The 48207-nt window shown below is 58.0% G+C and carries 41 protein-coding genes and 1 pseudogene; 11 read left to right on the top strand and 31 right to left on the bottom strand.

The window, feature by feature from the left end; translation table 11 throughout:
• Nucleotides 1-22: 22 nt before the first annotated feature.
• The 3 genes from ACYVG7_RS18300 to ACYVG7_RS18290 all read right to left on the bottom strand — a co-directional run bounded on the left by ACYVG7_RS18300 (nt 23) and on the right by ACYVG7_RS18290 (nt 2856).
• Nucleotides 23-883, bottom strand: a complete 861-nt coding sequence (locus tag ACYVG7_RS18300; RefSeq protein ID WP_460884530.1) for an NAD-dependent epimerase/dehydratase family protein — start codon at nt 881-883, stop codon at nt 23-25.
• Between the two features lie 2 nt (nt 884-885).
• Complete coding sequence (locus ACYVG7_RS18295) at nt 886-1647, bottom strand: AfsA-related hotdog domain-containing protein (protein ID WP_460884529.1); 762 nt, start codon at nt 1645-1647, stop codon at nt 886-888.
• Between the two features lie 501 nt (nt 1648-2148).
• A complete protein-coding gene (locus tag ACYVG7_RS18290; protein WP_460884528.1) occupies nt 2149-2856 on the bottom strand; it encodes an HAD-IA family hydrolase in 708 nt (235 codons plus the stop codon).
• A gap of 175 nt (nt 2857-3031) precedes the next feature.
• On the opposite strand from ACYVG7_RS18290, the gene ACYVG7_RS18285 reads away from it, so the two are divergent.
• The gene (locus ACYVG7_RS18285; protein WP_460884527.1) at nt 3032-3271 is read left to right on the top strand and encodes a hypothetical protein; all 240 of its coding nucleotides are present in this window, start codon (nt 3032-3034) and stop codon (nt 3269-3271) included.
• 89 nt (nt 3272-3360) lie between these two features.
• Here the strand turns inward: ACYVG7_RS18285 and xerC are convergent, their stop codons facing one another.
• Genes xerC through lptM form a run of 5 tightly spaced genes read right to left on the bottom strand, consistent with a single transcriptional unit; the run spans nt 3361 to nt 7327 of the window.
• Nucleotides 3361-4329, bottom strand: coding sequence for a tyrosine recombinase XerC (xerC, locus tag ACYVG7_RS18280; protein ID WP_460884526.1), 969 nt, complete (start codon nt 4327-4329; stop codon nt 3361-3363).
• Nucleotides 4322-5017, bottom strand: coding sequence for a DUF484 family protein (locus ACYVG7_RS18275; RefSeq protein ID WP_460884525.1), 696 nt, complete (start codon nt 5015-5017; stop codon nt 4322-4324). The genes xerC and ACYVG7_RS18275 overlap by 8 nt, the downstream gene beginning before the upstream one ends.
• Entirely contained in the window at nt 5014-5844 is an 831-nt protein-coding gene (dapF, locus tag ACYVG7_RS18270) for a diaminopimelate epimerase (protein WP_460884524.1), read from the bottom strand. The genes ACYVG7_RS18275 and dapF overlap by 4 nt, the downstream gene beginning before the upstream one ends.
• Before the next feature lie 9 nt (nt 5845-5853).
• Entirely contained in the window at nt 5854-7104 is a 1251-nt protein-coding gene (gene lysA, locus ACYVG7_RS18265; protein WP_460884523.1) for a diaminopimelate decarboxylase, read from the bottom strand.
• Between the two features lie 55 nt (nt 7105-7159).
• On the bottom strand, nt 7160-7327 hold the full coding sequence (lptM, locus tag ACYVG7_RS18260) for an LPS translocon maturation chaperone LptM (RefSeq protein ID WP_460884522.1): 168 nt from the start codon (nt 7325-7327) through the stop codon (nt 7160-7162).
• Nucleotides 7328-7413: 86 nt separating this feature from the next.
• Between lptM and cyaY the strand changes: the two genes are divergently transcribed.
• On the top strand, nt 7414-7728 hold the full coding sequence (gene cyaY, locus ACYVG7_RS18255; RefSeq protein ID WP_460884521.1) for an iron donor protein CyaY: 315 nt from the start codon (nt 7414-7416) through the stop codon (nt 7726-7728).
• Nucleotides 7729-7835: 107 nt separating this feature from the next.
• Nucleotides 7836-8126, top strand: coding sequence for an Rdx family protein (locus tag ACYVG7_RS18250; RefSeq protein WP_460884520.1), 291 nt, complete (start codon nt 7836-7838; stop codon nt 8124-8126).
• A 23-nt stretch (nt 8127-8149) separates the two neighbouring features.
• Here the strand turns inward: ACYVG7_RS18250 and ACYVG7_RS18245 are convergent, their stop codons facing one another.
• Nucleotides 8150-10642: a class I adenylate cyclase gene (locus ACYVG7_RS18245; protein ID WP_460884519.1), complete on the bottom strand. Its 2493-nt coding sequence runs from the start codon at nt 10640-10642 to the stop codon at nt 8150-8152.
• Between the two features lie 330 nt (nt 10643-10972).
• Between ACYVG7_RS18245 and hemC the strand changes: the two genes are divergently transcribed.
• From hemC to ACYVG7_RS18215, 6 genes are all read left to right on the top strand, one after another.
• Nucleotides 10973-11899, top strand: coding sequence for a hydroxymethylbilane synthase (gene hemC, locus ACYVG7_RS18240; RefSeq protein ID WP_460884518.1), 927 nt, complete (start codon nt 10973-10975; stop codon nt 11897-11899).
• Nucleotides 11896-12624 (top strand): uroporphyrinogen-III synthase, encoded by a 729-nt coding sequence (locus ACYVG7_RS18235; RefSeq protein ID WP_460884517.1) that lies wholly within the window; start codon nt 11896-11898, stop codon nt 12622-12624. The genes hemC and ACYVG7_RS18235 overlap by 4 nt, the downstream gene beginning before the upstream one ends.
• Before the next feature lie 3 nt (nt 12625-12627).
• Entirely contained in the window at nt 12628-13725 is a 1098-nt protein-coding gene (locus tag ACYVG7_RS18230) for a uroporphyrinogen-III C-methyltransferase (RefSeq protein WP_460884516.1), read from the top strand.
• A gap of 10 nt (nt 13726-13735) precedes the next feature.
• Entirely contained in the window at nt 13736-14914 is a 1179-nt protein-coding gene (locus ACYVG7_RS18225) for a heme biosynthesis HemY N-terminal domain-containing protein (RefSeq protein WP_460884515.1), read from the top strand.
• Nucleotides 14915-15098: 184 nt separating this feature from the next.
• Nucleotides 15099-17384, top strand: a complete 2286-nt coding sequence (locus ACYVG7_RS18220; protein ID WP_460884514.1) for an LTA synthase family protein — start codon at nt 15099-15101, stop codon at nt 17382-17384.
• A gap of 339 nt (nt 17385-17723) precedes the next feature.
• Nucleotides 17724-18941, top strand: a complete 1218-nt coding sequence (locus ACYVG7_RS18215; RefSeq protein ID WP_460884513.1) for an ammonium transporter — start codon at nt 17724-17726, stop codon at nt 18939-18941.
• Between the two features lie 101 nt (nt 18942-19042).
• Here ACYVG7_RS18215 and manA read toward each other — a convergent pair whose 3' ends face one another.
• The 16 genes from manA to ACYVG7_RS18135 form a co-directional block, all read right to left on the bottom strand.
• Nucleotides 19043-20329, bottom strand: coding sequence for a mannose-6-phosphate isomerase, class I (manA, locus tag ACYVG7_RS18210; protein ID WP_460884512.1), 1287 nt, complete (start codon nt 20327-20329; stop codon nt 19043-19045).
• A gap of 2 nt (nt 20330-20331) precedes the next feature.
• Nucleotides 20332-21705, bottom strand: coding sequence for a phosphohexomutase domain-containing protein (locus tag ACYVG7_RS18205; RefSeq protein WP_460884511.1), 1374 nt, complete (start codon nt 21703-21705; stop codon nt 20332-20334).
• A gap of 27 nt (nt 21706-21732) precedes the next feature.
• On the bottom strand, nt 21733-23208 hold the full coding sequence (locus ACYVG7_RS18200; protein WP_460884510.1) for a mannose-1-phosphate guanylyltransferase/mannose-6-phosphate isomerase: 1476 nt from the start codon (nt 23206-23208) through the stop codon (nt 21733-21735).
• A gap of 22 nt (nt 23209-23230) precedes the next feature.
• A complete protein-coding gene (locus ACYVG7_RS18195) occupies nt 23231-24340 on the bottom strand; it encodes a mannuronate-specific alginate lyase (protein WP_460884509.1) in 1110 nt (369 codons plus the stop codon).
• A gap of 2 nt (nt 24341-24342) precedes the next feature.
• Nucleotides 24343-25764 carry an alginate O-acetyltransferase AlgX-related protein gene (locus tag ACYVG7_RS18190; protein ID WP_460884508.1) on the bottom strand — a complete coding sequence of 474 codons (1422 nt, stop codon included), beginning with the start codon at nt 25762-25764 and terminating at the stop codon, nt 24343-24345.
• Nucleotides 25761-26375: an alginate O-acetyltransferase AlgF gene (locus tag ACYVG7_RS18185; RefSeq protein ID WP_460884507.1), complete on the bottom strand. Its 615-nt coding sequence runs from the start codon at nt 26373-26375 to the stop codon at nt 25761-25763. Before ACYVG7_RS18185 ends, ACYVG7_RS18190 begins: the two co-directional genes overlap by 4 nt.
• Before the next feature lie 64 nt (nt 26376-26439).
• Nucleotides 26440-27486 (bottom strand): alginate O-acetyltransferase AlgX-related protein, encoded by a 1047-nt coding sequence (locus ACYVG7_RS18180; protein WP_460884506.1) that lies wholly within the window; start codon nt 27484-27486, stop codon nt 26440-26442.
• Nucleotides 27487-27496: 10 nt separating this feature from the next.
• Nucleotides 27497-28909 carry an MBOAT family O-acyltransferase gene (locus tag ACYVG7_RS18175; protein WP_460884505.1) on the bottom strand — a complete coding sequence of 471 codons (1413 nt, stop codon included), beginning with the start codon at nt 28907-28909 and terminating at the stop codon, nt 27497-27499.
• Between the two features lie 16 nt (nt 28910-28925).
• The gene (locus ACYVG7_RS18170) at nt 28926-30446 is read right to left on the bottom strand and encodes a NosD domain-containing protein (RefSeq protein ID WP_460884504.1); all 1521 of its coding nucleotides are present in this window, start codon (nt 30444-30446) and stop codon (nt 28926-28928) included.
• Nucleotides 30447-30460: 14 nt separating this feature from the next.
• A complete protein-coding gene (locus tag ACYVG7_RS18165) occupies nt 30461-31819 on the bottom strand; it encodes an alginate export family protein (protein WP_460884503.1) in 1359 nt (452 codons plus the stop codon).
• Nucleotides 31816-33237 (bottom strand): SEL1-like repeat protein, encoded by a 1422-nt coding sequence (locus ACYVG7_RS18160; RefSeq protein WP_460884502.1) that lies wholly within the window; start codon nt 33235-33237, stop codon nt 31816-31818. The genes ACYVG7_RS18165 and ACYVG7_RS18160 overlap by 4 nt, the downstream gene beginning before the upstream one ends.
• Nucleotides 33238-33249: 12 nt before the next feature.
• The gene (locus tag ACYVG7_RS18155; protein ID WP_460884501.1) at nt 33250-34416 is read right to left on the bottom strand and encodes an HlyD family efflux transporter periplasmic adaptor subunit; all 1167 of its coding nucleotides are present in this window, start codon (nt 34414-34416) and stop codon (nt 33250-33252) included.
• Between the two features lie 83 nt (nt 34417-34499).
• A complete protein-coding gene (locus ACYVG7_RS18150) occupies nt 34500-35972 on the bottom strand; it encodes a glycosyltransferase family 2 protein (protein ID WP_460884500.1) in 1473 nt (490 codons plus the stop codon).
• A gap of 12 nt (nt 35973-35984) precedes the next feature.
• Nucleotides 35985-37295, bottom strand: a complete 1311-nt coding sequence (locus ACYVG7_RS18145) for a nucleotide sugar dehydrogenase (RefSeq protein WP_460884499.1) — start codon at nt 37293-37295, stop codon at nt 35985-35987.
• A gap of 258 nt (nt 37296-37553) precedes the next feature.
• Nucleotides 37554-37790, bottom strand: coding sequence for a hypothetical protein (locus ACYVG7_RS18140; RefSeq protein WP_460884498.1), 237 nt, complete (start codon nt 37788-37790; stop codon nt 37554-37556).
• A gap of 84 nt (nt 37791-37874) precedes the next feature.
• Nucleotides 37875-38159 (bottom strand): Ohr family peroxiredoxin, encoded by a 285-nt coding sequence (locus tag ACYVG7_RS18135; protein ID WP_460884497.1) that lies wholly within the window; start codon nt 38157-38159, stop codon nt 37875-37877.
• 273 nt (nt 38160-38432) lie between these two features.
• On the opposite strand from ACYVG7_RS18135, the gene ohrR reads away from it, so the two are divergent.
• Nucleotides 38433-38873 (top strand): transcriptional regulator OhrR, encoded by a 441-nt coding sequence (gene ohrR / locus ACYVG7_RS18130; RefSeq protein WP_460884496.1) that lies wholly within the window; start codon nt 38433-38435, stop codon nt 38871-38873.
• Between the two features lie 53 nt (nt 38874-38926).
• Here the strand turns inward: ohrR and ACYVG7_RS18125 are convergent, their stop codons facing one another.
• The 6 genes from ACYVG7_RS18125 to ilvG form a co-directional block, all read right to left on the bottom strand.
• Nucleotides 38927-39928 (bottom strand): DUF2860 family protein, encoded by a 1002-nt coding sequence (locus ACYVG7_RS18125; protein WP_460884495.1) that lies wholly within the window; start codon nt 39926-39928, stop codon nt 38927-38929.
• A 246-nt stretch (nt 39929-40174) separates the two neighbouring features.
• Complete coding sequence (ilvA, locus tag ACYVG7_RS18120) at nt 40175-41707, bottom strand: threonine ammonia-lyase, biosynthetic (protein WP_460884531.1); 1533 nt, start codon at nt 41705-41707, stop codon at nt 40175-40177.
• A 2-nt stretch (nt 41708-41709) separates the two neighbouring features.
• The gene (gene ilvD, locus ACYVG7_RS18115; protein WP_460884494.1) at nt 41710-43560 is read right to left on the bottom strand and encodes a dihydroxy-acid dehydratase; all 1851 of its coding nucleotides are present in this window, start codon (nt 43558-43560) and stop codon (nt 41710-41712) included.
• Between the two features lie 150 nt (nt 43561-43710).
• Nucleotides 43711-44637, bottom strand: coding sequence for a branched-chain amino acid transaminase (locus ACYVG7_RS18110; protein WP_460884493.1), 927 nt, complete (start codon nt 44635-44637; stop codon nt 43711-43713).
• Nucleotides 44638-44655: 18 nt separating this feature from the next.
• A complete protein-coding gene (ilvM, locus tag ACYVG7_RS18105) occupies nt 44656-44928 on the bottom strand; it encodes an acetolactate synthase 2 small subunit (RefSeq protein WP_460884492.1) in 273 nt (90 codons plus the stop codon).
• Nucleotides 44925-46571, bottom strand: a complete 1647-nt coding sequence (gene ilvG, locus ACYVG7_RS18100; protein WP_460884491.1) for an acetolactate synthase 2 catalytic subunit — start codon at nt 46569-46571, stop codon at nt 44925-44927. Before ilvG ends, ilvM begins: the two co-directional genes overlap by 4 nt.
• 387 nt (nt 46572-46958) lie before the next feature.
• Here ilvG and ACYVG7_RS18095 point away from each other — a divergent pair.
• Nucleotides 46959-47813: pseudogene (locus ACYVG7_RS18095) on the top strand (YifB family Mg chelatase-like AAA ATPase); the annotation flags it as partial.
• Nucleotides 47814-48207: the final 394 nt, after the last annotated feature.

The raw sequence follows: 48207 nt of genomic DNA, 5'->3' as shown, positions 1-48207 counted from the left end.
GTTGGTATCCATAGCGGGCACCTCAGTCCAGCGAACTTACTGCAAGTATAGATTGCCCCCAACACGTAAAGGGAACAGCGCCACGCAGGGGCTTGCGCACCTTGTGGTTATACTGCTGCGCGATGGCGGCAATATCCCGGATCGCGATGCCGTGGGGGTTGGCGAGAATATAACGTTGCCCGGCCTGCCCCTGCTGCGCGGCGGCGACCATGGCGCGCGCCACGCGGCGGACATCCACCAGATTGATCTCGAAATCCAGATCCAGCGGCAACTCACCGCGCACAATGGCCTCCATAAACTTCAGGGTCGGGGTATGCCAGAACTGGCCGCTGCCGATCATGGCGGCAGGGAGCAAGCAAATCAGCTCCAGTCCCAGCTCTTGCGCCAACTGGTGCGCCCGCTGCTCCGCCGCCAGTTTCGAGGCAAAATAGGGGTTGCCGCAGGTATCCTGGCACCAACTGTCCGGCCCGAGGGCGCGCCCACTCTGATCCCGGCCTAGCGTGCCGGTGGAGCTGACATACACCACGCGCTTAACTCCGGCCTGATGGGCCGCGCGCAGGATATTTTCCGTCATCTGCACGTTGGCTTGCTCGATATCCCGCTCCGGCGCCCGGCTCCAGTGGGCAAAATGCGCTGCCGCGTGGTACAGCACGGCGACGCCGGATAAGGCCTGCACCAGACCCTCCGGCTGCAGCAAGTCCATCTCGATCAACTCGCCGGAGATGGCGCCCAGGGATCGGGCCTTGCCCGGATCCCGAACCCCGGCCCGAACCTGATACCCGGCGGCAACCAGTGCCTGGGTCAAATGACTACCTAAATGACCGGTCGCACCGGTAACGAACACGGTTTGTTGCATCTGCTGTTGCTCCTGTTGTGCTTGCATGGTTAGCCCCCGACCACAGAACTCAATACCGGTGCCGGTTGCAGTTTTTTCTGCAGGGTGCGGATACTCTTCTGGATGGTGATATGGGCTAGTCGTTGCTCTTTTTGAATAATTTTCTGTTTATCGGTTGCAGTAAAACTGCCACCGGTAACTACTATTTTTTTACCGTTCTGCATAAATTCGACATGAATGACGAATATTTCTTCGCCCTCGTCGTTAAATCGATTTTCAGTAATCGTCAATACGACTTGAGTTTCTATCGGAAAGGCGAAGTTATGATATTCAGCGTAAATATCATGCATCACATAATATTTGCCAATCGAAGTTCGGATCATATCGGTTACGGCAGAGGCTATTTGCCGGGTGGCTTCTAAAAACACCATACCCTGAATATGATATCCGGTGGTGTGATCCAGTAATAATTCATTATCGGCGTGCAACAATAAATCAGACTGATAGGTGTTATGGGCTATTTCTTTCGGGGTAGTGATAAGAATATTCTCACAACGATATTTATGGGTCTGTTTACTGGTGGCTAATTTTTTTTCATCACTCCACTGCTCAGTCACATCGATATATTGATGATTGATTTTATCAATATAAGCCTGCTGCTCGAAGGTCAATCCCTGTCCAGGGCACGCCACTACCGGATAAGCGTAATTATCCTTACGAACTGAATCCGCCCACTCCGAATAATGCACGGCACCTTCGATCTCTTTAAAATTCTCAAATACATCACCTATAACGTAAATAATTTTATTCATAACAATCTCCTGTTTTGAAAAATATACGCTTGGCAAAATTAGCCAGAGGAATGTATGAGCCGACGTTTTATATGATTCAACCAACTAACTTGCCAGGCGTTCACTCGCGGCGCCGGTTAATTAAACACTTTAATTACCATTGGTGAATTAACTTTTTATTAACCTGTCTCATCTGACAAGTGCTATGGATTTAATGAAAACTTGGCACGAAAATAAAATAATGGCGAAGATAGACCGTGAAGGGATTAACAACGAAATGATGTTATGTCATGAATGCATAATATTTCATGGAAAAGACAGAGCGACGGCAAAAGACGCAAACAGAAAATAACCGCCAGGAAATAGTGACTATACGGAACGAGCCATTGGAGCTGGAATTACAGCGGCGAACGGCTCCCTGGCGCAGAGTGCCAGGGATGATGGGCTGCCGTCACAGCGATGCTGGACCCGCGACTCAGATCAGAACCGCACGGACCTGTCCGTCAAGCTCCCCGGTGCGTTCTACAACAGTGTCAGCAGCTGCTCCAGACGGGTGAGCATCACATCGGGCAGGATGCGCAGGGTGCGCCACTCCTGGCCGACATCGTTGAGCCAGGCGCTGCGGTAGCCGTTGTGCACGGCCCCGGCGACATCGGTGGTCACATCGTCACCGACATGCAGGATCTGTTGGGGAGCAAGTTGCAGACGGCGGGCCATATCGGTGAACAGATCCGGTGCCGGTTTCATGCGAAAGCCGCCACCGGCCTTGAGCACGTGCTGGAACTGGCCTTCCAGACCCAGACGTTCCAGCAGCACATTGCCATTGGTAATCACCACCAGCGGATACTTCTGTGCCAGCGCCGACAGGATACGGCGAGTGGTATCCGGCACCGCAATCTGGGAGCGCACCTCGAGGAACTGGGCAAACACCGACTCCGCCTCCTGACGCGCCATGGCCTCGGCCATGCCGCCTTCCATCAGACCGCGTTGCAACAGCACGCGGCGACAGAGGGAGACATCATCGACCAGCGCCGGTTGCTGCCGTTGCAACTCCAGCTTCAGACGATGCCACCAGCTGCGATCGTACATGGCCGTTTCCAGATAGCGATCCCGCATATGAGCCACCATCCACTGCTCGGCATGCTCGATCACCGGCCGGTTGTCATACAGGGTGTCATCGAGATCAAAACTGATGGCGCGCACCGCACCAAGACGACGAAAAAACTCCATAACCACTCCTGATGATCACAACAAAGCACCACCATGCTAGCGCGTTTAATCCGTGAGGTCACATGCCGGATCGACGGAGGAGCTGCGGCGAGACCGAGTTCGCAGGGGACAAATCGGCATCGGGTGCGTTAGCATACCGCGCCGTTCCCTTGCTCATGCTGCGATGCTCTCTGCCATGTTCCAACGCCCGCTGTTCTGGTTGCTCTGTCTTTCGCTGTGGTTCGCGCTGCTGATCTGGCGGCTGGTCGACTTCTTCGATGAGGAGAACAGCAGCGACTACCACGTGACGCGAGTGGGTCTGAACATTGGCGGGGGATATGCCGAGATCCTGCAGTTGGCGCTAATTGCTCTCTGTGGCCTGTTCAGCGGCTACTGCCTGTGGCGGTTATTGCGAGTCGTAAAGCGAGCTCCCTAAATAGCCGTGCTTCATCGACAAGGAGGCACACGCTGACACGCCGTACACCCTTCCATGGGGGCTCCACCCCGGCGAAACAGGTGATGCAGTTAATCGGCCTTGTGGCGCTTTTTGGCTCGCGGATGGGACTGGTCATAGACATCCGCCAGCCGTTGAAAGTCCAGGTGGGTGTAGATCTGGGTGGTGGCCAGATTGGCGTGCCCCAGCAGCTCCTGCACCGCGCGCAAGTCGGCAGAGGATTCCAGCAGATGGGTGGCAAAGCTGTGACGCAACTTGTGCGGATTGACGTGGGGAGCCAGATCCTGCTTGATGCCCCACTGCTCCAGTCGTAGCTGCACCGAGCGAGTGGAGATGCGCCGCTTCTGCTTGCTGAGGAACAGCGCCGGCTCATCGGCGACCGCAAAGAGCGGGCGCACGGCCAACCACTTGTTCAACCACTCCAGCGCCATGCGGCCGAAGGGCACAATTCGCTCCTTGTTCCCCTTCCCCAACACGCGCAGCTGGCGATCATCCCGTCCCAGATCGGCGACGTTCAGCGCCACCAGCTCGGCCAGTCGCAAGCCTGCGGAGTAAAACAGCTCCATCATGGCCCGATCGCGGATCGCCAGCGGATCCCCTTCATCGGTGATGTTCAGCAGTTGATAGACCTGATCCACATCCAGATTTTTCGGCAGTGGCCGCCCCTGTTTCGGCGTCACCACCCCCCGCGCCGGATTGGCCTTGAGCTCTTGCTGGCGCACCAGATAGTCACAGAAGCTGCGCAGCGATGACATCTTGGTGGCGATACTGCGCGCCGAGAGCTTGCCGCCGCGATGCAAACGCACCACCAGGCCACGCACCAGCGGTGCCTTGAGTTCAGACCAGTGGGCTAGGCCCAGTTGATGAGATAGATCACCGAGCTCGGTCAGATGCAGACGGTAGTTGTTGAGGGTATGGGCGCTTAACTGGCGCTCGACCCGCATGTCTTCGAGGAAACGGTCAATCCAGTCGCGGAGGGCGGCGGACATGCCGCAACCGGGCTCTGGCTGCCGGGTCCCGGAAGCGCCCGTTTTAGCCACGCAGCGTCACCAGAGTCGGCACCAGCAAGCTGATAAAGCGGCCGAGCTGCTCCAGCAGCAGGCTGTCCATGCCGGGATGATAGTACTCGGGATTGGCGTGGCCAAAGGCGAGAAAACCCAGTTCGCCCTGTTCACCCAGCCGCAGGATCGCCGCCGAATGCACCAGCGCCTCTTCCCCGAACAGGGTCTGGCGCTCACTGTCGTACAGGCGGCCAAAGTAGATCCCCTGCCCAGCCATCGGTTGTACGCACAGCTGATTGAAACGGGCAGGCTCCAGCACAAAACCCTGATCGCTGCGCTTGGCCTTCACGGCCCCGGCATTCAGCCACAGGGCGCTGATGGGAATGCGCAACCGATTACGAAAGGTGGTGTGCAGTCGCTTCCACAGCTGGCGCAGTGTGGTGCAGGCAAAGAGCTCGGGATAGACATCGGCATAGACCCGGAAGATGTGCTCGTTGCGGCTGGCGGTGGCCATCAAGGCCCGCAGCTCCTGCTCCTGAGCTTCGATACGCTCGCGCTGGCGCTCCTGCTGCAACTCCACCAGCGACACAGCCCCGCGGACCGGATGCGGGATCTGTAGCTGATCGAGCAGCGCCTTGTGGCGCAGGAAAAACTCGGGGTGTTGGCGCAGATAGGCCACCACCTGCTCTTCCTGCAACAAGCCTTCCAGCAGCGAGGTCTCACTCACAGATCCATCTCTCCATCAAAAACGTGCTCGGCAGGTCCGGTCATGAACACCGGCGTCCCCGGCCCTTTCCAGGCGATCTGCAGGGTACCGCCCGGCAGGTGCACCTTGACCCGATCCCGCAGCTTGCCCTGATAGATGCCGACCACGGCAGCGGCGCAAGCGCCGGTGCCACAGGCCATGGTCTCTCCGGCGCCGCGCTCGAACACTCGCAGCCGGATTTCGTTGGCCGACACCAGCTCCATAAAGCCGACATTCACCCGCTCGGGGAAGCGGTCAAAGCTCTCCAGCTGGGCCCCCAGCGTCTCGACCGGGGCGGTCTTGATATTATCGACTTCCAGCACACAGTGCGGATTGCCCATGGAGACCACGCCGCACATCACCGTCTGTTCAGCGACCCGCAACAGATAGGTCTTCTCGGCCTTCTGGGCCCGGAACGGCACCTTGGCCGGCTCGAACTCGGGCACGCCCATGTTCACCGTCACCAGGTTGTCATGCTCCAGTTGCAGCACGATACGGCCACTCATGGTGCTGACCGCGATGCGATCCTTGTTGGTCAGCCCCTTGAGGCGCACGAAGCGGGCGAAGCAACGCGCCCCATTGCCGCACTGCTGAACTTCGGAGCCGTCGGCATTGAAGATGCGGTAATGAAAATCCTGCTCCGGATCATAGGGCGGCTCCACCAGCAGCAGCTGGTCGAAGCCGACACCGAAATGACGATCCGCCAGGCGGCGGATCATCTCGGGACTGAAAAAAATCTTCTGGGTGATGCCATCCACCACCATGAAGTCATTCCCCAGACCGTGCATCTTGGAAAATTGAATCAGCATGCTCTCGCCTCAGGGCAGGGTGTTTTCAAGACGCCACAGCTCGGCCAGCGGTTCCCGCTGCCGCACCAGATGGGCATCCGCGCCATCCACCAGCACTTCGGCAGCGCGGGGACGGGTGTTGTAATTGGAGGACATGGCAAAGCCATAGGCTCCGGCAGAGCGCACCACCAGCAAATCGCCTGGCGCCAGCCCCAGCTCCCGATCCTTGCCCAGGAAGTCACCGGTTTCGCACACCGGGCCTACCACGTCATAACGACGGGCCGGGCGCTCGAGACTGCGATCGGCAGGGATGATGTTCATCCAGGCGCCATACAGGGAGGGGCGGATCAGGTCGTTCATGGCGGCATCGACGATGGCGAAGTGGCGGTCTTCTCCTTCCTTCAGGTATTCGACCCGCGTCAGCAGCACACCGGCATTGGCGACGATGGCACGGCCCGGCTCGAAAATCAGCTGCAGGTCGCGATCGGCCAGCTTGGCCTTCAGAGCGGCGGCATATTGCTCCGGATGGGGCGGGTTCTCGTCACTGTAGTTGACCCCCAGACCACCACCGACATCCAGGTGATGCACATGGATGCCTTCGGAGGCCAGGCGGTCAATCAGCGCCAGCAGACGATCCATGGCTTCGAGGAAGGGCTCCAGCTCGGTGAGTTGGGAGCCGATATGGCAGTCGATACCGACAATCTCGATGTTCGGCAGTTGGGCCGCCCGACGATACAACAGCAGGGCGCGCTCGATCGGCACACCGAACTTGTTCTCTTTGAGCCCGGTGGAGATATAGGGATGGGTTCCGGCATCGATATCCGGGTTCACCCGCACGGAAATACGCGCCACCTTGCCCATCTCGCCCGCCACCCGGTTCAGCCGTTCCAGCTCGGGTTCGGACTCCAGGTTGAAGCAGAGGATCTCCTGACGCAGGGCCTCCTGCATCTCGGCTTCGGTCTTGGCCACACCGGAAAACACCACCTTGGCCGGATCACCGCCTGCTGCGATGACACGCGCCAGTTCACCACCAGAAACGATGTCAAAACCGGAGCCCAGACGCGCCAGCAGGTTCAGCACCGCCAGATTGCTGTTGGCTTTCACCGCGTAGCAGATCAGATGGGGCACATCTCCGGCAGCCTTGTCGAAAGCATGCCAGTGGCGCTCTATGGTCGCCCGTGAATAGACATACAGCGGAGTGCCATGTTCGGCCGCCAGTTCACTGAGGTTGCACTCTTCGGCGAAGATCTGACCATTTTCCCGGTAGTTAAAATAATCCATTTATCCTGGTGTTCCTTACGTTTGGTACGCCATCCGCAGCCTTAAGCCGCGCCGATCAGGGCTGGGTCGCAGCCGGTTGTTCCGTGTCCGGTTGCACCGCAGGTTGCGATGATTGCTGGGAAGAAGCCGCTTTTGACTCCTCTTCTGGCATTTTAAGGGGTCCTTTGAGGCCGCAAGCCGTCAACTGAGTCAACGCCAGCAGCACCCCTGTCCAGACAAGCATGAGTTTCTTCATGGATCTCGTGCGAAAAATCAAATTGGGCCCCTATAATCGCACTCATCTTCTTAAATGCAATAGGACCGACCCAGATGAAAGAGAGCGATTTTCACGCCCTGGCGGAACAGCAGTTTCAAGCTATTGAAGAGGCTATCGAAGCCAGCGGCGTTGATATCGATGCCGATACCAGCGGTGGCATTCTGACGCTGACCTTCGAAGACAAATCGAAGATCATCATCAACAAGCAGGCGCCGTTATGCCAGATCTGGGTGGCAACCCGCTTCAACGGCTACCACTTCGAATACCGGGATGATCAGTGGATCGACAACCGGGAAGGTCATGAACTGATGGCACTGCTTTCCGCCGCCAGCTCGGCTCAGTCCGGTCAGGAAGTGGAGCTCGGCTAGTGTTCCCCTTACGAGCGCTCACTGACATCCATCAGCGCTCACTCTCCCCATCGGGCGCTAATGCGCCCGATTTGCCGCTCATTCCGTCATAACCTCAAGGAGCCCACGTGTCCAAACCGGTGATCGACATCTACTACTGCCGTCAGTGCAACTGGCTGTTACGCTCGGCCTGGATGGCCCAGGAGCTACTCTCCACCTTCAGCGAGGAGCTAGGCTCGGTCAATCTGCACCCGGATACCGGTGGCCATTTTGAAATTCTGATCGATGGCGTGACCATCTGGGAACGCAAACGCGATGGCGGCTTCCCCGAGGTCAAAGTCCTCAAGCAGAAGGTGCGCGATGTCATAGATCCGGAACGGGATCTGGGGCATGTGGATCGCCAAACGCCATCGGAGTAACAACCTCAGGGCCGGGTAATGGCTTAGCCGTTATCCCGGCCATTGGAGCGGTAGGGATGGACCTGTTGCTGGCCGTCTTGCCAGACCAGCTCATAGAATTGCGGCAGGTTGAAGTTGATAAACTGATTGTCGTAATTGAAGCGTTCGTGGGTCAGGGTGTAGTAGCGATTGACGCTCTGCACCAAATCATCCCGACTGCCGGAGTAGTCGCGATAGATTTCGATCTGGTTGTTCTCATCCAGCACATAGACGTTAAAGCCGGTGTCGTTCTCCTCGAAGAAGAACTGGATCAGGCCATCGCTGGCGTAAGAGTCCACCACTGACGGCACGCACTGGCTCAGGTCATCCCCTTCCGGTAGTGGCTGGCGCTCCAGCTTGTTGCTGGACACCTGGCGATAGAAGTCGATGGCGCTCTCCAGTTTCTTCACCGAAACCCCGCGCCGCTCCAGGAACAGCGCATAGCGATCGTGTCCCAGGTAGAGCATTTTCACCAAGCGCTGCTTGTCACGGGCCAGGCGCAAATCGATGCACTCCTGTACCAACTGGCTGAACTGGTTGCGGATCAGACCGCGGAAATGGCGGCTGTAACAGAACACATCCACCGCCTCCGGCGCCAGCGCATCCTGATGCATCTTGCCCAGAATGGTCGACAGGGCTTCGACCACAGCTTCGGGGCCATTGAAGTGCAGGGTACGGATCTCGTTCCACGAATTGCGGTACACCAGATCCACGGTACCGACCAGACACTCCTGCTCACGGCCAAAACTCAGCACATCGGAATTGTCGGCATCGAACTCCAGCTCACGGTCATCCCAGTGCGAGGTCGGATCCAGCTCCAGATTGAGGAAGATCCCCAGATGGCGGATCTCGCACGGACGACTGAGCGCCAGATTGCTGACGGCATTGAGTCGCACCGGGAAGGTGGCGGCCAGATCGCGACTGAACTGGTGCAGGTTCTCCAGATCCAGATCCGCACCCTTGGTACGCAGGTGCAGTGCGGTTCCCGCCGTCAGCAGGCCATTGAAATAGGCCCAGGCCACCAGCTTGCTCAGGTAACCGTTATAGTCGAGAGGGGCCTGACCAATGATATCGACCGGCTTGAGCGAGCGGTTGTAGAGATACCAGCCCGCACGGTTCAGCCGTCCCGGCGGCACCTGGATCAGGCTCAGATCCGCTTCATGCAGATCCGGCGCTATCTTCAGATTGATGCGCTGCACCTTGCCCGGCAGGGCTTCAAACGCCGCATAGAGCTTGCGCGACAGTATGCCGATATCTTCCGGGTTGATGGATTCACTGATGTTGTTGCGGCGGGCAAACTGGATCAGCTGGCTGTAGCTCTGCATCAAGGCTTCCAGCAGTTCGCCGTAGGCCTGTTTGACCTCGGCCACTTTCCAGTCGTTGCGGTTATCCAGATGACGAAGCTGCTGGGCATCCCAGCCCCACTCGGTCACCAGGGCGGTGATCACATCCCGTCGCCACTGGCCATGTCGCGGCTCATGGTCGCGGCTCAGATCATCACACACCTTGAGATAGAAACAACGACGCGCCAGATCCAGCCGCTTGTGATCACCCTGGCCACTCAGATACTGGGTCACCTTGTCGAGCATCAGGTAATAGGTATCCAGCCGCAGGCTGTAGTCGTCATGATGCTGGAACCAGTCTCGGGTCTCAACTGACAGCAGGCGGGTATGGGGAAACTCGGCGGAATAGGCTTCCATCAACAGGATCTTCAACACCGCCTTGTAGGGGGAGTCGAGGCCTTTATACAGCAGCCAGAGCGCCGAGCCGAAATACTCCTCGGCCGGGATCCGCTGCAGGCTACCCAGATCCAGCCACTCGTGCTGCTGCAGTTGGCCGGAGCGGAACAAAGCCGCCACCTGCTCGTCGTAACCCTCATCCCAATCCCCGGGCAGGATGGGCCACAGCAGACGTTGACCGGCGATGCGCAGGGCACTGCGATAGAACTCATCCAGCAACAGCAGGTGCTGCGCACTGCCGCAATTGTCACCACCGAGTTCGGCACGATTATGGAGACGGAATTTGTTATCCGGGATCAGGAAGAAGTTGAGCTCGACGCCGCGATTTTCGGCCAGTTTGGAGATCAGCAGGCACTTGTGTTCCAGCAGTTCGAGACGCTCGGCTTCCAGTTCGTGAGAATGACAGACCCAGATGTCCAGATCGGAGCGGCAACACTGACCGATGGACGAGGTACTGCCCATGGAATAGAGGCCAAGAATCGAGCGCTCATGAGCCTGGATGCCGGCGTGACAGTTGGTGGCGATACAGATGTCTTCAATGAAGTCGCGCTGACTGGCGGACAGCTCGAAGCTGGCGATGCCGTGCGGCACTTCGCCGGAGACATAGCCTGGCAGGAGCGGATGGTTGAAATGAAACAAGACCGGCAACAACTCGAAGAGCTGCTGGCTATGTTGACTCATTGCTTCCAATGCACGCTCAGTCCTGGTCTGATTCATCGCATCATAGCGGGCTATGAGCGTTGCGAATTCATGTGGCAACCGACTGACCTTAATCCCACGAACATCCAGACCCGAATCGCACCGAATTCGGGCAAAAGTGTGAGCATGGTAACAACAGGTAACAGCCCGGTAAACCTTTTCTCCTCACCTAAAAACAGGCCCCGTAAGTGAATCGATTAATCATGATATGGGCCGCAAATGTAACCGCCCTCAAGAAGCCATTATCCGGATTCATGCGAACCAGATCACGTTATGCATCCCAAGCCAGCCACTCGGCCGACATCAACTGCACCGCAGCCCTGTGGCCCCCCATGCAGCTGACTGGCAAGAGTGGTACTATTCGACCATTCCTCCCCTGCCATTGTGACCATGAGAACAAGCATTCGCATCGCCACCCGCAAGAGCCCGCTGGCTCTGTGGCAAGCCAACCATGTCAAATCACGCCTCGAAGCCCTCTATCCAGAGCTGGTCGTCGAGTTAGTGCCGATGAGTACCAAAGGCGACAAGATCCTGGATAGCCCATTGGCCAAAGTGGGTGGCAAGGGATTGTTCGTCAAGGAGCTGGAACAGGCCATCCTGGCCGGGGAAGCCGATATCGCTGTGCACTCGATGAAGGATGTGCCGGTGGAGTTTCCAACCGGTTTGGGGTTATGCATCATTTGCGAGCGGGAAGATCCCCGCGATGCCTTCGTCAGTTCCCGTTTCGCCTCGGTCGCCGAACTGCCTGCCGGCAGTCGGGTCGGCACTTCCAGCCTGCGACGGCAATGCCAGCTGCGCGCCCAACGTCCGGATCTGCAGATCCTGGATCTGCGCGGCAACGTCAACAGTCGGTTGGCCAAGCTGGACGCCGGAGATTACGACGCCATTATTCTGGCGGCCGCCGGTCTCAAACGCCTCGGCATGCCGGAGCGCATCACAGCCCTGCTGTCCCCGGAGCAGAGCCTGCCCGCCAACGGTCAGGGAGCGGTCGGCATCGAATGTCGCCTGGATGACGAAGGTTTGCTGGCGCTGCTGGCACCGCTGGAGCACGAGCCGACCCGCCAACGGGTGCTGGCCGAGCGCGCCATGAACCGGGCCTTGCAGGGTGGGTGCCAGGTTCCTATCGGCGCCTATGCCGAACAGGAGGGCGACGAGCTGTGGTTGCGGGGGCTGGTAGGGCGCCCCGACGGCAGCCTAGTGCTGCGCGCCGAACAACGGGGGCCAGCCGGTGCGGCCGAAGCCTTGGGCTCCGCCCTGGCAGAGCAGTTGCTTGCCTTGGGCGCAGCCGAAATCCTGAGTGGAGTCTATGGGTCATGACCCCGCTCATCCTGCGCCCGGAACCTCAGGCCAGCGAGTTAGCTCGATTGTTGCGGCAGGCGGGCCACCAGCCCCACGTCTGCCCCTTGTTGCAGATAGTGCCGGGCCGCGACTTGCCCGCCTTACAGGGATTACTGCGCAGCCATGACCTGCTGATTGCCATCAGTGCCCATGCGGTGGAGCAGGCCAACCTCTGGTTGCAACAACAGGCCGAATCCTGGCCCCGGATCCCCACCTTTGCCGTCGGTAGTGCCACCGCCGCCAGCTGGCTGGCCTGCCACATCGACGCCATAACCCCGATTGATGCCCGCAGCGAAGGCCTGCTGGCACTGCCCGAGTTGATGACGGTGCAAGGCCGACGGGTGCTGATCCTGCGGGGGGATGGCGGGCGGGAGTTCCTGGCCGAGCAGCTGCGGCTGCGTGGCGCCGAGGTTCACTATGGCGAATGTTACCGGCGACAATGGCCCGAGTTCGATGGTCCGGCGCTGTGCACACAGTGGCGTACAGTCGGAGTCGACAGTGTTATCATCAGTAGCGGCGAAATATTGCGCCGCCTTTTACAGCTGATCCCCGACCAGGACCGCCACTGGCTCGACAGCTTGCAGATCATTGTACCCAGCCACCGGGTTGCCACCTTGGTGGCTGAAGCCGGTCTACCTGCGGCCCACGTGGCGCAAGGGGCTACTCATGCTGCCATGGTGGCGGCTCTCGGCAAGAGGAATTAAGGCATGACAGAACAAGTACCAGCCACCCAGCTTCCGGATAACGACGCCTCGGTGAACCCACCCGTAGCCGCTGCAGTTGCTCCGGCACAGCCGAGTCACAGTGGCGGCTGGCGCAATCACTGGCTGGGCGCTCTGGCGATCGTGCTGCTCCTTGCCGCCTGCGCGGCTGCCTATCTGTATGACACCTGGCGCAGCCAGCAACAGACCGCGGCTCTGCACCAGTTGGAACTGCAACTGGTGGCGTTGCAACAGCAACAACCAGCGCTGCAAGAAAATGACCTGCAGCGCCAGCAACAGCTGCAAAACCTGAGTACCAGCCAGCAGCAGCTGAGTGACAAACAGACCCAGCTGGAAAAACAACTGCTGCGTCTGGAGAGCCGTCGCCCTAACGACTGGTTGCTGGCCGAAGCCGACTATCTGGTGCGCATGGCCGGACGCAAGCTGTGGTTGGAGCGGGACGCCACCGCCGCGCAGATGTTGTTGGTCGAGGCCGATAACCGCTTGCGGGATCTCAACGATGCCAGTCTGCTGCCGTTGCGGCAGGCGCTGACCAGCGATCTGGTCAAACTCAAGGAGCTGCCGTTACTCGATCGGGAAGGCCTGGTACTGCGTCTCGGCGCCCTCATCGACAACGTGGATCAACTGACGTTGCTCGGCATCAATCCCCCCCCGGCCACCGAAGGGGAAGCCGACGTCGCACTCAGTAATGACCCGGGAGACTGGCAGAGCAATCTGAAGAAGAGCTGGATCGCCTTCACCGAGAATTTCATCACCATCCGGCGTCGCAATGGCGATACCGAAGCGCTGATCTCCCCGCAGCAAACCTGGTATCTGAAGGAGAATCTGAAGACCCGCTTGCTGCAGGCCCAACTGGCCATCTACCGCGAACAACAAGCAGTCTACGAAGACAATCTGACCAAGGCGGATAGCTGGCTGGAGCAGTACTTTGACCCCAACGACAGCACCAGCCAATACATGCATGGCGAGATTGCCAAACTGCTGGAACAACCCGTGGTGCTGGATTATCCCAAGCAATTCCAGAGTCAGCACCAGCTCGAGGAGTTGGTCCATCAGCGGCTGCAACACCTGATGGCCCAGTGAGGAGACAACCATGATTCGGATACTGTTACTGCTCGGGATCCTGGGCGCCGCCTTGTTGTGCGGTCCGTTACTGGCGGGCAACAAGGGATATGTACTGATTGCCATCGGCGAGTACACCATCGAGATGACGGTGATCAGCGCCGCCATTCTGGCCTTTATCCTCTACGGGGCCCTGCTACTGCTGGAACGGGTGGCGGTGCGACTGTTTGGCATCAAGGGTTCGACTCGGCTCTGGCTGGGGAATCGCCGTCGCCGGAAAGCTCGGGAGCGCACCCTGGCGGGCACCCTGGCTCTGGCCGAGGGGCAATTTCGGCAGGCAGAAGCTCTGATGCGCAAGAGCGCCCCGGACAGTGAACAAGCCTTGCTGAACTATCTCAGTGCCGCAGAGGCGGCTCAGGCTCAGGGCGAACATGCCCGTCGCGACGAATACCTGGAACAGGCTGCCGCCCAGCATCCTCGCGCCTCGCTGGCCGTCAGCCTGATCCGCGCACGGCTGTTGCTGCGTCAGCAGCAATATGCCGAGGCCGAAACCCTGCTGGAAAACCTCAATCAGGCCCACCCGCAACACGCCGTGATCCAGCAACTGCTCAAGGAGTGCTATCAGGCGCTGGGCCACTGGGCTCCTCTGTTGGCCCTGCTGCCGCAGTTGCACAAACGCAAACAACTGAGCGGCGAAGAGCAGCGGCAGTTGCAACAGCAGATCTATCCGGCGCTGTTCGAAGAACAGGCTCGTACCGGTGGCGCCAGCGGTGTGCAAACCCTGTGGCGCGAGTTACCGAAGAGTCTGAAACAGGATCCGGCGCTGCAGGCCGCCGCGGCAGGAGCCCTGATCCGCCACGGTGAGGAGGCTCAAGCCCTCGAACTGCTGCAAGAGGGTCTGAAACGACATGCTGAACCGGCACTGTTGCTGGTGATCCCGCTGTTGCGGCAGCCCGCACCCCGTCTGCTCGCCCAACTGCAAAAATGGGAACAGCAAGAGTCACAACCATCGGCGGCCCTGCTGCAGGCCATCGGCTCCTTGCTGTTGCGGCAGCGGGATTTTGAAGCTGCCCAGGCGTATCTGGAACGCGCCCTGGCTCTGGAGCCTGATGCGACCACCTATCGCGCACTCGCCGAGCTGATGGAACAATTACGGCTGTTTGAGAAAGCCAGCACCTACTATCGCCTCAGCCTCGCCGCCACCGCATAGGCCTCGAGTTTCTTATTGTCCGCCCGTGTTTGCGCTGGTTGAGCCTCGACTTCTGTCGACCAGCGCCGGATATTGCACTGCCGGAATTGACAGGTCAGCGATAGCTCTCCACCATCGGTCGATCCGGCAAGAGACTTGCTTAGCAATCTATTGCCTCCCGCGACCGGCTTGAGAGAAACCGCACATGCGTCACCGTTTCACATTCCGTCATCCTGATGCCAGAACGGCCTCTCCGCTCGAGCGTATGCTGCTCGGTCTACTGGGGCTCTTGCTGTTGCTGGTCTTATTGCTGCCGGTGGTTCGGGACGAGGGACTACTCTATCCGGCCTATCATCTGCAATTCGGCGACGTCGCCGAACTGCAGAATATGGGCATGATCTACAAGAATGATGATCGCGGCACCTATGCGGTGCTGGATGCCAATTGGCGTTTCACCCAGCCCCTGAAACCGGGGGATCACATCGTCTACCGCTTGAGTCGACCTGACAGCCAGGAGGCCAGCCATATTGATCTGGCGGTCGGTCCCCGCGAAGGGCTGAACTCCGACTGCCTGCATCAGGGTGGTTGCTATGTGTCGCTCGCGGCCAGCATCCGGGTGTTGAAAGAGTCGCTCGCCGAACAGTATCAATTGACGGTAGAAATCGCCCGCTCCGGGGTCGAGCCCTCAGCCGCATTCAATACACCCCAGCTGATCCGCTCTTTGCCCCAGAGCGGTTTTAGTCTGCAGCGCATGCTGCTGAGCCTGAGCGCAACCCTGCTACTGTGCTGGGGATTACTGCGAGTATTGGCGCCCGTTCTGCGCCAAGGACTGCGCTGGCGGATCACCGGCACCATCCTGCTGGCCAACCTCTGTTTTCTACTGCTCCATGCCACTTTCTGTTTCCGCTTCAGTGAGTTTCTGGTGTGGTCCGAGTACCGGATCAACCACTATTACCTCTCCTGGAGCCTGATGACCCTTGGCTGGCTCATCAGCGTGCTGGTCGGTCGCCATCTTTATATGGGTCTGATCTTCACCCTGCTATTTGCCATTGGCCTGCTCGCCAACTTCGCCAAGATCAGTATCTACGGCACCTCGCTGGGTGGGGATGACCTGAACAATCTGGTCAGTCTGTTGCAGATCCTGATCGGCGACCACGGGCTTTGGGTCGGCGGGATCGGTGCTTCGCTGCTGATCCTGCTCTGGCGGCTGCGCTGGTTCAACTGGCTGCTGCGTTTCGTCGCCGTCCTCATCACCTTCTTCGGCTTCAGTGTGTTTGCGATTCAGGCCAGCAATACCGTCCTCGGCCCGAACATCAACTATTTCAATAATGAAACCAGTTACCACAGGGACATGGTGCGCCGCGGCCCGTCCCTCTACCTGTTCGATCTGATCAACGGCCTGGTCTCCGGCAGCTCCATTTATAGTTACCCGGCCGCCGCATCCCCATTGCAACAACCCTTGATCAGCCCCAGCACCGACGCCACAGAGCAACCGGCCTGGGATCTGGTCATCGTCATGCAATATGAGGCGCTCTGGCTGGGCTGGGAAGGCGGCATCTGCAAACCGGCTCCGGTGCTAAAGCTGCCGGCAACGGTGCAGGCGGTGCAGCAGCAGATCCACTCCCCGACCACGGGCGGCATGACGGTACTGGCCGAGTTCGAGATGAATACCGGTTTACCGGTTGGACTGCTGAAACAGGGCATAGTGCCTTACTACTATCTGGCCGATCAGGCGGCGGGTCTGGCTCGCAGTGCAGGGGCCATGGGATACAGCACCCACTTCTATCATCCCTACAAACAGAACTTCTGGGGACGGGATAAAGCCATTCCGGCATTGGGCTATCAGCACGGCCATTTCGACAGCGAGTTCAATACGTTGGATCAGAAAGGCTTCTATACCAGCGACCGGGCTCTGGTGCAGCGCATTCTGGAACAGAGCCAAGCCGACTCGGCCCCTCAACTCCTCTATGCCGTCACCATGCAGGGACATGGCCCGTTCAATCAGAGTCGTTACGGCCAGCAAGAGCTGGAGGGCGCTTGCCCTGGCGAGAGTGAAAGTGACCGCCAGACTCTGAACACCTATTACACCGGGGTGGTGGATGCCATGGCCTCGCTGCAAACCTTGATCGATGGCCTGGATGCCAGTGGCAAACGCTATCTGTTGCTGGCATTTGGCGATCACCAGCCCTATCTGATGAACGCCGGAACCCGGGTGTTGCCGCCTCATGCCAAGACGGAGCTGACGTTCCGGATCCCGTTCATGGCCTTCAGCCGAGCAGGCAGCGGTCCGCTGAACCAGCAATACCAGAACGTACGCCAGCTATTCCAAGCCGGGCAAGTCACGCGGGCACTGCTCGGGGATAGCCAGTTTGTCCCTGACTTGCCACAGCCCGTGCTGCACCCCTTGCTGGGCAAGGAGCCCACATTCGACCCGGCCAGCTACCAGCAGGCCCTCGAAGCAACCTTCCGCGCCGATACCTTCTCTCATTAATTCCGGTCCTGCGGCATCCAGCAGCAGGACTCACCCTCCTGCTGTTGGTGCTTTGCACTGTTTTGACGCTCCAATTTAGTGCTTGATGCTATCGGATGCCGTGGGATCAATCGTCGGCATCGCGACGATATTTATCCTTTTCATCATAAGGTTATCCATAAAGCCTCCGACCATTAATCCAGTTGGTACGCTTTGTGTATATGCACTGCGCCGCGCACCAGAAGAACTCCCCCAGTTGGTTCGATTGCGCGAAAAATGTGCTTAACAAAAACAATACAACCCGGAACAAGGCGAACCCAGGATGCCGGTTGCGCCATTTTGTAGCGATGGAGGTCAGTTGTGGTGGATGTAAACAATGCAGTGGCAACACTGGTTACCAGCTCGGATACCCTGTTTATTTTGCTGGGTGCCATCATGGTGCTGGCCATGCATGCCGGTTTTGCGTTTCTGGAGCTCGGTACCGTTCGCGGCAAGAACCAGGTCAATGCCCTGGTCAAGATCATCACGGATTTCGCCGTGTCCACGCTGGCCTATTTCTTCTTCGGTTACTGTCTGGCTTACGGTCAAAGCTTTATGAGCGGCGCCCACACCCTGGTTGCCAACCATGGTTTTGATCTGACCAAATTCTTCTTCCTGCTGACCTTTGCGGCGGCAATCCCGGCGATTGTCAGCGGTGGTATTGCCGAGCGAGCTCGCTTCTATCCCATGCTGACCTGCTCCTTCCTGATTGTCGGCCTGGTCTATCCGCTGTTTGAAGGGATTGCCTGGAACGGTCGGTTCGGGGTGCAGGAGTGGTTGCAGGGCCAGTTCGGCGCGGCGTTCCATGACTTTGCCGGTTCCGTGGTGGTCCACGCGGTGGGCGGCTGGATTGGTCTGGTGGCGGTGATCCTGCTCGGTACCCGGCGTGGACGGGTGCGTAACGGTCAGACCGTCGGCTTCGCTCCGTCCAATATTCCCATGCTGGCGCTGGGCGCCTGGATCCTGATCGTCGGCTGGTTTGGTTTCAATGTCATGTCAGCACAGAAGTTGTCCGCCATCAGTGGCCTGGTCGCAGTCAACTCGCTGATGGCCATGGTCGGTGGCACCCTGGTCGCACTGCTGCTGGGCCGTAATGACCCTGGCTTCATCCATAACGGCCCACTGGCTGGTCTGGTTGCGGTCTGCGCTGGTTCCGACCTGATGCATCCGGTCGGTGCCCTGGTGGTCGGTGGCGTTGCCAGCGCCATTTTCATCCTGGTGTTCACCTGGTTGCAACGCAAACCGAAGATCGACGACGTACTCGGGGTCTGGCCGCTGCACGGCCTGTGCGGTGCTTGGGGTGGTATCGCCGCCGGTATCTTCGGCAGCGAAGCGCTGGGTGGCATGGGCGGCGTCAGCTTCATGAGCCAGCTGATCGGCACCCTGATGGGGGTCGCCATTGCGGTGATCGGTGCACTCATCATCTACGGCATCATGGCCAAGGTCGTTGGCCTGCGGTTGAGCCAGGAAGAAGAACACGAGGGGGCGGACTTGGCGATCCACAAGATCAGCGCCACCGCCCACGAGGTACAGTTGTAAGCACCCGCAGCGGGCAAGCGACACACAAACGGCTCCTATTCGGAGCCGTTTTTTATGGTGATTCGCCAGCGCAATTCAGGGTCAAGCGTCGATGAACCCCGTTATTGATTCACCCGGGCCCAGGCTAACTTGCCCTTGCCACTCAGAGTGTAACTGGCACCACCACCCGGCAGCAGCAAGGCATCAGCGGGTCCCAACGACCAGGTTTCACCATCCGCAGCGGTGAGTGTCATCTGGCCGCGCAATCCGTACAGCAGCTCGATTTCCCCTTGCCCACCGACCGAAAAAGGATGTTGGCCATCCGGACGCAGGAAGCTGAGACGAAAATCCGCCACCGGTATCGGGATCATCTGCTCGATACCCACATAATCCGGTCGTAGCACCTGCGGATACATGATGGCAAATTCCACCGTCGCCAACAGCTCAGGTTTGTCCACATGCTTATCGGTCAGCCCGGCACGCAGCACATTATCCGAACAGGCCATCACCTCCACCCCGGTCCCGCGCAAATAGGCATGGGGGGTCCGCGCCGGCAGGAATAATGATTCGCCCGGATTCAGATAGACCAGATTCAACAGCAAGGGAGCAAAGGCACCGCTGTCGCCGGGATAAGCCCGCGCCAAGCGCGCCATCTCCAGCAAGGCCGGTTGCTTATGGTATTTGATGCTGGGTGCCGCGGCGGCCAGGGTGCGCCGCACCTCATCGGCCGGCAACTCCAGTACCCATTGGTAGAAGGGCTCCAGCGCCTCCAGCCCCCGAGCCTCCAACTCCAGGATCCAGCTGTTAAACAGCTTGACCCCCAGCAGTTGCAGCAGGTTGATCATCTCGCCAATCGGCCGAAAGCCGACCATGGCCGCGAAGGGGGTCAGGGCCGAGATCAATTCTGGCTTGTGATTTGGATCCTTGTAGTTGCGATGACCCGCCGCCAGCGGAATGCCCGCCTGCTCCTCGCGCAGAAATCCCTGCTGCGCTTGCAGCTTGTTAGGATGTACCTGGATCGACAAGGGCGAGCCCGCCGACAGGATCTTGAACAGGAACGGCAGCTCATGACCAAAATGTGCCACCACCGATGAGCCGAGCAGCAGCTGGGGCTCGGCCTGGATCACCCGATCCAGCGGTACGCTACCACTGGGCAGGTTCACCCAAGAGGGCGCCTTGGGATGGGCACCGACCCAGATCTCTGCTTGGGGTTGACCGGTGGGGTTGGCCACCCCCAGCAACCAGGGCAGGACATCTGTGGTCCCCCAGGCATAGGGCTGGACGCTATTTTGCAGTTTCAACGGCCGCTGCAGTTGTTGCATGGACAGACCAGGCAGCAACCCGGAAGCAGGCTCTTCCGAGACTTTGGTTCCGGCTAGTTCCGGAATCAGTGGTGATAATGACAACATGGTTAACCCTCCTGGCGTAACAGCGTCAACACTTCATGGGTCTTGTGATCCATCAAGTGGATATCGGCGCGGGACTCAACGTTCAAACGCACCACAGGCTCGGTATTTGAGCTGCGCAAATTGAAACGCCAAGCCTCGAACTCCAGACTGATGCCATCGGTGTGGTCAATCAGGGTGGCGTGAGGTTGATAGTGGGCCAGCACCCGGGCAATGGCAGCTTGCGGGTCGGGCAGCACACTGTTGATTTCCCCGGATGATGGGTAAGCAGCGATGCGCTCGGCCACCAGCGTCGAGAGCGGCTGACGACGCCGGGAGAGCAGCTCGATCACCAGCAGCCAGGGGATCATGCCACTGTCGCAATAGGCAAAATCCCGGAAGTAATGGTGCGCACTCATCTCGCCGCCATACAGGGCATCTTCAGCGCGCATCCGCTCCTTGATAAAGGCATGACCGGTCTTGGATTGCACCGCCACGCCGCCACTTTGGGTGACAATACTCTGGGTATTCCACACCAACCGCGGATCATGGATGATGCGACTGCCGGGTTGTTTGGCCAGGAAGGATTCGGCCAACAGGCCGACGATGTAGTAGCCCTCAATGAAGGCACCCTTTTCGTCAAACAGGAAGCAGCGATCGAAATCCCCATCCCAGGCAATGCCCATGTCGGCGCCATAGGCCTTCACCGCTGCCGTGGTGTCTTCACGACACTCGGGCAGCAAGGGGTTGGGAATGCCATGAGGGAAATGACCATCCGGTTCATGATGCAGCTTGATGAAACTGACCGGCACCCCGAGTTGCTTGAAGCGCTTCTCCAGCGCATCGATGACATGCCCGGCAGCACCATTGCCCACATTGGTCACCAGCTTGAGTGGACGCAGCTGGGCCAAATCCAGATAGGTCAGCAGATGGGCGACATAGGCCTCCTCCACACTCTGCTGCATATAGTGACCCGGCAGTTTGGCCTCGGGACCATAGTCCCGGGTTTCGGCCAGCCGCTTGATCTCGTTCAGGCCGGTATCGCCACTGATCGGCTTGCTGCCCTCGCGCACCAGTTTCATGCCGTTGTAGTCGGCCGGGTTGTGGGAGGCGGTCACCTCGATGCCACCATCCACCCCCAGATGCCAGGTGGCAAAGTAGATCTCCTCGGTGCCGGTCAATCCTAGATCGATCACATCGGCGCCACTATCCATCAGTCCGCGGGCTAACGCCTGTTTCAGGGCCGGAGTCGACAACCGCACATCGCCACCGATCACCACTCGTTTGGCCCCCAGATAGTAGGCAAACGCGCGGCCAATCCGGTAGGCGATCTCCTCATTCAACTCATCACCCAGTCGGCCTCGAATGTCATAAGCCTTGAAGCAGCTCAGTTGTTCCATCTCCAGATCCCTCTTGTGCTGTGTTGATTAGTTAGCCGGCAGAATACGAATGCCGGAGGCCATCAGCAGATTGCTGGCTGGCAAGGGGTCATGGGGATCGACCCGGCCATACACATCGGCCACTCGCTCGATATCTTCGTCACCGAGGAAGGTGCCGGTCTGTACTTCGATGATTTCCAGCGGCACCTTGCCCGGGTTGGCCAGGCGGTGAAATTCACCTTGTGGAATATAGGTGGACTGATTTTCGGTGATCAGGAAGGACTGCTCGCCAATGGTCACCTCACCGACACCATGTACCACTACCCAGTGTTCGGCACGGTGCAGATGCCGATGCAAGGAGAGACTCTGCCCCGGTTGCACCGTGATGTGCTTGACCCCGAAGCGTTGTCCCTGATCGATGGCGTCATAGCTGCCCCAGGGACGGTAGACCTCGCGATGATGCTGCGCCTCTTGCCGACCAGCCCGCTCCAGCTTCTTCACCACGTTCTTGACGTCCTGCACCTGATCCAAGTCCGCCACCAGCACCGCATCCTTGGTCTCGATGACGACTGTGTTCTTCATACCGATCAGACTGACCATGCGATGGGTGGTGTGAACGTAGCAATTTTCGCTCTGCTGGATTTCAACGTTGCCCTTGAGGAAGTTGTGCTGCTCATCTTTTTCTTGCTCTTCCCACAGCGCTGACCAACTGCCGACATCGCTCCAGCCCGCCTGCAACGGTACCAGCACGGCATCTTGAGTCCGTTCCATGATGGCGTAATCGATGGAGTCATCCGGGCAGAAAGCAAAGCTGTCGGCATCCAGACGCCAGAAATCCAGATCCCGGTACTTGCGCTCCAGCGACAACTGGCAGGTATCGTAGATATCCGGCTGCAGGGCTTTTACCTCTTCCAGAAAACGGCTGGCCTTGAACATGAACATGCCGCTGTTCCAGAAGTAGTCCCCGCTGGCCAGAAAGCTCATCGCCGTCTGCTGATCCGGCTTCTCGACGAAGCGCTCTACCGGCACTGCCTCCAGGCCGTTGACCTGGGAACTCTTTACATAGCCATACCCGGTTTCCGGCGCCGTCGGCACAATGCCGAACAGCACCAGCTTGCCCTTCTCGGCCTCCACCCGCGCCCGCTCCAGGGCGGCATGGAAAGCGGGCACGTCGCGGATCACATGGTCGGCGGGCAACACCAGCATCAGATCATCGACGGTTTCTTCTTCCTGGATTAGCATCGCCGCCAGAGTCACCGCCGGTGCGGTATTGCGGCCAAAGGGCTCCAGCAGGACATTGCAGGGCTCGCGCTTGATCTCCTGCAATTGCTCCCGGACAACGAAGCGGTGCAGGTGATTGCACACCAGAAAGGGTTTACCGAATGGTTTCTCCGGCAAGCGCAGAACCGTCTGCTGTAACAGGGTGTGTTCACCCAGCAGATTCAGAAACTGCTTGGGGTGTTGCTTACGAGACAGAGGCCAGAGGCGAGAGCCGCTGCCACCAGAGAGAATGACTGGAATCATGGGAACACTCCTTGTGCCGGGTCTATTTGATCTCGCGGCGGTCGGGATAAATTTCCGGCCGGTCGCGAAGGTAGATAAAACTTTGATCGCCGCCCAGAGAGCTGCTCTTGAGCGGCACCAGGCGCTTGATCAGTGGTAATAACGCCGGGTCTTTGACAATCGATTCGTAGGGCGCCAACCACGCCAAACGTCCGCCCTCCTCAAAGTCCAGATCGACTTGTTCGGCTCCGGCAACTTCTTCGATGGATTCTGGATCCTCCAGATTGACCAACACCACTGCGGCGACTCGCTGCAACGCCTTGCGCTCGAGAAGCAGGGGCGACTGCTGATTGGCTTGGGCAAACGCCGCCATGGTGCTGAGTGGCAACAAGGCAAAACTGTGATAAGCCAGCGCCCGGGTTTTCCGCCGCAGCTCGTTGGGCAGATATCCCTCGTCCGTCACCTGACGCATGGCCATCTGATAGACCCCGTAGGACCAATCAAACAGATCCTGTCGTTGCAACACCACGGCGGTCACCATCACACTCCAGGCCGCCCAATAATCATGGTTATTCGCCTTGTCCGGACCCCGCCCCTGATAATCCTGCTGCACCTGGGCAGCCAACGCCGCGAGCCAACCCTCGAGCAACTGCTGGTCAGCGACAGAAATATTGGCTCCCAGATTCAGTTTCAGCTTCAGATAGTTGGTAGCAAAAGAAGCCAATGTCCATTTGCGTACCGCATTGCCAACATGGTTGCTGGGTTTGCCGAGCAGAGCCTTTTGGCTGGCCCAGGCTCGCCAATGGGTGAGCAGACACTCCAAGTCCGTGCTGTTGCCGCGGCCCTTGAACAACCGGTCACTCACCTTGGCCGAGAACTGCTGCAAATCCTTCATCGGTTTGGTCCGGCTCTCATACTCCTTAATGGCATCGGGGTTTACATCATCACGGGAAGAATCATCCCCCTCATATTTGCTTGGAAAATTCAGCGCCCCGCCGAACACCTGAACCGGAGGGCAACGGACGCTCTGACCACCATGGCGCAGGACCAGACCCGGGCGATAAAAGCCCGGCGCAGGACGTAACTCCGCAGCCAGAGCAGCAGACATTTCCAACATCCCGGCAAGTACCAGTAACCATGCGACCCTGTTCATTGTTATCTCCTAGCGGTTTGCGATAACGGCGGCTTGCCATCCAGTTCACAGACGTTCACCGCCACATCGACTTCGGGTTGCGTGGAGCCCACCTGATTGAGATCGAGGGATATAAAGTTCTCGTTGCGCAGTAACTCATCCTGCGCCAGCGAGAACACAAAACGGCCTCCGGTGTTGGCACGCTGATTTTGACGAACGGTGAAACGTTCATCGGCACCATTGCCATACCAGGCGGTCACATTCAGGTCATGGACCGTGGGATCACTCAGTTGCAGCTCCATCACCAGATCCCCGGCATCCCGCTTCAACAGCTCGGTGCTGAACACCAGCTCGTTATGGCCGGCTCCAGGACGAATCTTTTGGCTGCTGCTCAACAGTGACTTCTTGCCCTCGCAGCCGTTATTGACCAAAGGAATCAACTGCCGAAACAAGGACTTGTCCTTCATCAAATAGTGAGCTGGCAACTCCCAGAGGATCATCTTCGGTGGTTTTTCCTGGAACACGCCCGAAGGGAGATATTCCAGCCAGGCACCGCTCTCCTCACCACCCGACAGCGCCATATTCAGGATGTCCTTGCCCAGGTACTGACGCAGAAAGCCTTCAAAGTTGGTGCGCTGATTCGCACTGGCACTGAAGCTGGTGCCAATCAGTACCAGTTCGGGCGCCACTTCGGCCTCCAGCAAGTCGCTGTCCGGCGTGGTCTGATATTCATTGGTGTACTGGAGCGGGTAGTTCTGCTGGCACAGATCGCCAATGGCGCGCTGCCAGTTACCGTTGACCGCGGTATAACCACTGGCCTCGGTCTGATACTCCTCGCTGGGCAGACTGTCGTAGAAGGGATAATGACTGACTGTTTTGGCCACGACCCGAGCCGTCGCCTCGGCGCCGGTCGGGCTCCAGTGCAAGTCACGTTTCAGGTAGAAATCACCCTGCACCTGGTCAACCAGTTGATCCAACGGTGCCGCAGCCACGCCGATATCCCGGAAGCGCTGCAGGGCCGCTTGGTAATTCGCCAGCGCCAGCGCCTTGTCAAACGGCTGCAGGCTCTGATCCTCATGCATCAGACCGCGGCTGGGCAGATAGACCACCATCAGCTGGGTACCGCGCTTTTTCAGCGCCTGGGAGAACTGCTTGAGCATGGCCATCGACTCAGGGCTTGGGCCAAACTCGGTGGCAAAATCGGTCCGAGCCCGAAATACCCAGCCGTTTTTACCGGCCACCAGCGGCCACAGGGTCGACAACACATCACCCTTGTAATTCTCTTTTACCAACGCCGCAGGACAGAGATTGCAGCAGGGTTCAGCCTGATAGACGGGTGCCGCCGCACCCGTGGGCAGCGGAGCTTGAGCCTGTGGGGCACTTTGCGCTTGCACACCACCGGCCAAAACACTGCCTATCAGCATGGAGAGCGCCCGGGCCTTCATTGCACAGACTCCACAACGGCGATATGGGGCTGACCACCGACATTCAGCACGAACAGACTGGTCACCTGACCGCGCTTGAGGATCATGGCCGGAGTGGTCGCCAGCAGCTTGCTTTCCTCACCGACACCGAACGATGTTCGCACTGCATTGACTTCCCGCAGCGCCGAGGCGCCACTATCAATCGGGCCTAGAATCGATTTGCCCTGTTTGGTGAGCAAGGAGAGTTTGGTATCCAGCAGGTTGTAAAACGCCAGTCGTGCCCGTGACTTATCCTTGAATGGCGTCTCGCTGATCACCTTGACCTTGCCATCCTGCCACAGCAGGGTCTGTTGGGTGCCCTGGACCAGTTTCAGCGGCTGACTCTGACCATTCAACGTCACGGTATAATCCCCCTCCACCGCAAAGGCATAGGGGCTGCATTGACTCACCGCCAGATTAAGCGTCTTGCCCTTGAAGCCCACGCTCACCGGACCACCACTGGCATTCATCACCCGGAAAAACCCGGCATTCGCCGGAGCTATAGCTCCGTATAGGGCAGCATCTCCCGCCCACAGCGGCGCCGCGAGCAGAGAGCCGATCATCAGTACTATGCATTTCATCCATTGCTTCATCTCTACATCTCCTGGGTGGTAACAAACGTCAGCCAGCATGGCTGTGGGTTAATTGCGAGAAACATCAGCCTGCCGTCGGCAAAGGCTGCACCAGATAACGAACCGGGATCTCCCAGACCACCTGGCGAATCTCTGTTTTAGCTAACGGGTTATCGGCTAACCAAGTGCGCATCGGCTGGAATGGCCCCTTACCCTGCTCGGCATAGTTGACCCAATCCGCTCCCGTGGCCTGCTTGATCGCCCCGGCAAAGTTCCAGGCCTCGTTGGCGCTGTAACTGGTACCCACCAGCAGTCGGCTGATGGTGGGCGCTTCGGCCAGCAGGTCGTCGCCACCGCCGTTATCCAGCGTCAGCGGCGTCACCAGTAAATCCGCTTCCGGCCCCCAGTCGGCAAAATATGGCGCCACCGGAATGTAATTGAGCAGATCGCCACGATAGGGTTTGGCCTCGCCCTGCTCAGTGCTGAACCTTTGTCCATCCCCCTCGTGACCCAACTGTTGCGCCGTCCACTGCGCCACCTGACTGGCACCAAACGGTGTCCAGTGGGTATCGCTTTTCAGGAATACCTCCTGCTGTTTAGCGGCGCGCCACAGCAGAGGACGCAAATCGGCAACAGCAACCCCGCGCTCCGCCAACCCGTGCAGTGCTTGCTCATACAAACGCGCCTGCAGCTGGGGATTCACCTGCAGTAACTGCTCGCTATAAATCTCGCTCTTGGCTGGCAGCAACACGGGTAACAACTGGATATTGGCTGCCGAGAATTGCCGCGCCACTAGGGCGATTTCATCCAGCGCCGCCTGCAAATGGGCTGCTTCCCGAGGCGACCAGACAAACTCTTCCTTACTGAACAACCAGCCCTGCTTGCCGACGACCACACCCGGACGCCCCTCGTTAAACAGCTGATAATCAAAGGCAGCCCAGGCATTGGTGGCCCAGTCCTTCATCACAAATTTTTCGTCATACAAGCTTTCAATTTGCCGGGCGTTGCGGCCGTCCAACCAGGCGCGACCACTATCCGCCGGCCAGCTGAGCTCCTTCCAGGAGAGCAGCGCCAGCGGCACCATCAACACCAACCAGAGGCCTCCATTGATGTAGCGGATCTGTTTTCTCATACTCAGCACCTCAGAATTGGAAGTAGAGGAACGGGGAGTAGCTGGATGCCACCAGCTTCACCAGTGCCAGAGCGAACAGCGGCACTTGCACCACCAGTTGCAACGCCATGGCATGCCGCAGTACCGCCTGCCGTAACAGCGACGGCACCCGATTCGGCAGCAGGCTCCACAGCACCACCACGATGCCAACCACCAGCAACGCCATGGACATGCGGGTGATGGAGAAACTTAGATCCGGACTCAACGCCAGGCTGGGCCAGGAGAACATGGCTGCGTACATGACGAAGGCTTCGCCGACGCTGTGGGCGCGAAACAGCACCCAGCCCACCATCACCAACAGCAGGGTGAACACCCAGCTCAGAGGTTGGAAGCTCGTTTGCTTGCCCCAGCCCAATGCTCGCTCGATGGCCAGCCACAGGCCATGCCACCCCCCCCACAGCACAAAGGTCCAGTTGGCGCCGTGCCACAGCCCGCCCAGCAACATGGTCAGCACCAGGTTGCGGTAAGTCATCCAGGTACCGCCGCGGCTACCACCGAGCGGGATATAGAGATAGTCCCGCAGCCAGGTGGACAGACTGATATGCCAGCGGCGCCAGAATTCGGTGATGCTCTGGCTGATATAGGGGTGGTTGAAGTTTTCGTTGAGCCGAAAGCCAATCATCATCCCCAGGCCAATCGCCATATCGCTGTACCCCGAGAAATCGAAGTAGAGCTGGATGGTGTAGGCCAGAATGCCCAGCCAGGCATCGGCAAATGTCGGATCGCTCAAACCAAACGAGGCATCGGCAATGGTGGCCACCGAGTCGGCGATCACCACCTTCTTGATAAAGCCCTGCATGAAGCGAGCAACCCCGGCCGCAAACAGCTGCGGCGTATGCTCGCGATGGGCAAACTGTGCCGCCAGGTCACGGAAGCGGATCACGGGCCCGGCAATCAGATGGGGATAGAGCGCCAGGAAAGCCGCGAAATCATCCAGACGACGGGTCGCCGGGATCTCTTTGCGGTAGACATCCACCAAGTAACTGATGGATTCGAAGACGTAGAAGGAGATGCCGATCGGCAACAGCAGATGCAGCAGTGGCAGCGGCTCGCCACCAACGGCCGTCAGCAAGCCATTCAGCGAACCGATACCGAAGTCGGCGTATTTAAAGTAGGCCAGCACCGCCAGATCGACACCGATCCCCAAGGTCAACCAGCGTTTAGCCTGCGGGGTGCCGAGTGCCGATTCCAGGCGAATACCCACCCAGTAGTTCCATAGCGTCGCAGCGATAAACAGGCCAAGAAAATCTACCCGCCACCAGGCATAGAAGGCATAGCTGCCCAGCAGTATGACCATGGAGCGGCCACGGAACGGCGTCAGGTAATAGATCGCCAGGAACAGTGGCAAAAACACCAGCAGAAAAAAGGTCGATGAAAAAACCATGGCTAATGTCCTCCCATCAATTGGTGACTACGGCAGTCGGTGGTTGCGGCGCCCAACGCACCCACTGCTCACCCTGCGTTGCCTGCAAGATGTCGGCAGAGAGTGGGGTCAGATCGCCACGTAACGGCCGGTTGCCGCCGCCGTTCGCTTCCAGCAACAGATTGCTGAACATCAGCTGTTCGGTCGCTTCGGCGTAGACGGCACCACTGCGATTGAAGCCAATGACACCGCCACTCAGCAGTGCCGAAGAGCGAGCCTCATAGGGGTCAAGAGCCAGATCGCGATAGGATTGATAGGAGAGATCCTTGATATGGCCATAGACGCCATAACGACCATTTTTCAGGATCATGTTGTCGACAATGCGAATATCCTGGCTGTTACGGAAGCGGATACCGTGGTGCGCATTCTGGTACACCTGGTTGGCATAAATCAGGTTGTGGTGACTCTCGTACATGGCGATGCCATCACTGCCATTGCCATAGGTGGTGTTGTAGGCCACCAGGTTATGGTTGCTCAACCGATCCAGCATGATCCCCGCCAGATGGTTGTTGAAGCTGATATTGCGGAAAATGAAGCTGTCATTGACTTCGCGCGAACCGATGATGCCGTGGCGCACCTTGGTACCCCAGACTCGATTCTCGGCAATGATCAGGCGACGGGAGCGATCGTGGGGGTCAATCCCGTAGTAGTAGTTGTCTTCGTAGCGATTGCGCAGGATTACCACATCATCGGCTTCATAGGAGTAGAAACCGTAGAACATGTCGTAGAACAGGTTATCCACCAGCCAGCCGGTGGGACGACGGCTGATATCGACATCGGCAGGCGCATAGACACTATCGTCTTTACTGAAGGCCGATAGGGATACTCCGTAAGCCTTGGTGGTGGCGGAGCCCAGATGGGAGATCTCGCTGCCATACATATAGGTTTCGGAGCCACTCCAGGCGGTATAGAAAGGGCGAAATTTTTTCTTATCGCCACTGAAAGTAGCCGGCACCTGCTCTTTCTCGCGCCAGGCCAACAACTTGCTGTTGAGCAGGAAGAAACGACCGGCATTAACCAGGAAGGCCCCCCGATCCTCGGCCAGACGCAGGGTCTGTCCGCCATCGATCACCAACGCGGCGTCGGCGGAAACCACCAACGGCACCCGTGCCAAAAAGACACCCGGCAGTTGCTGCACCAAGGCTTCCGGAAACTGCTTGGCCAATGCATCCAGACGCACCAGACCGCCGCGAACAAACAGGATGCGTGGGAAACGCCCTTGCCGCTCCGCCCAGATGTTCAGTCGACCGCCCAGGAAAAACTTGCGGGTCTCGACGCTGCCACTCATTCGCTCTTCGCTACCATGGCCGGGTTTACCCAACCATGGTTTGAGTTTGTCGCGGATCGCCGCTTCGGTATAACCACTGACATCCGGCAGCACCACCTGTGGGGCCGCCGGGATTTCTGATGGCGCAGACAGTTGATACTCCGGAGTGGCCGAGACAGCACCACTCCATACCAACAGGACTATCCACCACGTTCTGAGTCCTTGTGTCATGGCATTCCCCATCCCTAGAAGTTGAGCATCAGATCAAGCACCCAGCGATGCTCCCACTGACCATCGTCGGCAAAAGCCGCACCGGTTTCGAAGACGGAGCCACGCAAACGAACGCGTCCCTCCTGCGGGTTATCCAGCAGCGAATGGAAGTACCAGCTCGCCACCATGTCCGCGCCTTGGCCGATGTCATTACTGCCATTGAGTGTCACGGGCAGCGGAGTACCCAGGCTGTACACCGGCAACGCCGCATCATTGCGACGCAACCAGGAGAACGCGGCCCCCAGCTCCAGATCCGTCAGCGGCTCCGCGCCGACAAACAATGACCATTGCTGCAAATTACTCAGATCCGCCCGCAGCACATCGTTCAGGCGGTAGAGCGACTGCCGATTGCCCAGGAAGCGCTGCCGATTGCTGTTCAATCCGGTCTGCACAAACACATCGGAACTATCCGCATCGGCACCGCCACTGCCGTAGGCATACTGCAACCCCACGGCCAACCGTTGCGGCAGATAGAAGTCGTAGCGCACGCCAGCATCCAGAGCCGAGGCGTTCAAATCATAATTACGGCTACCGGCACTGGATGAGGGCAGAAAGTCAGCCTCCCCTTGCAACCAGGTCCACTCCAGGTGGTAGGCCCACGGCTGCGCAGGCTGGCGACGATTGAACCATTCCGAGGTTGCGCCCACACCCAGCCACAGCCAGTTGCCATTCACTCCCTGCGGATCGCCGGTACTAAAATCTTCCACGTCCTGCCCACTTTGCGTGGCATACATGAAGCGCCCGGTCAGCGCCTGGTAGGGACGCCAGTCCTGCAGCAGTTCGCCGAAAACCCGTAACTTGTGGTCATCATAGGGATCGAGTTCACTATCGTCGGTGCGGTAGGTATCCAAGCGTTCGCCGACGGCCAGCGAGGCCTTGGTGGTCGAGGTTTGCAGACGCCAGCCCAGAGACTCCAGATTGGCATCCCACCAGTTACTGTCCTCACTCTGCTGACGTTGCAACCCCACCGTCAGGGATTCGCCAGGAAATCCGGTCCAGTTAAGCGGCTGATAACGCCACCACAGCTGGCGCAGAGCCAGATATTTATCAGATTGACTGCCCGCCGAACGCCCAACCTCTTCGTCGCGTAGCGCCGTCTCTTCGTTGGAAAGAAAAGCCCGCACATCCAGATAGCTACTCTGTTCGAGGTTCCATTGCTCACTCCAGCGCAGTTGGCCTTCCACCGACAGCGCATCAACGCTTTGTTTTGGGTGAGTTACATCGCTGCGTTGACTGTCACCGCTGAAGATAAGCCCCGGCTCCACGGCCGCTTGTGTACTCTGTGCCCCGGCCATCCAGCCCAGTAGCACCAGAACTATCGGATTTCGTTTCATCCCTGCTCCTCATTCTCGGCCGCGGCAACTTTGGTCATTTGCACGGCAGGACCATCTTGCGCAGACAGGCTGCGATAATGGATCTCTTGCTGCAGCAGTTGTTGCGCTTGCTGTTGCTCCGTCGGTGTCAGGCTCAATCCAGCGCGGATGCGCTTGATGCCTGCGGATTCGGAACGGCTCAGCACCAACTCGGAAAAAACATAGCCATACACGGGATTGCGCTTCACTCCGGCTCCGGTAGCAAACAACTCGGCCAGATAGTTATCCGCCGGTCGATAACCGCCTCGAGCCGCCGCAATCAGCAGAGTGACACCTCGATTCACCCGTTCCGTTGTCGCCTCGCCCAGTTGGCCACTCAGATTCATCCGTCCCAGCCAATAAGCACCTTCCGGGTCTGCTACTCCCTGTTGTAAGAAGGTCTGCGCCTTGACCAGATCCGGGGTACGTCGCGGACTCTGGGTGTAGAGGCGACCCAGCAGCACATAGGCCCGGATCTCGCCTGCCTTCCCCAACTCCTGCAGATGACGCTCCATCTCCGCCGTTTCAGATTCCTGACCGGGTTGATCGAGCAGCAAGTCATAGAGACGCAAAGCAATCGCCGGTTGCTCAATGGCCAGACGCCCCAACTCGGTAGCGACCGGAAGCTGCGGGCCATTCGGACGCGAACTGACCAGATCGTCGAGCAGACTGCTCAACTCGACGACCGTCAGCTGGCCTTGCTGGTACTCCTCGCTGACCGCCTGTTTCCAGGTCTCGATATCGCTGACTGGGCCACTCTTACCACGCCGCAACCAATCCAGTTGCACCTCGAAGCAGTGCAACAAGGGCTCTCCGCTCGGCGTCACCGCACAGGCCTGTTGCAGATCGGCCGACTCTGCCGACTCCTGCAATACCGGTAGCCGTAACTGGGCTCTTAACCAGAGATCGGCTGACAGCAGCTGATCACGGTTGAGTTGCTTGAACTCAGGCGCCAGAGCCTTGGCATCCAACCGGGTCGGATGCTGGGCGTATAGCTTCATTTGCAACTCAAAAACATCTTGCTGCTGTTGTTGCCGCAAGCGCAGCCGTTGTTCAGCCTCCGGGATCCAGTCCGGCACCCAGACGGTGGCGGGAACCAGCCAACGCAGATAGCGCAGCTCGGCATTCCCATCCCGCGCGGGTAATTCCGCTGGCTGCAGTTGTGCTTTTACTTGCGCCAGCCCCTGCAGATCGCCCTGGCTGCCACGCCATTGCGCCAACGCCAGTGTGGCGTCCTGATAGCCGCGGGTGGATAAGAGGGTCAGATCCGCCTCCGCCTTAGCCACCTGAGCGCTATCGCCACTGGCGAGCTGTTGGCGCGCCAAATTCACATCCATGACACTGCAACCGGCCAACATCCCCGTCAGCAGCAGCATGGCCTTCCGTGCCTGACTGCTCATCTGCGTATGCTCCTACCAAGTCCACTCTGCGGGCCATTTCCAACCGCCCAAGCCATCAATCGAGACTTGCACCGGTTGATTTAGCCAGCTCTCCGCCAGCGGGGCATCGGGACGAATCGTGGCCAGCAAACCACCCTGGGTCAGTAGATTGCCGTCGGACAGATCACCGACCACCTTCAGCTGCTGGATGACGCCGGAAACGGCGGCCTCAGTTCCCGGTAACTGCAATGTCACCGGCTGACCGATCTGTAATTGGTCATCGACCTGATAATCAAAACGAGCCAGAACTTCGGGTTGGCTGCCAACAGGCACCAGGGTCAATAACGGCTCGCCCTTGTTGGTAAACAGGCCATCGGCGACCGCCAGACTCTGCACCCGACAATCGCAGGGACTATTCAGCACTTGGGTTAAATCAGCCTGCAGCAGACTCTTGAGTTGGGTGGCATCCATCTGGGTTTTACTCAGCATGCCGGGCAACAGGTTGGCCAAGGGAGAGGTAATTTTGGCCAGCGGCGCGTTCCGTTTGACCATATCCCCCGGCTTCACCAGATAGCTCAACGTGCCCTCGCTCACCGCAGGCAACGTCACCGAAGGCTGCGATACCACGGCACTGCGCGCCACGGTGACGAAGTAGGTCTGATACAGCTGGAAGAGAATGTAACTAAACGCACTCAGGCCAATGGCCAATGACACTAGGCTCACGGTCACAGCGCGAACCCGCTGCCATCCGGTCAGACCGGCGCTGGTTTGTGCCTTGCGCGGCTTGGTGAAGTTGTCCCGGTTCATGGTCGACAGCACGTCGGCCACCTGGGTGATTTCGCCACCGAGGAACTTGGTGATCAGCAAGCGCAGGGTCGATATTTCATGGCTACCCAGATCATGAAACTCACAGCCAAAACGTTGCTGGTCAGCCATATAGTTCGCTACCTGGAACTGCACATTGAGCACAAATTCCACGGCATCGAAATTGAACAGTAAGCGTCCTTGATAGCGCCCCTCCACCTTGAGCAGTGATTTGCTATCCACGACACTGAAACCACTGGCCGACAGGTCATTCACCTCGAGGGCAAACTGGGCACCGTGGCCATCATTGACGATAATCCGCGCCGGCATCCGGACACGGGCATGGCGTCGTTGCGCCTCGTTTTCATGAACCAGATTCAAATTGGGAGTTGCCATTTTGTTTGTCCTTCCTTAGTCGGAATCATTCCTGCCAGAGTGCCGGGAGGCTGCTATTCAGTCCCCCGGACCCACTCCTTTGTTCACACCATGTGCAGCACGACCGCTACAAACACGCTGACCGCCGAAAAGGTCATCGCGTAGGTCGACCAGCGATTAAACCAGGCCTGGAAGACCCCGTGATCGTGACTGAGCTTGGTGCTCTGCCGCGTCCAGGACTGCCGATCCAGCCGAAACACCACATAAATCTTCACCATGGAGCCGACGATCTGGTTGAAGTACAACATCAGTGGAAATGCCGGACCGATACGGTGGCCGGAGGCCAGCAGCATCAGAGTGACGAGGGTTCTCGTCAGACCAATCCACAGCAGATAAATCGCCAGATACACGGCTGAGTACTTCAAGCTGGCAATCACAGCTGCCGTCAGCCCCAGCATGCTGGTCCACATCGATAACCGTTGATCCAGTAGTACGTAGTAGGTAAAGATTCCCAAGCGCCGCAGTCCTAACCGCGTGGCCCGGGAGTTCTGCCGCAGCGAGTTGCCATACCAACGGAACATCAACTGCCGGGCAGCACGGAAGAAGTTGCGATCTGGCGGATGCTCCACCGTGGTGATCGCCGCATCCGGGACGTAATAGGTATCCCAGCCTTGGCGCATCAAACTGAACCAGCTGGACTTGTCATCCCCGGTCAGGAACTTGAAACGGCCCAAGCGCCAGTGATCCAGGTGGTCGTTTTCCACATCGTCGATAAACGCCGCTGAGGTCACGACACTGGCCCGAAACAGGGACATACGGCCGGTCAGCGTTAGCACCCGCTTGGACAACGCCATCGAACACATGTTGATGTGCCGCTGGGCGAAGCGCAGCTTGTGCCACTCACTCATCCAGTAACTACCGAGCACATCGCAGTACTCGTTGGTGGTCAGCGCACCAACCTGGGGGAACAGTGAAAAATAGGGTACGGTCAAACCCATGATTCCGGGCTCCAGGACCGTATCGCCATCGACTACGGCCACCAGTGCTCGATCATCCGGCAGGTCGCGGGCTATGGCCCGAAACCCGTTGGCCAAACCATCGCGCTTCCCCGTACCGGGAATGCGCACAAAGGTCAGCTGTACTCGGTCTTCCGGTGGCATCGCTTGCTGCCATAACGCCTTGACCAGCAACTCGTCAGAGAGCTCGACGATGGACGCCACCACAGTGGCGGGATACCCGCAGTCGATGGCCTCACGGATCACCGCCTGATACACCATGGCGGTCGTCAAGGCATCGATACGGAAACTGGTCACCATCAAATAGATGTGCGATGGAGGTTGCTCCTGCAACGCGACCAGTGCCTGCCGCTTGTGACGCGGAAAAATCACATAGCGAAACCAGAGGCCGCGCACGTAGTGGGTCAGTCCGACGCTATAGCGCCAGAGGCCGACCGCACCCACCAACAAGAGAAATTGGGCATGATGCGCATCAAACACCTGGGGTGGGACTAGCAGAGCCAGTCCCATCAAGGTACCGATGAGTAACATCCAGCCATTGAACCGTTGCATCCATGTCATGGGGCACCTCGCTTACCAGCAGATACCCTGCTTGTTCGCATCGGACGGATGGGTCATGAAACCGGTCAGATCCACCAGGTACTTGTCATCCGGCCAGGACTCCAGCATCGACAGGAAGCTTTTGTCCTGATTCCCCAGCACCAGTACATCCGACTCGGCCATCAGTTGGTGTTCATCCTGCGCCAGCAACGACGAGACATGGGGGATCTTGCCGTGGATATAGTCTTTGTTCGCACCATGCACACTGGCAAAGGAGACGTTGCGGTCGAAAATCGACAGCTTGTAGCCCTTACCAATCAGCATCTCGGCCAGCTCGACCAGCGGACTCTCCCGCAGATCGTCGGTTTCCGCCTTGAAGCTCAAACCCAGCATGCCGATATTGCGCTTGCCCAGGCCTTCAATGATGTCGAACGCCCGACGCACCTGATTTTCATTGCTCGGCATGATCGACGAGATCAGGGGGGTTTTGACATCCAACTTGCCCGCCCGATAGTTCAGCGCGCGCACATCCTTGGGCAGGCAGGAGCCGCCGAAGGCGAAGCCGGGTTTCATGTAGTAGCGGGAGAGGTTGAGCTTGTGATCCTGACAAACCACATCCATCACCTCACGGCCATCAACCCCCACCGCCTTGGCGATGCTGCCGATTTCATTGGCAAAGGCGACCTTGGTGGCATGCCAGACGTTGCAGGTATATTTGATCATCTCGGCAATTTCGATCGGCTTGCAGATGAACGGCGCACTGAGGTCACTGTAGAGCTGGGCCATGACGCGAGCGGTCTCGTCATCGAAGGCTCCGACCACTGTCATCGGTGGCTCGTCGTAATCGCGGATCGCGGTGCTTTCGCGCAAGAACTCCGGATTGATACCGAGGCCAAAGTCGACACCGGCCTTCTTCTGCGAGCAATCCTCAAGGATCGGTTTGACCACCTTGAGCACAGTCCCCGGCAGCACTGTGCTACGGACTATCACGGTATGACGCTCTTTTTTGTCACGCAGAGCGTACCCGATTTCCCGGGAGACCGCTTCGATATAATCCAGACTCAAATCACCATTCTTTAGGCTCGGTGTGGGCACGGCGATAAAGGTGATGTCACTGTTGTAGATGGCATCCATGTAGTTGGTGGTGGCCGAAATCCGACCGGCCGCTTTACCGGCAGCCAGTAACTCATCCAGTCCTGGCTCGACGATCGGGGACTTGCCCGCGTTGACCATGGCAACCTTCTCTTGCGAGACGTCAACGCCGATAATGGTGTGGCCCCGTTGAGCCATGCAGGCGGCGCATACGGCACCGACATAACCCATACCAAAAATACTGATCCGCATGATGCTTCTCCTTAGCCTCTTCGAACGAAAGACAGCGAAAAATGTTAAATCCAGGTGTTCGCCGTCATGATCTGGAACCGGGCTAACCGCTGCCCACCCCTGTTATGAAGCAATAAAGTGACCAATTTGTGATCTATTCACAAACAAATAATTTCGAATTGCTTATTTGTCGGTCATTTTGAGACATTCTGACGTTACACGGATGTTAATGAATTGTATTTAATGGGATTTCTTACTGAAGTGCCGAGCGGAGCTGGATCATTGACTTTTCACCAACAGTTCTATTTTTTCCGATTGACTTGTTGGTTTTCCCGCAAAATGCAGGCTCGCGGAATGACCATTCAGAAGCTGATGACATTCGAACAAAGAATTTGTTTTTCGAATGGTTAAATAAAGTGCACCAAAAGCGTGCCAACGCACCAGCTTGACAACCAACCCGCCGAGGCAGAGAGAGAAAAAGAGAGGGGCAACCTCATCCGAGTCGCCAGAAAACACTCCGGCTCCAGCGCTAGAATCAGCCGCTGGAGCCCTGGTTCAGAAACAGATTAATGGCCAATAAGGGCTCACTAGAGCCACAAATCAGCCCGCTAGAGGCTCACCATTGACGGTGACTTGGACCTCGATATTGCCACGGACAGCATTGGAATAGGGGCAAACCTGATGAGCGGCAGTAACCAATGCCTGCGCCGTATCACGGGGTAAATCCAGCGTCACAGCGAGCTTGACGCTCAAGGCAAAGCCGCTAGCGCCCTGATGCAAACCGACCTCGGCTGCAACCGGTGCCGCACTCAACTCCTGCTTCTGCTGTTTGGCGACAAACAGAATGGCGTTGGAAAAACAGGCCGCATAACCCCCTGCAAACATCTGTTCCGGGTTGGTTGCCAGCCGTTACCTCCCAACTCTTTGGGGTATCCCAACTCCAGGGAGAGCAAACCGTCTGAGCTCTCGACATGGCCATTACGACCGGATGTGGCAGTGGCGCGGGCAGTATAAAGTGCAGTCATGGGGGTCTTCCTCTGTGAATACGATAGTTTGATTACACAATTCAATTGTGTGCAATTTATTTCCTTTTCTTTGTACACCTGAGCTACAATGAACGCAACTAAATTGTGTGCAATATTATTTTCCGGAGTTTCCATGTCGAATAGCCCCCAGCAGTTGCGGCTGGAAAACCAGCTCTGCTTTGCGCTGTATAGCGCCACCAACGCCATGATCCGCGCCTATCGCCCCTGGCTGGAGCAGCTGGATCTGACCTACCCACAATACCTGGCGCTGCTGGTGTTGTGGCAAGAGGATGGGGTGAGCGTCAAGCAACTGGGCGAGCAGTTGCATCTGGATTCCGGCACTTTGACACCTCTGCTCAAACGCCTGGAAGCCAAAGGCTTAGTGACCCGAGGCCGCCGGGAAAACGATGAGCGCGTCCGCGTGTTAGTGCTCACTGCAGCAGGACAGGCGCTACGACAACAGGCCGCAGAGATCCCGGAGGCGATGCGCTGCCAGCTCAGCCTGACGGATGATGCCTTACTGCAGCTCAAACTCGGTTGCGAGACCCTGAGCCGGGAGCTGGGCCGCTCCTAAACAGGCACGAAAAAGGCGGCGCAATGCGCCGCCTGATTAGAGACTCATCCGCCTCAGAACTTGTAGAGCAGACCGGCACTGAGACGACTCATATCACCGTCAAAAAAGTCGACATTGGCATCCGACTCGCCATAGCTCGCAGAGAAAACAGCGCTCAGTTTGTCGACGCCGGCCAGCTTGTTCCAGAAGAAATTGGCATTCAGGCCCCACTCGGTCGCATCGACCTTCTCACCAAACACCGGGTTGACTTCATCGTATTGCAGCTGATTCACCACCAGGTTGGTGATCAGGGTGTATTGCGCCTGCATCAGCGCATAGGAAAGCTGGCCACTGATGCGGTCATAACTCACAGCATCGCCATCCGCTTCATTGCGGGTATAGGTCACCGAAGGTGACAGAATGCTGCCCTTGGGCCCAAACCAGTTATAGGAGAGGTTCACCGCGCTGATATTGCCATTGCGATCCAGTTGCGCACGTTCGGCAGCGGTCAAGGTGGTGATGCTCGCGCCACTCTGCTCATTATCAATGTCCACCTGGCGGTAGGTGTAGTTAGCAGCAAAGTTGCTACCCCAGATATTATCCCAACCCAGACGCACCCCTTGAGATTCCCGATCGGTATCGTCCCGATCACTCCCGGTCTGGTAAGGATCCGACCACACGGCGCCCGGGATACCGGAGAAGACGTAGGCGATGGAGCCAATGCCCTTGTCAGCCATTTCGGTACGCACCCCCAGCTGCTGGGTAAAATCCAGCGTCACTGCATCCTGGATCAGGTTGCCCAGATAGACCTGGGTGCGACTGTCGGCGAAGGTGTAGCGCAGGTCCAGATTCAAATCCAGACCGACCCCATCACTGCTGGCCTGAGAATCCAGAGAACTCAAACGCTGGCTTTCGCTCTTCTTGGGCCCGACCAATACGTTGGAATTGACGTCGGTATAGCCAGCACCCACCAGACCGTAGCCGGAAAATCCGCTCTCCTTGGGGATGGGATTAAATTCAGCATGGGCATGACAACCCAACAGGGCGAGCACAATGGCAATGGCGGATCGGTTCATGAATTCTCAACTCCTCAAATACGCAATGATTCAGATGTTATGTATCTCAAACGGCATGCGGCACATGATAGCAACCAGGATTGCGGCGTCAGTCAGCCATTATGGAGCCATTAGGTTGCAGTTAAGCTCTACGCAAAAATATCATCGGCAGACTAAAGTCAGAGCCATATTGGCTCGTCTGCTACCAATCTGCAAAACAAAAGAGGCCCGTAGGCCTCTTCCATCATAACAACGCACTCCCCGACCTCAGGGCGCCAGGAACAGCTGGTAGGCAGGATCGGCAGAAACGTCGTGCCAGACATAACCCAGTTCGTGCAGATGCTGGTGAAATTCCGGCAGACGCTCCGACGTCAGCTCGAAGGCACAAAGCACACGTCCATAATCGGCACCGTGATTGCGGTAGTGGAACAGGGTAATGTTCCAATGGCTGCCTAAAGTTTCCAGAAAACGCATCAGCGCACCGGGTTGTTCAGGGAATTCAAAGCTCAGCAAATGCTCGGTGAGCGAAGAACAGGGACGACCGCCGACCATATAGCGCACATGGTTCTTGGCCAGATCGTTATCGGTCATATTGATGACCGGATAGGCGGCAGCCTGCAGCTCATCGATGATCTGTTTAAGCTCTTCACTGCCGCGAGACAGGCGAACCCCGACAAACAGCGTCGCCTTGTCGCTAGAGGAGTAGCGATAGTTGAACTCGGTGACCACCCGTTTGCCCAACCGCTGACAGAACTCCAGGAAGGCCCCCTTACGCTCCGGGATCGTCACCGCCAGCATGCCCTCGCGTTTTTCCCCCACCTCGCAGCGCTCGGAGACATAGCGCAGGCTGTGGAAGTTGACGTTGGCCCCGGAGAGGATGGCTGCCATCCGTCCTCCCACCACCTGGCGCTCCTCGGCGAACTTTTTCAGCCCAGCCAATGACAAAGCCCCGGAGGGTTCGGCAATGGCGCGGGTATCCTCGAAGATATCCTTGAGCGCGGCACAGATCTCGTCATTGCTGACGGTAATCACCTCATCCAGATAGTCCCGGCACAGACGGAAGGTCTCTTCGCCGATACGTTTGACGGCGACACCATCGGCAAACAGCGAAACACGCTCCAGATTCACCGGCGTATCCGCGGCGAGTGCGGCGACCAAACAGGCCGAGCCTTCCGCCTCGACGCCGATCACCTTGACCTCAGGCAACAGTTGCTTGATATAGACAGCGACCCCGGCTGCCAGACCGCCGCCGCCCACCGGCACGAAGACGTGAGTCAAGCGGGTATCCTGCTCCAGCAACTCACGGCCAATGGTGCCTTGCCCAGCGATGACATCGGCATCGTCGAACGGCGGGATCAGGGTATAACCGTGCAGCTCGGCCAACCGACGGCTCTCGGCATAAGCCTCGTCAAAGCTGTTGCCAAACAGCAACACATTACCGCCCATGCGCCGCACGGCATCGATCTTGATATCCGGCGTAGTCGTCGGCATGACGATAATCGCCTTGATATTCAATTTGGCGCCAGAGAGCGCGACCCCCTGGGCGTGATTGCCAGCCGAGGCGGCAATCACCCCCCGAACCCGCTGCTCTTCATTCAGGCCGGCGATCTTGTTATAAGCTCCGCGCAACTTGAACGAGTGCACAGGCTGCAGATCCTCCCGCTTGAGCACCACGTGATTACCCAGGCGGTCTGACAGCTTCTTCAACACCTGCAACGGGGTGACTTTCGCCACCTCGTACACGGGAGACAACAGGATCTTGCGCAGATACTCACCGGCATCCGGTTGGGAACTGTACATCATTACTCCTCCAGCTTACTGCGATCCCGCACCGCACCCTTGTCGGCACTGGTCGCCAGCATGGCATACGCCTTCAGGGCATAAGAGACCGCACGCTCACGAGACACAGGCTTCCAGGCTGCTTTGCCCTTGGCCTGCATGGCCGCACGACGGCTTGCCAACTCGGCATCTGTGATGGCAATTTCGATTCGGCGCTCAGGGATATGAATGTTGATGATGTCGCCATTCTCAACCAGCCCGATATTGCCCCCTGCTGCCGCTTCCGGCGAAACGTGGCCAATGGAAAGACCGGAAGTACCACCGGAGAAACGGCCATCGGTGATCAAGGCACAGGCCTTGCCGAGGCCCATGGACTTCAGATAGGAGGTCGGATAGAGCATTTCCTGCATCCCAGGACCGCCCTTGGGACCTTCGTAGCGGATCACTACCACATCACCGGCTTTGACCTCACCACCGAGGATCCCGGCGACGGCATCGTCCTGACTCTCGTACACCCGGGCCGGGCCGGAGAAAATCAGGTTGGACTCATCCACCCCGGCAGTCTTGACGATACAGCCATTCAACGCCAGATTGCCGGAGAGTACCGCCAAGCCACCATCCTGACTGTAAGCGTGGGCCTTGGAGCGGATGCAACCTTCCTGACGATCCACATCCAGATCCGGCCAGCGACAATCCTGACTGAAGGCTTTGGTGGTGCGCACCCCGGCCGGCCCAGCGCGATAAAAATCCTTGACCAGTGCCGAAGCACCACGGGTCACATCATAGGCTTCCAGCAATTCCGCCAGGCTCAGACCCAAGACGTTGTGCACCTCGGTATGCAACAGACCGGCCCGCTCCAGCTCGCCAAGAATGCCGACGACACCACCGGCGCGATGCACATCTTCCATATGATATTTCTGGGTCGATGGCGCCACTTTGCACAGGTGTGGCACCCGGCGCGATAACCGATCGATATCCTCCATGGTGAAATCGACGCCGCCTTCCTGAGCTGAGGCCAGCAAGTGCAGCACGGTATTGGTCGAGCCCCCCATGGCGATATCCAGGGTCATGGCGTTCTCGAACGCCTGCTTGTTGGCGATGGCGCGCGGCAAAACGGAGGCATCATCCTGTTCGTAGTAACGCTTGGCCAGCTCGACGATGCGGCGACCCGCGCTCTTGAACAGCAACTCGCGGTCGGCATGGGTCGCCAACAGGGAGCCATTCCCCGGCTGGGAAAGCCCTAAGGCTTCGGTCAGGCAGTTCATGGAGTTGGCGGTGAACATGCCGGAGCAAGAGCCACAGGTCGGGCAGGCGCTGCGCTCGACGGCGGCGGTATCTTCATCACTGACCTTGCTGTCAGCGGCCATCACCATGGCATCCACCAGATCCAGTTTGATCAGTTGATCCGAGAGCTTGGTTTTACCCGCTTCCATCGGACCACCGGAGACAAAGATCGCCGGGATGTTCAGCCGCATGGCCGCCATCATCATACCCGGGGTGATCTTGTCGCAGTTGGAGATACAGACCAGGGCATCGGCACAGTGGGCGTTAGCCATGTATTCGACAGAATCGGCGATCAGTTCACGACTCGGCAGGGAGTAGAGCATGCCACCATGGCCCATGGCGATACCGTCATCCACGGCAATGGTATTGAACTCCTTGGCAACCCCACCGGCCGCTTCGATCTCCCGCGCCACCAGCTGCCCCAAATCCTTGAGGTGCACGTGACCCGGCACGAACTGGGTGAAGGAGTTGACCACGGCGATGATCGGCTTGTTGAAGTCATCATCGGTCATACCGGTGGCACGCCACAGGGCGCGGGCTCCGGCCATGTTACGGCCTTGGGTGGTGGTAGCGGAACGGTACTTAGGCATGAAACTCTCCCTGAATGCGGCAATATGATCCATAAAAGCGGCTCGAAAAACTGGCCTCTGCGTGCACCCGCTAGCGGGACAACGAAGAGAGTTTATGGAGACACTCTCGAACAACAAAAATAATGGAGGCGCCAGGCGCCTCCATACGGATTAATCGTGAACCGGGGTCAACCAACCCCATTTGTCAGCGGTCTCACCATTGAACAGGCCGAAGAAGGCTTTCTGCAGCTGTTCGGTGATCGGGCCCCGGCAACCGGCACCGACCTGGATCTTGTCGACGGAGCGCACCGGCGTCACTTCGGCGGCGGTGCCGGTCATGAAGATCTCGTCGGCCAGATAAAGCGCCTCGCGAGGCAGCGCCTCTTCCTTGACGGTATAGCCCAACTCGCGAGCCAGAGTGATGATGGTATCGCGGGTGATGCCTGGCAGGATCGCCGAAGTCGCAGGTGTGGTATGAACGATGCCATTTTTGATGAGGAACAGGTTCTCGCCCGCCCCTTCACTCAGGTAACCATTCACATCCAGGGCAATCCCTTCGGCATAACCGTGACGCTTGGCTTCACGGGAGATGAGTTGGGAGGAGAGGTAGTTGCCGCCCGCCTTGGCGCCGGTCGGAATGGTATTCGGTGCCAGTCGATTCCAGGACGAAACCGCCACATCGACGCCGTTCTTCAACCCCTCTTCGCCCAGATAGGCTCCCCAGGGCAGAGCACCGATCATCACAACGGTATGGGCATCCTTGGGCGGGTGCAGACCCAGACCCACGTTGCCGACGAAAGCCAGCGGACGCAGATAGCCGGATTTCAGGTCGTTGGCCCGCACGATCTCGCGGCACGCCTCGCAGATGGCTTCCTTGCTATAGGGCATATCCATCCAGTAGATCTTGGCCGAATCAAACAGCCGCTGGATATGCTCCTTCAGTCGGAAAATAGCCGGACCATTCGGCGTATCGTAGGCACGGATGCCTTCGAACACGGAAGAGCCGTAGTGCAATGCATGCGTCATGACGTGAACTTGAGCCTTGTCCCATTCAACCAGCTCGCCGTTAAACCAGATATATTTAGTGGTCTGTGCCATTGCTATGTATTCCTTTCATTAAGCCCGGATCTGAAAAGCTTCCTGCGACGCTACGTCCAGCGCCTGAGTATCAACCTGCAAGACATCGATCAACTTCGTCAGTTGCGACAGCAACAGCTGGATCGGTCGTTCGCTTGCGACAGTAACCGTTATCCGCAGCTCTTGGCAATCGGACTGCGGCGCCATATTGATGGCCGACAGCTGGAAGCCACGATGCCGCACCACACGCAACACGCGCTCGAGTAATTCAGGACGCGGCTGGGCGAAAATAGTGACTTGGTGCTGTTTCATGGTTTGGCCTCCAACATGTGTTCGTTTGCGACCCCGGGTGGTACCAGAGGCCAGACATTGTCATCTGCAGAAATCGAGACGTGCAACAGATAGGCGGTAGGGCTAGCCAGCAGACGTGCCAGCGCTGGCGCTACCTCCTCTTTGCGGCTGATGGTTTCTCCCGGAATGCCGAAGGCCGAGGCCATACAAACAAAATCCGGATTATCGGTGAGTATGGTTTCACTGAAACGGCCGTCGAAGAACAACTCCTGCCATTGCCGCACCATCCCCAGACGCTGATTATCGAGCAGCACCATCTTGACCGGTAACTGGGCGCGACGCAGAGTACCCAGCTCCTGCACATTCATCATGAAGGAGCCATCTCCGCTCACCAGCACCACCTCATCCTGAGGGCGAGCCACCTTGGCACCCACTGCAGCAGGCAAGCCAAAGCCCATGGTGCCCAGACCCGAACTGGAGATGTGATTCCGAGGACTCTGGAACTGCATATGCTGGGCGACCCACATCTGATGCTGCCCCACATCGCTGGTAACCACGGTATTTTCCGGCAAGGCATCACTCAGCTGCTTCAGCAGTAAGGGGGCATAGATGGTGTCGCCAGGATGGTCATAGCGCCAAGCAAACTGCTCGCGCATGGTCAGGCAGTGATCCTGCCACGCCATCACCTGCAGAGGCATGGCCAGCGCCGGCAACACTTGCTTGAAATCCGCCTGCAGGCTCACGTGCACGGCGCGCCGCTTACCCAATTCAGCAGCGTCCACATCGAGATGGATCACCTTGGCATGGGGAGCAAACGCTGCCAACTTGCCGGTTACCCGATCATCGAAGCGAGCACCGACCACCAGCAACAGATCCGACTCCTGCACCGCCAGATTCGCCGCCTTGGTGCCATGCATACCCAGCATTCCTAAAAACCAGGGACTCGCCGGATCCAGGGTACCAATCCCCTTCAATGTGGTCACCGCCGGCATACCCGTCGTCGCGGCAAATGAGCGCAGTTCATCCACCGCATCCGCCAGCACGACACCACCACCCACATACAACACGGGTTTACTGGCTGCAGCCAACAAACGACGAGCCTCGGCCAGAGCCAAATCACACAAAGGAACCGTTTCATCCACCAGATGCATCACCGGCTTCGCCTCGACCAACGCCATCTGTACATCCTTGGGCACATCGATGAGCACAGGGCCTGGACGACCGGAACGGGCGATCTGGAACGCTTCGGCGATCACAGCCCCCAGCTCTTCCGGATTTGTGACCATGAAGGAGTGTTTGGTACAGGAGAGCGACATGCCGAGCACATCAATCTCCTGAAACGCATCGGTACCGATAAAATCACGGCCGACCTGACCGGTAATAGCCACAACAGGTACGGAGTCCAGCATGGCATCCGCCAGACCGGTGATCAGATTGGTCGCCCCCGGTCCCGAGGTAGCGATACAGACCCCAACCTGACGAGTACTGCGGGCATAACCGATGGCCGCCATGGCCGCGCCCTGTTCATGACGACACAACAGATGCGGAATCCCACCATCGTACAGAGCGTCGTACACCGGCATGATGGCACCACCCGGATACCCGAATACCTGGGTGACTCCCTGCTGGTGCAATGCGTTGACTATGTACTGAGCCCCATTCATCGTTTACGTCCTTGTGCTGAGCGCCATCGCGTGGCTGAAAAAAAACCCCCGAGCTTTTGAGCCTCGGGGGTCGTTTGCTGCGTTTCTGGATGTCTGGAACCTACCTGACGTCAGCCAATCTCGCCCCGAGCGGTGGAATAATCACCACCACTAGGTCCACGATAATAATGCTGACGACGATAAGGCTGCGCATGAGATATCCAAAAACCTTGATTCTTGCCGCTTCCAGCGGCATCCGGCCTCTACAACTAGCACATGATTTTTTTTAACACAACTCTTTTTGCTGTGACATACCACTGAAAACCGCCAGCTGACAGCCACTAAACCAACACTAAACTCCATATATAAATGACCCGTCAGAATTTTATTTCAAGGAGTGGCCAATTCATGTCATTAGCTGTTGTTTTTAGCCGTGCCAGCCTAGGCATCCAGGCGCCGCTGGTCAGTGTCGAAGTTCATATCAGCAATGGCCTGCCAGCCCTCAGCATCGTCGGGCTCCCTGAAACTTCGGTGAAAGAGGCCAGGGACCGGGTACGCAGCGCCATCATCAATGGCAACTTCACCTTCCCGGCCGCTCATATCACGGTAAACCTAGCTCCCGCCGATCTTCCCAAGGAAGGGGGGCGTTTCGATCTGGCGATTGCCATCGGCATTCTGGTGGCTTCCGGCCAACTTCCCGGGCAGAAGCTCTCTGGCTGCGAATTTCTCGGCGAGCTGGCACTTACCGGAGCCGTCCGCCCGGTGCTCGGTGCTATCCCGGCCATTCTTGCTGCCCAGCGAGCCCAGCGGATGCTAGTCCTGCCAACGGCCAATGGTCAGGAGGCCGGACTCATCACCTCGGCTCAGGTTTATACCTGTGACAGCCTGTTGCACCTCAGCGCCTGGCTCGCCGGTCAGACTGAGCTGCCGCAGGCACAGATGTCAGACCTCAGTCACACGGAGGCATACTGCGCCGACTTGCAAGATGTGATCGGTCAGCAAACCGGCAAGCGGGCGCTAGAAATTGCCGCCAGTGGCCAGCATCACCTCTTGTTTCTCGGCCCACCTGGAACCGGCAAAAGCATGTTGGCCAGTCGGCTACCCGGCATTCTGCCGCCGTTGGCCGATGAGGAGGCACAGCAGACCGCAGCCATTCACTCCATCGGCGGCCTGGCTCGAGGTTGCCAGGATTGGCGTACCCGGCCATTTCGCTCCCCGCACCACAGTGCATCGGCGGTGGCGCTGGTGGGAGGAGGCTGTCATTTTTGGAAATAGATGAGACGTTTTGGAAATAAATGAGACAAGACAGGAACAATCCCCCCGACAAGCTCCATACCATTTTACACAGGTAAAAGAATAAAAATTCACCCGTGGCAACTTGAAATCCAGCCAAATAACCATACATAAATCATGGGTAATCTCACCCTGTCCTAGTACGGTAAAAAGAATGGCTTTAGTTAGGAGTGGTAATAAAGCACAAGTACAAGAGGCCAACCCGGCGTTCGATAAAATACATAAACCTGGCGAGAAATGTGATTATGAAGGCATCTATAAGTGTGTTGGCTGCAATAAAGAAGGGCTATTTGCAAACTAAGGTTGGAATTCCATCATTCTAGCCTTAGATCTTTGATCAAGTGAAGTTGCTCACTTGGTTGGA

Source organism: Pseudaeromonas pectinilytica (assembly GCF_054780855.1).
The sequence above is the reverse complement of the archived record's forward strand: the minus strand, read 5'-3'. Positions and strand labels throughout refer to the sequence as shown.

Coding starts and splice junctions, on each gene's coding strand:
- ACYVG7_RS18145 (WP_460884499.1), bottom strand. CDS start 37,295: ATGCGGATCAGTATTTTTGGTATGGGTTATGTCGGTGCCGTATGCGCC.
- ACYVG7_RS18205 (WP_460884511.1), bottom strand. CDS start 21,705: ATGGAACAACTGAGCTGCTTCAAGGCTTATGACATTCGAGGCCGACTG.
- ACYVG7_RS18180 (WP_460884506.1), bottom strand. CDS start 27,486: ATGAGAAAACAGATCCGCTACATCAATGGAGGCCTCTGGTTGGTGTTG.
- dapF (WP_460884524.1), bottom strand. CDS start 5,844: ATGCTGATTCAATTTTCCAAGATGCACGGTCTGGGGAATGACTTCATG.
- manA (WP_460884512.1), bottom strand. CDS start 20,329: ATGTTGTCATTATCACCACTGATTCCGGAACTAGCCGGAACCAAAGTC.
- ACYVG7_RS18220 (WP_460884514.1), top strand. CDS start 15,099: ATGCGTCACCGTTTCACATTCCGTCATCCTGATGCCAGAACGGCCTCT.
- ilvA (WP_460884531.1), bottom strand. CDS start 41,707: ATGTACAGTTCCCAACCGGATGCCGGTGAGTATCTGCGCAAGATCCTG.
- ACYVG7_RS18170 (WP_460884504.1), bottom strand. CDS start 30,446: ATGACACAAGGACTCAGAACGTGGTGGATAGTCCTGTTGGTATGGAGT.
- ACYVG7_RS18295 (WP_460884529.1), bottom strand. CDS start 1,647: ATGAATAAAATTATTTACGTTATAGGTGATGTATTTGAGAATTTTAAA.
- cyaY (WP_460884521.1), top strand. CDS start 7,414: ATGAAAGAGAGCGATTTTCACGCCCTGGCGGAACAGCAGTTTCAAGCT.
- ACYVG7_RS18300 (WP_460884530.1), bottom strand. CDS start 883: ATGCAAGCACAACAGGAGCAACAGCAGATGCAACAAACCGTGTTCGTT.
- ACYVG7_RS18155 (WP_460884501.1), bottom strand. CDS start 34,416: ATGGCAACTCCCAATTTGAATCTGGTTCATGAAAACGAGGCGCAACGA.
- lptM (WP_460884522.1), bottom strand. CDS start 7,327: ATGCTTGTCTGGACAGGGGTGCTGCTGGCGTTGACTCAGTTGACGGCT.
- ACYVG7_RS18160 (WP_460884502.1), bottom strand. CDS start 33,237: ATGAGCAGTCAGGCACGGAAGGCCATGCTGCTGCTGACGGGGATGTTG.
- ACYVG7_RS18110 (WP_460884493.1), bottom strand. CDS start 44,637: ATGGCACAGACCACTAAATATATCTGGTTTAACGGCGAGCTGGTTGAA.
- ACYVG7_RS18135 (WP_460884497.1), bottom strand. CDS start 38,159: ATGTTTGCAGGGGGTTATGCGGCCTGTTTTTCCAACGCCATTCTGTTT.
- ACYVG7_RS18125 (WP_460884495.1), bottom strand. CDS start 39,928: ATGAACCGATCCGCCATTGCCATTGTGCTCGCCCTGTTGGGTTGTCAT.
- ACYVG7_RS18150 (WP_460884500.1), bottom strand. CDS start 35,972: ATGACATGGATGCAACGGTTCAATGGCTGGATGTTACTCATCGGTACC.
- ACYVG7_RS18230 (WP_460884516.1), top strand. CDS start 12,628: ATGACAGAACAAGTACCAGCCACCCAGCTTCCGGATAACGACGCCTCG.
- ACYVG7_RS18190 (WP_460884508.1), bottom strand. CDS start 25,764: ATGAAGGCCCGGGCGCTCTCCATGCTGATAGGCAGTGTTTTGGCCGGT.
- ACYVG7_RS18165 (WP_460884503.1), bottom strand. CDS start 31,819: ATGAAACGAAATCCGATAGTTCTGGTGCTACTGGGCTGGATGGCCGGG.
- hemC (WP_460884518.1), top strand. CDS start 10,973: ATGAGAACAAGCATTCGCATCGCCACCCGCAAGAGCCCGCTGGCTCTG.
- ACYVG7_RS18195 (WP_460884509.1), bottom strand. CDS start 24,340: ATGAACAGGGTCGCATGGTTACTGGTACTTGCCGGGATGTTGGAAATG.
- ilvM (WP_460884492.1), bottom strand. CDS start 44,928: ATGAAACAGCACCAAGTCACTATTTTCGCCCAGCCGCGTCCTGAATTA.
- ACYVG7_RS18185 (WP_460884507.1), bottom strand. CDS start 26,375: ATGAAGCAATGGATGAAATGCATAGTACTGATGATCGGCTCTCTGCTC.
- ACYVG7_RS18235 (WP_460884517.1), top strand. CDS start 11,896: ATGACCCCGCTCATCCTGCGCCCGGAACCTCAGGCCAGCGAGTTAGCT.
- ilvD (WP_460884494.1), bottom strand. CDS start 43,560: ATGCCTAAGTACCGTTCCGCTACCACCACCCAAGGCCGTAACATGGCC.
- ohrR (WP_460884496.1), top strand. CDS start 38,433: ATGTCGAATAGCCCCCAGCAGTTGCGGCTGGAAAACCAGCTCTGCTTT.
- ACYVG7_RS18200 (WP_460884510.1), bottom strand. CDS start 23,208: ATGATTCCAGTCATTCTCTCTGGTGGCAGCGGCTCTCGCCTCTGGCCT.
- ACYVG7_RS18285 (WP_460884527.1), top strand. CDS start 3,032: ATGTTCCAACGCCCGCTGTTCTGGTTGCTCTGTCTTTCGCTGTGGTTC.
- ACYVG7_RS18290 (WP_460884528.1), bottom strand. CDS start 2,856: ATGGAGTTTTTTCGTCGTCTTGGTGCGGTGCGCGCCATCAGTTTTGAT.
- ilvG (WP_460884491.1), bottom strand. CDS start 46,571: ATGAATGGGGCTCAGTACATAGTCAACGCATTGCACCAGCAGGGAGTC.
- ACYVG7_RS18225 (WP_460884515.1), top strand. CDS start 13,736: ATGATTCGGATACTGTTACTGCTCGGGATCCTGGGCGCCGCCTTGTTG.
- lysA (WP_460884523.1), bottom strand. CDS start 7,104: ATGGATTATTTTAACTACCGGGAAAATGGTCAGATCTTCGCCGAAGAG.
- ACYVG7_RS18175 (WP_460884505.1), bottom strand. CDS start 28,909: ATGGTTTTTTCATCGACCTTTTTTCTGCTGGTGTTTTTGCCACTGTTC.